Source organism: Solwaraspora sp. WMMB335 (assembly GCF_049179075.1).
Taxonomy (GTDB): Bacteria; Actinomycetota; Actinomycetes; order Mycobacteriales; family Micromonosporaceae; genus Micromonospora_E.
Map to the genome: position 1 here is coordinate 4253429 of NZ_JBMHMF010000001.1, position 57671 is coordinate 4311099.

Consider the following 57671-nt stretch of genomic DNA (forward strand, 5'->3'; position numbering starts at 1 on the left):
ACGGCGCGTCCATCGGTGAAGACGTGCTGGTCGGCGATCGGGTGCGGCACGCCGAAGTGGTCCCGGAGCAACGCGAGGAAGACCGGCAGCCCGGTCATCGGCACACGATGCGCCTGTCGGTGTTCCCGCAGGTAGGCCGCTTCGACGAACACGGCCCAGTCGAGCACCCGCCGGCCGGGCGGGCGGGCTCGGCTGCCGGACGGGTCGGACCGCCGCTGGCGGCCGTCGGTGACGGCCAGCCAGCGGCGCAGGGTCGACGACGGTACGCGGAGCAGCCGGGCCGCCGCCGCTTCGGTGAACACGGCTATTCGGCGACGGGTACGAGGACTTGCGAGCCAGACCAGTTGATGTCGAGGTTGCCGAGGTCGCTCTCTGGTTCGTCGTTCTCGTCGAGGATGCTGAAGGTGGCGTGGTAGCAGCCGAACCCGTGGCCGCCGGCGGCAAGGGTCGCGACCGCCCAGCCGCGCAGGTTCTCCCCCAGCTTCTCCGGCTGACGTGGGTCGACGGCGACCCGGATGACTCCGAGCAGGTCGTACGTCTGGTCGCGCGTGCCGGCGTTGTCGATGCGGCACAGCGAGAACCCGTACCGCTCCCCTTCCTCCTGCTGGTAAATCAACTTCCCGAATCGGTACACGGGAACCTCCTGGCATCGGTCCTACTCGGATTTCCTCAAGCATGAGGGCCGGGTAGCTTGATATCAAGTAGCCGAGGGTGTTTACTTCGGAGCGAGACCACATTGGCTGATGGCAGAGGAGCTGACACCAGTGCCACCCAAGGGAACCACCCGAGAGCGCAAGGCCGATCCGTTGACCGAGGGCTCGCCGGTCGTGCAGGCCTGGGAGCTGGGCCTGCGGTTACGGCAGCGTCGCGAGGAGATCGGCATGACCGCCGCTGCGGCAGGTAAGGCCGCCGGCATCATTCAGGCGTACGTGTCCGGCGTGGAAGCCGGCCGGGTCAAGTTGCCAGCGAAGAGACTCGCGCAGCTCGTCGACATCTACGAGCTGGAGCCGGACGACGCCGCCGAGTTGGAGGCGCTGCGAGTGGGCGCTGCCCGTCGCGGCTGGTGGCAGGACTATGCCAAGCTCTTCCCGAACGAGTTCCTGCGCTTCCTCGGCTACGAGGCCGGCGCGTCGCAGCTGCGTAGCTTCCACTCCGAAGCCATCCACGGCCTGTTGCAGACTGAGGAGTACGCCCGCGCAGTCATCCGTGGCGGCTCCACCACGATCCGTCTGACCGAGGTAGAGCGGCGAGTCGACGTCCGGATGGCTCGCCAGGTCCGGCTTGATGGCAACGACCCGATCCGAATCAGCACCGTGATCAGCGAAGGCGCGCTGCGTCAGCAAGTCGGCGGCCCAGCGGTGATGCGAGGCCAGCTCGACCACCTCGCCACCCTGATGACCGAGCGGCCGGAGCAGGTCGAGATCCGGGTAATGCCGTTCACTGCCGGAGCACATCCTGCGTTCGGCGGCCCGTACGAGATCCTGTCCTTCGCCTCGCCCCGGCTCACCGACCTGGTCTGGCAGGAGATCCTGACCTTCATCGACATCGTCGACCAGTCGACGCAGGTAACTGACTACGTGGTGACCTTCGCGGAGACCCGTGAGCGCGCGTTAAGCTCCCAGGACTCGCTTGCTCTGATCCGCGAGATCGCCAGGGAGATGAGATGACCCCTCAGGTCGGCACCCCGGACCGGGACTGGTTCACGTCGTCACACAGCTCAAGTAACGCCAACTGCGTCGAGGTCCGCTTCGCTGGCGGCCAGGTGGACGTACGCGACACCAAGGACCGCACCGGCCCAACGCTCGCATTCGACACCACCACCTGGACCAGCTTCGTCACCGGCCTCAAGCACACCCCCACCCAGCCCTGACCGCAGGACCCTGCCTGGTTCCACGGCTGCACCGGACTCCATGATCGGATGCTCTCCAGCTGCTTCAAGCTTGGCGGGTCGTGTAGATGGAGTGCATTCGATCGTCAACCGAGGTCCACGCTCCACTAAAGCCTCGACGCCCGCTCAATCCACTCGTCACAGCCGACTACGCGGGCGTCGTCGGGCTAGCTGAGCAACACTAATGCATCCTGGCATATAGGGAAGGTTTTTGCCCGAGTTGCGTCACCTCGGAGTCGGTATAGTTATATGCCGTCCAGAACAGGTACCAACATCCCATATGAGTGAAGCCCGGATCCCCACCACAGCACTCTACCCGCGAGTAGTACATCAGCATCACTCAGATAGACAACGAATAGTCGTCAATCCGACAAGTCAATATCTTGCAGGTAGTCAACTCTCTGACCAGGGCATTGAACGAACTATCCGCGACCACAAGGGCTTTGATCGTTGTACACGCCGAATGGCTAAGTCGGGTATGATGAGTGCCGGCGCAGGACCGGCTTGCGAAGCACCCCAGGACCGGAGCCACTCGGTCGACTTCGAGTCGGTATCTCGAACGGATGCGTCGGGTATGAGATGCAAGCCGACATGGAGGTTCTGATCCGTGCAGGCAACCGACGAGCGCGCAGGGCGGCAAGGACGGCTTGCGCTGGTTTCCGCCATAGCAACTGTAATTGGTGCGGCAGCTGGCGTCGCTCAGTGGCTGACGAGCATCGGCGCATGGGCCGTGGTCGTCCTCGGATTGGTCGGGCTTGCCGCAACGTCTTGGTCCCTGAGCAAGGTGTGGCGTGACCGCCAGGCAGTGTTCGCCACGCTGCTAGCCTTGCTCCTCGTCGTCATCGCCGGGGTCACCGGGGCAGCGATCGACCGCATCATCAGCCCGAACCGCCCGCTGCCAGACTCGGCCGATCCGTCCCCAACAGGACAGGATTCACCCAGCCTTTCCACCTCGCTGCCAGGGACCGGTCGACCCGCCCCCACGGTACCTGCGAACTCGACAGCTCCCTCCTCGCAGATCCCGACTGGTGAACCTTCCGTAATCGTATACGATTGGAAGGAACGGTGGAGCGACCCGATACAGCTCCGGTTCCCTGGCGGCATCGACTTCGACTATCTACCACCGCCCGGCCGCGCGGGGTTCGGTGGCGATCTCGATACCTCGCGCGACGGCAGCGATATGCGAACGCATAACAGCGGCAAATTGTTGGAGTGGGGCAACGAGGGTGAGCCGTCGCCGCAGCAGTGCTACGAGTTGACCGCACGCAGCCCGGCGGGACAAGATTCGCAGTACATCAACAATCCCCAGGTAGGTAGTTGGTATTGCCTGCTGACATGGAACGACTCACTGCCCGGCCGCATCGTTGTCTTCAGGGTGACCGAGGTAGTCGAGGGAGGCTTCAACCTCCAGGCAACGGTGTGGAACCGCAACGGCGTGTGACATCGGCTAGTACTCCAGTTCGTCAGGTAACTGCCCATGCTCGGCGTGTAGAGCAGATGGAGCGCATCCGATCATCAGCTCAAGTCCGCTCTCCACTCACGGCGTCAATGCCCGCTCGATCTGTTCGCGGAGGTCGGCTGCGCGGTCGTCCTCGAAGCGGCTGAGCAGCGTCAACGCTTCCTGCCGTACCGATAGTGCTTCTGCTTCGCGGCCGGTGGCCGCGAGTGCCGTCGCCAGGTTGTGCAGCGCGACGGCGGCTTGCCACGAGTCGCCGAGCCGGCGGTGCACAGCGGCGGCCTGCCGGTGGAAGTCCGCCGCCTCCGCCGACCTGCCAAGATCTTGATACGCCTCGCCGACACCGTCGATTGCGGTCGCTTCCCGGCTGCGGTCACCGATCCGTCGTTGCAGCGCGGCAGCACGTCGCCCATCTCCCGCTCGGCCCTGCTGAGGAAGAACAACACGTTACCTTCCTGGCCCCGGTCGCCGAGGTCGCGTAGCTCGGCGAGGGCTTCCCGGAGCAGCACGGCGGCCTCCGGCAACTGCAGCATCTCGTACCGCGTCTCACCCAGATTGCTCAGCACCAGCGCCCGCCAGCGACGATTGCCGAGTCGGGTGACCCGAGTTGGGTCACGTTGAAGATCATTTTCTGATCTCGGCGCTGTGGCCTGCCGTGTTGCTCGCGACCGTGTCGAAATCTGCGCACTAACCGACACCCTGACCTCGGCGCAATGTTCCATCTTGGCGACTTCCCTACGCCCCGGAAGAGACACGGGCATCCGATGCGGATGACCAAACCTACCGGAAGAGCCGCAAGGTCGCCGACCACGACGTGCCCACCAGGACCCACGCCGGCGGATGCCGGGTATCCGCCCACGCCGACACGCCGCTATCCAGAGCGAAGGCGCTCCTCCAGTCGGGGCGCTCAACGGGCGGCACCGCTGCCACCAGCGGAAACGCCGCACCGATCGTCGTACGCACCACATGACCCCAGTCGGGTCACTCACGGTGACCAGGGAGTTGGAGCCGGCCCGGGTAACACGGGATCTCCATCGCGAGTGGACTCTGGCACACCTCAAAAGCCAGGGATGACGTCAGTCTGGCTCCACTCGCCGCGGACATGACGATGGCTGGACGGGGGCAGCACGACGCAGTGCCCGAAATGGGCAGGAGGTGACATCACATTCGTGACCGTGCGTGATTACGCCGGCTCATCCACCGACGGTCAGCCGCCGTCCAGCCGGACACAACGGGCTGAGCGGCGGCAGGCAACGGGTAAGCCGGCAGCTGAGCACGGCGGCGGCATGGTGCATCCCGACCCAGGCCACGTTGACGATCACCTTCCGGTCTCGGCGCGGCGACCTGCCGTGAAGTATCCGTCAAGCCGACGCGCCGCTATCCAGTGCGAAGGTGCTCCTTCAGTCGGGGCGCTCAACGGGCGGCACCGCTGCCACCAGCGGAAACGCCGCACCGATCGTCGTACGCACCACATGACCCAAGTCAGGTCGCACGCACCAAATGATCCAAGTCGGGTTGCAGCGCGGCAGCACGTCGCCCATCTCCCGCTCGGCCCTGCTGAGGAAGAACAACGCGTTACCTTCCTGGCCCCGGTCGCCGAGATCGCGTAGCTCGGCGAGGGCTTCCCGGAGCAGCACGGCGGCCTCCGAACTGCAGCATCTCGTACCGCGTCTCACCCAGATTGCTCAGCACCAGCGCCCGCCAGCGACGATTGCCGAGTCGGGTGACGATCTCCGGAGGATCGGAAAAGTAGCGGACCGAGTCGGTCAGCCGGCGATGCCGCAGACCCAGCAGACCCCAGCGCGTTGATCGAGACAGCGGTGCCGAACTCGTCACCGATCTCACGGCGGATCGACAGGGCTGCCTGGTGGCACTCGGCCGCCTCGTCGAGTTGGCGGGCCTGGAAGTGTGCTTTGCCGAGACTCTCCAGGGTTTCGGCTTCCCCACGCCGGACACCGACCGACCGGGCTGACACCAGCCCCATCCGGGCAGTGGTGACCCACTCGTCGAAGGCGTTCTGATGCATGTAGACGCCGCGCAGTACCGCCGCCAGATGCCAGGCGACCTCATGAGCGCCACAATCGTTGGCGAGGCGGGTCGCCGCGACCAGGTTGTGCCGTTCGGATCGTCATCGGGGGTCCACTGGCACCGTCGGCCCGCACCGGCTCGGGGTACTGGTACTCGCAGTCGAACCCGCTGAGCAAGGCGATCGCAGCCGGCGGCTACCAGGCGACCCGCGCCCAACTCGTCGACGAAACCGTCGTCCTCGTCCGCCGTTGACGTCTCGTCCGCCGGGAGCCGACGCACCCTGGCCCGGCGAGGCGCCCGGTCACACCACGGCTCACACCCGGGCAACTCCAGATTCCAGTGCGCTTCATCTGTGCGACACGGCGCGTACCAGGCAGATGGAGCGCATTGGATCATTCGATCAGGTGCCCTGCGGTGCAGCGTGGCTGACGGATCTGGCTGCTGACCGGCCCGGGATGCGGCCCCTGGTCCGTGGCGAACCGGATCCGGTCGCCCTGTTGGATCCGGGTCCGTTCGATGATCTCCTGGTCGTTGACGAACGTGCCGTTCGGCGCTTCGGGTATCGGCGTGATCCATGCCTCCCCAGCCGCGTCGACGGTCACGGTCGCATGGCGGCGGGAGACATTGGGATGGTGGGCGAACAGTTGGCCGTACTCACCGGCCCGTCCCAGTTCCACCGACGTCGGGCTGGCCGGCAACACCACCGAGCCGACCGGAAACGGGATGATCAGGGCCGGCGGTTCCTGTGGTTGATGGCAGTGCGGGCAGCTGTCGTTACGGACGTTGAGGTATGGCGCGCCGCAGTGCCAGCAAGCCGTACGGAGCACGTCGACGTTCTCGTCCGACTCGGCCGACGGCCGCGTCGCGGCACCGGATTCCACCGGTGCCGCGACCAGTTCCTCGCCCTGATGCAAAGGACAGAACCCGCCAGCGTCAGGATGGCTCTTTCTGCACCGCGGGCACCACACGTATTCGTCGCTCATGGTTCGTGCCTTGCCACGAGGGTGACCACGCCGTCGGTGGCCGAGATGTCGGTGATCCGCACCTTGCCTCGGCGCACGTTCTGGTCGAACAGATATCGGGCTAGCGGATTGATGAGCTTGCTCTCCACCTCGTTGCCGATGCCACGGCCACCGTTCGTCAGCGTCTCCGGCGTGGTGCACCAGGCGTCCAGGCGTAGCCGGGCCGTCGGGTCGAGGTCAAGATCGATCTCGTGCTCCCGGGACAGCCGTTCCTCGACGTTGCGCAACTGCTGATCGAGAATCTTCCGGGCGGTCGTCGCGTCGATGAAGTCGAACACCACGATGTTGTCGCCGAACCGGTTCAGCAGCTCCGGGCGGCCGAGTTCCCGGGTGAAGTGCTCCTTGATCGCCTCCTTGACGGTCCGCTCCAGGTCATCGCGCGGGGTCCCGGGTTGGACGAGCTGGATCTTCTCGCTGGTCGTCGGATCGGTCCGGAAGATGCCGAGGTTCGAGGTGAAGATCAACATGCATTCGGAGAAGTAGGTCGTGACGCCCTGCCCGTCGGTGAGGCGGCCGTCGTCGAGAATCTGCAGAAACTTGTCGAAGATCTGCCGGTTGGCCTTCTCGAATTCGTCGAACAGCACCACCGAGAACGGCTTGCGCCGGATCGCACCGGTCAGCTCGCCACCGGCTTCGTACCCGACGTAGCCGGGCGGAGCACCGGTCAACCGGTCCGCGGAGTGGCTGGCGGAGAACTCCGACATGTCGAAACGCAGGTAGGCGTCTGGGTCACCGAACAGCATCGTCGCCAGCTGTTTGGCCAGCTCGGTCTTGCCGACACCGGTCGGCCCGGCGAGAAACAGCACTCCCCGGGGCCGAGTCGCCGAGCTGGCGGCCTGAGCACCGGACAGACCCAGCGCTGCCCGCTTGAGGATGTCGAACGCCTTCACGACGGCCGGCCCCTGGCCGAGGATGCGGGCCGGCACCTCGCGTTCGCCCAGCATGATCTGCTGACGTACGGTCTCCTCCCGCCACGGGTTCTGGTCGACGCCGATCCGATAGATCCGGATCGCGTCGTCGATGCGCGACAGCGGGATCCCCCGGTCGGCACTGAGCCGGGCGATCTCCCGCATGGCGTGCAGCGTCATGTCATCGGTCCGCTGGGCGAACCGGACCACCGCCGGATCCTTCGGCTGCGGCGGTTCACGGTCACCGGTGACGATCCGGGCGAAGTACCGGGCACCCTTGATCCGCTCGGACAGCCCGGGGGTGGGTACCGCGATCGTGCGTACCCGTTCCATGCCGACCGTCAGCCACGCCGGTAGGTCCCGTTCTCCTTCGGTCAGCCAAATGATCGGGTTGAACAGGTCGGACTTGCGTTCGGGCGGCCCACCGAGATGTGTCTCGGCGGTGTCCGCGAGCTTCTGCGCGAACAGGAAGAAGTCCCGTTCCAGCCCGTCGAGTCCGGTCTGACTTCGCGGAATCCGCGCCGCGTAGTCCAGAACGAAGGCAGCACGGATGCCCGACGCGGCAGCGCCCGAGGGCCCATCCGCCGTGGAGCCTGCGACGACCGCGTCCGCATCGATCGGGGGCGGCTCGGCCGCACCGACGACCCGCGCCATGCAGGTACGCAACCGTTCCAGGGTCTGCTTGCGGCCGATCATACGGCGACCGAGGATCTCCTCGGCCGCCCGCCGCGCGTCGCTGTCGTCGCGCGGATAGACCGAGATCCCGTCGACCTGGTCGGAAACGATCAGGCACCGGTACCCCGACGGCCGTAGCGCATGCCAGAGCGCCTCCAACATCTTCACCGGCCGTACCCCGTCCGGCGTACGGCGATCGTGCTCCGGCACGAGGTAGAGGTCCCGGACGTTGCCGTTGAGGACGTACTGCGAATGGACTGCGAGCGTGCCGGCGAGTTCCTGGGTGAACGACGGAAACCCCGGCAGGAAATCGGACTGTGCCTTCATCGTTCCCTCTCATCGGGGTCGATCGAGCGGACGGCGAGGACGCTTTCCTCGACCGGCGGCGCTGGCGATACGGCGTCGGACGAGATCTGGATCAAGGCCGGGACCAGCATGTCGGGGACATGTACCGCCGCGTCGATTCCGCGCCGGTTGAGCTCGGCGCCGACCTGCGACAGGCTGTCGTTGAGGTCCGCACACCGGGTCGCCTCGCCGCCTGCGTCCGGGGTCCGCTGGATGAGTCGCGACTGCACCCGGCCCGTTTCGTCGATCCAGACATCCGCGGTGTGTCCTCCCTTCCACGCCTGCCTGGTCACCGACAACGAGGCGGAGTGGTGGACCTGCAGGCCCGTGCTGACCGAGTAGCCCAGGCCGGCGAAGGCCTCCGCGACTCCGTCGAGCAGCCGGCGACGGTCCAGCTGCTGCTGCGCCCAGGCCAGCGCGCTGCGGGCTGCCCGCTGGTCGGCGTCAGTGAGGTCGGCATCGCCATGGACGACCGCCCGGAGCCGCTCGATCGAATCGAGGCACGGCGGACGCGGCGGCGCGAGGTCGCTGATCATCTCGCTGATCACCGGGTGTTCGAGGGCGGCCAGCAGACCGGCCGCCGTACGTCGGCGGGCGACCCTGGGATTGATCTCCTGCACCACAGTACGGGTCAGGGCGTCGATGTACGTACGACTGGCGCCGACGGTCTTCTGCCGGGCGGCCCGGGCGGCCGCCTTGAGCGCCTTCTCGCGATCGTCCGAGGTCGCATCGGGGTCGAGCCGGATCAGGATCTGCTCGATCTCGGCCTGGGCACGGCTCCCGTCGACGGGTGGCGACGCCGTCACCGGAGCACGGTCCGGTGTGCGGTCCGGCTCGTGCCGCCGAGCGGCGAGTACCGTCTGATGCCGGGCGAGCAGCTCGGCAGCCGTGGGCGAGTCGCCCGCCGGGGCGGGAAGCTGCGCGAGCAGGTGGTGCCGCTCTCGTACCGCCTCCGCCTGCTCCACCGCCGCACGGGCCTTGGCGAGGGCCGCCTGGAACCCGGCCACCAGGCCCCGGACATCGGCCAGCTTGCACCCGGTCAGCTCGATGGGCGACGGTAGCGCCGGATGGACTCCCGCCTTGGCCGCACGCACCGCCAGCATGCGTAGTTCCTGGTTGGTCGATACGACGGCACCGGCGGCCACCTCCCACAGCCGACCGCGGATCTCGTGGTCGTCCTGGGCGGCCGCGCTGCTTTCCATCTCGTCGGCGAGCTGCTCCAGCGCCCGACCGGTCGCTTCGGTGCCAGCCTGCGCGGCCCGGATCGCCAACGTCGCGGCGACCGTCGCGCCGATGGCGACCGCGGCGATCGGGACGACCACCACGCCCATCGGCACGACCGCTATCTCTCCACCACTCATGTGTCCGCTCCTCCCACCGCCCCGACGGGGACGGCATCGGTATCTGACGGTCGGCTCGGCTCGGCCTGCGCGATCCGCTCGGCCTGCGCGATGTGTCTGTTCTCGACATCGACCACGACGCGCCACGCCCGCCAGCGGCGCACCACCCAGATCAGGTGCGCCGTTGTCGTCGCGACGGCCACGAACTGTGGGTAACGCAACGCCGACAGCGTCGTCACGGCCAGGAGGACCAGAATCACGCCGGCGGCCGACAGCCACGCGCGCTGCATCCAGCGCCCGAGTGGCCGCAGGGCGATCACGCCGGCACCCGGGATCGAATACCGGACGTGGAACCGGCCGCCGATCTCCACGGCCAGCAGGCTCTCGGCGACCAGGGACACCAGCAGGCAGATCGACGCGCCGACCCAGGCGAGACCGACCGCGGTGTCTCCGGCCCAATTGACGGCGTCCGCCGCCGCGATGAACGTGATCCATACCACCGCGAACAGACACACGCCGGCAACGGCCCAGCCCAGCGCGACCGGACGGTTCTGCCGCCGGGACCACTCGCGGAAGCTCGCGCTCATTCGCAGGAATTCCTGGTGGTTCCCGATGATCCGGTCCCGGTCGGCCTCGGTACGGGCCCGGCTGGCCGCGTGGCCGGCCAGCAGCAGCGCCGCCCAGATCATCGCGGGGTCGCGGACCAGACGTTCGAACCAGGGCACCGGCACGGGCAGGTCGGCCACGGCCCGATCGAGCAGGTCCTGCGCCGCGGTGAGGTCCTCCGGCCGGCGCAGCGCCACGCGTAGGCAGACCGCCAGCCGCTCCCGGTCGGTGACCACCTCCCGCAGATGCTGCCGGGCCTGCGGGTCGGTCACCTGGTCCACCAGGTCGTCCCAGGCCCGGCGGGCTCCCTGCCAGGCCCGGTCCACGTCGGCGAGCCCTTCGCCACCGGCGTCGGCGTCCACCGGGGCAGCGGTGTCGAAGTCGGACAGCAGCCGGTGGTTCCACAGGTCCGCGAGCACCAGTGCGTCGTCGCCCTCGTTCACCAGTGCGCGGTGGGCGATCGTCAGCAGCCCGCGTCGGGAGATGACGTGATTGCGGTAGACCGGCGGTCGGGTCGGATCGAGGGCTCGCAGCACCTGCAGCAGCCGTACGCCGATCGGCTGCGAACCATCGAGCCCGTCCACGACGTCACGGGCGTGGGCTCCATCGTCGTCCGGGAACTGGTCGAGCCAGCCCCGTAGGTCGTCGAGCCCACCGGCGCGCTCGAAGAGGACGTGCTGCGCGTGGTTCCAGGCCATCGTCATGGCCTGGGCGAGTTCGTTGCGGAGGTAGTAGGCCGTACCCCGGAATCGATAGGGCGTCTCCGCCGCTACGGCGGTCGACGCCGCCGGAGCGGACCGCGACGCCGCCGCGCTCGGCAGGTCCGGATCCTGGCCCACGAGCCACCGGCCGACCTCCTGCGCGCCCCACCGCTCGGCGGGGTCCGGGACCAGCAGACCCTGGCACAGGTCGCGCAGCCGGTGCCGCCGCTCGGACTTGTCCGCGGACGGGTCGTCGGGCACACCGGAGACGTCGACAGATCGCGACGAGCCGAAGTGGCGGCGGATGTCGGCTGGGGCCAGGCCCTCGAACGGGTGCTCGCCAGCGGCCAGCTCGAGCAGGGTCATCCCGAGTCCCCACCAGTCGGTGGCCGCGCCGACCTGGCCGAGGTTGCTCCACTCCGGCGGCTGGTACGCCGGATTCGGATCGTCCGGCCACTCGGTGCCGTCCAGCGGACCGGAGATGCCGAAGTCGACGAGGGTCACGTCGACGGACGGATCACTCCGGATCATGATGTTGGCGGGCTTCACGTCGCGATGCACGAAACCGGCACGGTGCAACCCGATCAGGGCTGCCGAAACCTGCTGCACCACCGCGTGCAGTTGCGCGAAACCGAGCCCACTCGGCCTCGCCACCGACTCTTCCCGCAGGGTGCGGCCCGCGACGTACGCCGTCACGGTGTAGCCCGGCGCGAGTTCGAGATGCCGGACCACGTGACCGTGTGACACGCCGAGGTAGGCGGCCAGCCCAGGGTGCGGGTCACGGGGCCGCTGGTGGCGCTTGAGCACCGCTTGGCTGCCGTCGCCGCGTACCCGGACCAGGTACATCTCGCCCTGGCTCGATGGCGGGTCCAGGCGGCGGATGAGCTCGTACCGCGCGGCCAGTGGATCAGGTAGACCATCGTCGGGCCAGTCGGCCGGACCGGACTGCGGCCGCCGGCGCCCGGCGTCCACGATGGTGTCGGCCAGCCCGGCGCCGCCACGCGGCGTGGGCACCGTGAACTGTCGCGTCCGGCCCCGGTCCAGCACCGTCACGTCCAGATCGGCCGGTGCCCCAGGCTGGCTCATCCGCCGTCGACCCCTTTGCGCTCCGGTCCGCCAGAACTCTGGTGACCACCGATGCCTGCTGTAGAGGAAGTGACGGACGGGTGAACTATCTCCAGATGTGGGGCCGGCGGTTCGGCCAAGCCTTCGCGGTCCTTCGGGATCCGGATGCCGGCTTGTTGCTGCCGTTGCCCAGACCCGCGGTGGACCCGCGCCTCGACGCCGACCGGCTCGCCGCTGAAGCCCTGGAGCAGGGACGAATCGACGGAAAGCAGTACCTCTACGACGGGTGGTCGTTCGGCCACGAGGGTGACCCGCCGAACGCGGTGGGCGAACCGGGGTACGTCGCGAACCTGCGCCGCCGGTGTGCGTCTGCCGTGTTCGAACACCGCGACCGGCAGGAGCTGACCGAGGCCCGGCTGGCGGATCTGCGTCACACCGCCCGGGAGGCGGAGCTGGGCATGCGGGCGGCCCGAGACCGGATGGCCCGGATCGCGGTCCGTGATCAGCTCGACGAGGACGATTCGCTGCGCTCGTTCCTGCACCGACGCAACATCAACGCGGACGCTCTCGAACTGCCGGGGCTGGATCAGCCTGTCTGGGAGGGCGAGGCACCGCCGATGCGTCTGGTCTGGCGGATACTCATCGTGCTCCTCCTGATCGCGGTGGTCTTCCAGATCGAGTACTACGTCGCCGAGGCGTACCTACCGTTGACCGATCTCGGACGTACGACGGGCCTGCTGCTGACCGGCGCGATCGCCGGGCTCACCGTGATCGGCCCGCTGGTCTCTGGCCAGCTCTTTCGACACCGGCACGCCACCGGCTACGACCGCCCGCTCGCCGCGCTGACGTTCGTCCTGCTGCTGCCCACCCTGACGATCATCTTCGGCTTCGGGCTGCTGGCGGCGACCCTGTTCGACCGTGGTGCCACCGGCGGCACACCGCTCGACACCTCGGCCGATGTCTCCCGGACCGCCGCACTCGGACTCACCCCGGCGACGTTGATCGTCATCTTCGACGTGGTGCTGTTCCTGGCCTGCGCGATGGCCTACATCCTGGGGCTCGCCCAGCGGCACCCGTTTCAACAGGCGTTCGCGCGCAACCGGCAGGTGCGCAACCGGATGGTCAACGTGACCCAGCGGATGGGCACCCGCATCAATCCGGACTACCGGGCGTCCATGACCGGGATCGGAAGCGATCGGACCGACGTGACCGACGTCCGGGCGCCCGACCGGGAGGCGGCCATCAGGAACGCGTACCTCGCCGCGGAGGAGGCGTACTACCAAGGGCTCATCGAGGCGGTCGCCGATCCGACGTTCACCGAAGCGGTGCTGCGACGTCGCAACCGGGTCACACCGCCGGACGGGTTCGGACCAGCCGACGAACCGGAGGCCGGACGTGGCTGAACCGCTGCGCCTGACCCGCGCGCACTTTCCAGTGACCGCCCTCGGGTACGGGCAGCGGCTGGGACTGTGGCTGCAGGGTTGCACCCTGTCCTGCCCGGGATGCATCGCGAAGGACACCTGGGACCGCGACGGTGGGGTCGCGGTCGGCGTGGAGGAGCTACTCGACGACGTACGCCGCGCGCTGGACGCCGGCGCGGACGGCCTCACGGTCAGCGGTGGAGAGCCGCTGCAACAGGCGGCCGTCCTCACCAGGCTGCTACGCGGCGTACGGCAGATCAGCTCCGCTTCGCCGTTCGACGTCCTGCTGTACACCGGCTACGAACTCGACGAGCTCGACCCGACGCAACGCGCGGCGGCCGACCTGGCCGACGCGCTCGTCACCGGACGGTACGTCGCCAGTCGGCCGACCAGGCGCATCTGGCGGGGTTCGGCAAACCAGGAGATGGTGCTGCTCACCCCGCTCGCCCGAGAGCGCTACACGGCGTCCCTGGATTTCGAGCCGGCCGCCCCGCCCATTCAGGTCGAGACGAGCCCGGACGGCCGCGCCTGGTGGGTCGGTGTACCGAACCACCCGGACACCAAACGGGCACTCGACGGCAGGTTGGCGGCGCTCGGCTACACCGTGGACTCGGTGAGCTGGCGCCGCCGCTGACCGGCTCACTTCGAAACGTCGTCCTCACGTTCGCGGTTGTGCTCGTACTCGTCCTTGTCGTTGTTCTCCGGCTCGGAGCCGCCCTGATCGGGCACTTCGGCCTGGGGCACACCGAACCTTCGGCCGCCCGTCAACCGTCGGAGCCAGTGCAGCCCGCTCGCGCTACGCAGCCGGCGGGTGAGGATCTCGGCCTCGGCCCGCGCCCGCCGTGCCACTGATTCACAGCGGTCGACCTCGATGGCGTACTGCCGCTTACGGCTGTCCTGCAGATCATCGATCTGCAGGTTGAGCGCCTCGGCCTCGGCGAGGTCGCGCAGCAGGACCGCAAGCTGTGGCTGTCGCCGCTTGAGCCGACGGTTCGACCGGATGAACTGGGCGATCTCGACGCGTGGTGAGTGGTAACCGGCGCTGATCGCCAGCGCCCCGGTGAGCAGGTAGAGCAGGAGCAGCAGCACGGCACTCAACAGGGGTGAGCCATCCGCCGAGCCGGCGGGTACCCCACCGCCGGCCACGAAGACGTCAGCGGCGTTGGAGGAGGCCGGCGCGGGAGCCATCAGCCGGAAGACGAACGTCCCTACCCCCATCGTCAGCCACAGCCCGGACAGCAGCCACCCGCCAAGTGCCCGGCGGACGTTGCGGCGCAGTTGCTTCGCGCGCTGGAAGGCCTCACCGGCGAGATGCGCTACGTAGGTCGTCACCACGGTGAGCGCGAGTACCAGCGAGAACACCGCGCTGTCGTTGAGGATCCGCTCGACCACCTGGCGGAACATGATGAAGTCGGCCGCCATCGCCAGGATCAGCGCCACGTACAGGATCAGCAGCCACCAGCGACTCCGGCCGGCGAGCACCCCGACGTTGCCGTACTGGTAGCCGTCCTCCTCCGCGGCGTTCGGCCCGGCCGGCGTCACGGTGTCCCGGTCCTCGATGACCCGCAGCGCACCCTTGCGCTGGTACCGAAGATCGTTGATTTCGCCTTCGCGGCTACCACGATCGTGGTCGTACTGGGCGATGAGTCCACCCAGATCAGCCCGTAGCCTCCCCAGATCGACCTCCTCCGCCGCGTGCCGGCGCAGGAGGTCGGATTTGATTTCGATGAGGTAGGAGGCGATGACCTCGTCGATCGGCTCCATGATCGAATCATCGATGCCGAACCGCGCCTGGTCCACCAGATACTTGCGAATCTGCTGCCGCAGTTCCTTTTCGCCGCTCATCGGTGGAACAGGTTGCAGGCTGAGCTGTTTGAGTAGCTTCGCGATCCGGCCCAGCTCGGCGCGTCGCTTCCGGTCATCGAGCATCATCACGTCTGGCTCCTGCTGTCGGCGGGTGGTGCGCTGTCTCGGTGACCCAATCGGGCAGTGGGATTTCCGGCATGGACAACAGCGGGTAGAGAGTTGCACCGGCGGGGTGATACCGGGCGAGCGCGGCCAGGTACTCGGCGATACGCCGCTGGTACAACTCCACGAGGCGGCGAGCGCGGGTCCCCGGCTCGGCCGATGCCTCGTCGTGCTGGCGGACCGCCGCTGCGCGTTCGGCGTGCCGCTGTTCGACTCGGTCGCGAGCGTCATCGACGGATTCCTGGGCGAGCTTGATCCGTCGCGAGCGGGCGACCTCTCGGCGATGGCGCAGCATCTCGGCGTCCCAACGGGCTTCCTCGGGATTACGAGGACGCAGTTCCTCCTCCGTGAGCGGAGCCTTTGCCGCTTCCAACTGCTCCCGCTTGCGACCCAGGTCGTTGCGCGCCTGCTCGATCCGCTCGTCGTGCCGGCTGAGATCGACAGCGGCGGCTTGGTGCGTGCGCCGGTGGGCGATCGACAGCTCGTTCAGCTTCTCGTCCAGTTCGGCGAGGAGCACGAGCTGGTAGCCCACGGCCAGCTGTCCGCCGGTCTCCGTCAGCGCCTGCTGTTGGCGGCGTACCTCAGCCAGCGCAGGGATGCGCTGCTCGCCGTCGAGTTGTCCTCTACGCCGGTCGGCCCGCTGTAGCGAAGTGGGGTAGGACGGCTCTGCGGATGCGACCATGTCCCTGTGCTGACGGACCATGGCAGACGGTCCGTCAGCACAAGACATGAAGCGCTTCGCAATCCTTCGAATCGCCGCTGCGGCACTGTGCGTCTCGTCAACCGTCACCGGCTGCGCGGAGGCGAAATCCTTGGTGTTCGGCGAGGAATTCGAGTTTCACTGCCCGCAGCCGCCGGCGCCGGGATTGGCCGTCGCGGTGGGTGCTCGGGCCAACACCCCCGCCCCAGTGCTGCCCACCGAGGTCCGCCAGCTCCTCGTGTCGTCGATGGAGGGGTGTGGCGAGATCACCGTGGTACGGGTGGATGGCCGTCCCGGCGTGGTCGGTTCCACGGTGTTCGACACCGCGGCCCGGACCCGACAGAACTTCGACATCGACAAGGCGGCCTTCCTCAACGACGTCGTCGCCCTGCTGGAATCCGCCAAGGCACAGGAACCCGAGGCAAATGTCCTGGAGGCGCTGAGCGTGGCGTCGGGTGCCGCCGGACAGGGCGGCACCGTGGTGCTCCTCGACTCCGGCGTGCAGACCACCGATCCTCTCGACTTCCGACAGAACGAGCTACCGACGCGGCAGCCCGCCATCGTCGCTGACGCACTGAGTCAGCAGGGTCTGCTGCCCGACCTGGCGGGCCGATCGGTGATCCTGTCAGGACTCGGGTACACGGCGACGCCGCAGGACGCACTTCAGGAGCGGAACCGGGCCTTCGTCGTCGAGCTGTGGCGCGAGATCGTCGTCGCCGCCGGCGCCGAGGCTCCCGTTCTGCTCGCGGAGCCCAACACGAGCGAGTCGGCCGTTACGAGCCCGTCCGTGAGCACGGTGCGGTTTCCCGACGAAACGATCGAGTGGGACTGCGACAGTCTCGCGATCCTGCCGGACGACGGCGAGGTGGGGTTCATCCCCAATGAGGCAGAATTCCGCAACTCTGCTGCTGCAAGCGCCGTCTTGAGAGAGTTCGCAACCTTTCTCCACGCCAATCCGACCGCCCGTGTCCTGATCAGAGGCTACGTGGCCCACTACGGCAGCGGCGATCTTTCCCAGCGCCGGGCGGATCGGGTGAAGCGGGAGTTGTCACAGCAGGTACCGAACACGATCACGGCCGAGGGCATGGGCTGGGGACCCTTCCCGAACCCCACCGCACCTCCGGACGAGCGCTACGACCAGCTGAATCGCCGGGTAACGATCGAGGTCACCTGCGGCTGACGGTGGCGGCTGCCCAAAGCGGGGTCGGCACAGCGGCACAGCTCAGAGCAGGTCGTGGCGCACGACGTTCTCCTCGCGGCCCGGACCGACGCCGACGACGCTGACCTTCGCCCGACACAGCTCCTCGACGCGGGCGATGTAGCGGCGGGCGTTCACCGGCAGCTCCGCCTCGGTGCGGGCCTTGGTGATGTCCTCCCACCAGCCGTCGAGCTCCTCGTAGATCGGCTTGGCGTGGTGGAACGCGGTCTGCGTCATCGGCATGTCCTCGAACCGCTCGCCGTCGATCTCGTAGCCGACGCAGATCGGCACCTTGGCCAGCCCGGTGAGCACGTCGAGCTTGGTGACCACCAGGTCGGTGATGCCGTTGAGCCGTACGGCGTAGCGGGCGACCACCGCGTCGAACCAGCCGCAGCGGCGTTCCCGGCCGGTGGTGGTGCCGTACTCGGCACCGATCTTGCGCAGGTGCTCGCCGTTGGCGTCGAACAGCTCGGTGGGAAACGGCCCGGAGCCGACCCGGGTGGTGTACGCCTTGGTCACCCCGATCACCTTCGTGATCGCGGTGGGCGCAATGCCGGTGCCCACACACGCCCCGCCCGAGGTCGGGTTGGACGAGGTCACGAACGGGTACGTGCCGTGGTCCATGTCCAGCATGGTGGCCTGGGCGCCTTCGAGCAGCACGGTCTCGCCACGGTCGAGCGCGTCCCACAGGATCGTGCGGGTCTCGGCGATGTGCGGGCGCAGTCGTTCGGCGTACCCGAGGTACTCCTCGACCACCGCGTCGAGGTCGATTCCCTTGCGGTTGTAGACCTTGAACAGAATCTGGTTCTTCTCCCGCAGCGCCAGTTCGAGCTTCTTACGCAGGATGCCGGGGTCGAGCAGGTCCTGGACCCGGATGCCCATCCGGGCGACCTTGTCACCGTACGCCGGTCCGATGCCCCGCCCGGTGGTGCCGATACGCGACGAGCCGAGGTAGCGCTCGACGACCCGGTCCAGCGCCCGGTGATGCGGCATGATCAGATGCGCGTCGCCGGAGATGCGCAGCCGTGACACGTCGACACCGCGTTCGGCCAGCCCGTCGATCTCGGTCAGCAGGACCTTCGGGTCGACCACCACCCCGTTGCCGATGATGATCATCGCGTTCGGGGACAGGGCACCGGACGGCATCAGGTGCAGGGCGTACTTCTGGCCGTCGGGGGTGATCACGGTGTGCCCGGCGTTGTTGCCGCCGGAGAACCGCACCACGTAGTGGACCCGCTCGCCCAGCAGGTCGGTAACCTTGCCCTTGCCCTCGTCACCCCATTGCGCGCCGAGCAGCACGATCGCTGGCATCTGTGTAACCGCCTCCAAGGGGCCCGGGTGCCAGGTGGCGACCGCGTGGCAAGCCCGAGGAGTCAGGCTAACAAGGGCCGCGTCCGCGGGGGACGTGGCAGCGGAGATCAGCAGGAGGCAGCCGGTGTACGACGTGGTGCTGCTGACGCTTGGCGGTCAGCCCACGACAGGCTGCGACAGCAGCTGTGGCGGTGGAGGCACCGAGCCATCCGACGCCGGCTGCATCGGCCGGTCCGCGGCGGGCTGTGCCGAGCCGGTACGGGTGCCGGTGCTCGCCTGCCGGGACGCGCTGGTCGCCGCCGGTGCCCGGGTGGATACGGTGACCGTCCGGGCGGACAGCGAGATAGACGAGATTCTTGCCCGTCTGGACGGACCGGCTAGGCCGGACGGGTTGACTTGGCCGGACGACGACGGAAAGACCCGGTTGGTCGTCGCCGTCGCGGCCGACGGCCAACTGCGTGCGGTGCTGCGCCGGATGGTCCGCCGGTACGCGCCACCGCCCAGCCGGCGCCCCGCCGACCTGGCCGGCAACCGGACCCTGCCCGACCTGCCGGCGATCGGCGTCCTGCCGCTGGATCCGAGCAGCACGGCCAGCGACCTGGCTGGGCGGCTCGGGCTGCCCCGGAAGCCGGCTGCGGTCGCCGACGCGGTACTGCACGGCCGGTCGCGCCGGTTGGACCTGCTTCGGACCGACAGTGGTTCGGTCACTCTGGACGGCGCGTTGCTCGGTGGCGCGGACGAGGACGATCGCCCGCTACCCTGGCGAGGTCGGGTCGAGGTCGACGACGCGGTGCTGAGCGCGGGCGACGATCCGCTGCTGGCCTGCGTGGTCACCAACGCCGACGGTTACGCCCAGCTCGCGGAGGTGGAGTTGGTGGCCGGGGCGGATCCGGCGGACGGAGCGCTGGAGGTGGCGGTGGCGGTACCGGTGGTCACCCGGTCGAGATGGCGCGGTGAGCGGGTACGCATCGAGGTGCGCCGAGCCCGCGGGCGCGCCGCCGCGGTCACGCCACGCGACGGCGAAGTGCCCTTCCTCGATGACGGCGTTGCCGGCACGTTGCCCCGGAAACGATCCTGGTGGGTGGAACCGGGCGCCTGGGCGGTGTACACCCATTGATCTCATATGCGACGCTAAGTAGCGACTGACCTGCACATCCTCGGGCGCGCCGTGGGGGGACGAGGAGGAGGTACGCAGTGCACGACCACACCGATCCGGCACGGGTGACCGGCACCGGTGCCGACCAGTTGGAGGAGCCGTTCTGGCCGCCGGACGAGATCGTCGCTACTCCCCGCAGTGACGCCACGATCGCCGTACCGATCGTGCCGCCAGCGCCGCCGGTACCACCGGCACAGCCCACGCCACCAGCGCAGCCGGTACCACCAGCGCACCAGGCGTCCCCGGCACCAGGCACGCCAGCGGACTCGCGCAGCGGCACCGGCCCGGCGGCTGCGGGGGACGGTCGACCGGCGACCGGAGCGCAGCGGCCGGACGGGCGTGATCCGGAGTTGCCGCATTCGCCCGCATCGCCGTGGGCGCAGCCGCCCAGTCGGCCGGCGAGCCGTGCCGCAGACACCGATGGTGGTCCACCCGTGCCGGATGCCGACCGTGGCGGGTTGCCACCCGCACCCCGCCGGTCCCCGGAAGGGCCGGCGGAGGTGGCCGGTCGACCCCACCCGGCACCGCCCCGGCCGGGGCCGACCCATCCCAGCCCGCCCCACCCCGGGCCGAGCCGGCCGGCCCCACCGCCGAACCAGAATCCGGCGCCACCACCGGCCGGACCTGGCCGGCCGGCCCCGCCGCCGGCTGCGGAGGACCACTGGCCAGGCCAGCCGGCCGACCCGTGGGGCACGTCACCGGAGGACACCTCGCCAACTTCGACGCCAGGTTGGGACGCCGGGGAGTGGACCCCGGCCGACGGCGGTGGGTGGTCACCGGTGCCACCGCCGCCCCCAGTGCCGTACCAGCAGGTGAGCCCGGGAGTCACCGAGCTTGCCCGACATCCGTACGAGGAAGCGCCCGGGGTGCACCGGATACCCACCCCGCCGGACCCGCTGCCGGACCCGCCGGCGGGCACCGGCTACCCGGTGCCGCCCGCCGGCCCGATGCCCGCCGGCCCGGGGCAGCTTCCGCCGAGCGCTGGTGGCGGCGAGGACTGGGGCGTCGAAGGATTCGTACCGACCGCCGAGGAGTTCGCTCAGCGCCGGGCGACGAGACCGGCGAATCCGGTAGCCACGATGGGCGTGCGAGCGGCCTTGAACCGGAGCAGCCTCGGCCTGATCAAACTGCCACCCGGCCAGCACGAGCAGGAACTCCGGCACGACATCGAGCTGGTCCGGCGCAACTTCGGCGGGTTGCGGCAGGTCACCGTGGTCAATCCGAAGGGCGGCGCCGGTAAGACGGTGGCGATCCTGATGCTCGCGATGACGTTCGGGCAGAAGCGCGGTGGTTACGTCCTGGCGTGGGACAACAACGAGACCCAGGGCACCCTCGGGATGCGGGCCCAACAGGACTTCCATTCCCGTACCGTCCGGGACATGCTGCGCGACCTACGGCAGTTCCAGGGCGCGCACGGGCGGGTCGGTGACCTGTCGCAGTACGTGCGGGCGCAGGGCGAGGGCATGTTCGACGTCCTCGCCTCGGACGAGTCGGCCACCGCCGGGGAGATGCTGACCGCCGCCGCCTTCGCCGAGATCCGGGAGATCGTCAGCCGGTTCTACAAGTTGATCTTTGTGGACACCGGCAACAACGTACGGGCGCAGAACTGGCAGGCCGCGATCGACGCGACCGACCAACTGGTGGTGACGATGTCCGCCCGCAACGACTCGGCGGAGCCGGCGGCCCGGATGCTCGACCACCTGGAGCAGACCGGTCGGCAGCGGCTGGTCCGCCAGGCGGTCACGGTGATCTCGATGCCCCCGTCCCGGCGGGAGATCGACCTGGCACCGATCCAGCGGCACTTCGCCGCCCGCACCCGCACCGTGCTGTTGGCACCGTACGAGCGGCTCATCGACAGCGGCGAACCGATCCGGTACGGGCAGCTGTCATCGACCTTCCGGGAAGCCTGGCTCAAGATCGGCGCCGCGGTCTCCGACGGCTTGTGACACCAGGCGCGCTCGGGGTGCGGCGCCAACCGGTCAGCCGCCGGCCAGCGCGTCACCGGCCGCCGGGTCGCAGTCCCGCAGGAACTGTGCGCAGCGGGCCGCTTCGTCGGATTCGCCGATCTCGCCGGCGGCTCGCGACAGCAGGTGCAGGCAGGCCAGGAAGCCCTGATTGGGCCGGTGCGACCAGGGCACCGGTCCGTGGCCCTTCCAGCCGCTGCGGCGCAACTGGTCGAGACCGCGGTGATATCCCGTACGGGCGTAGGCGTACGCGGTGACGACCGCACCGCTGGCGAAAGCTCGCTGAGCCAGCACCGCCCAGGCCCGGCTGTATGTGGGGTAGCGCCCGGCAGCAGCGGCGTACGCCTCATCGGTGTCCACCTGGGCAGCCTCGGTGAGCGCCGCCTCGGCCTGCTCGTCGCCGGGTAGCAGGGTGGCCGGCGGCTCGGGCAACAGATTCTGCATTGGGCCCATTCAACCCGGATCCGCAGCCGCACGGTGACTGAACGGATGAGTCGTTCGTCACGCGTGCGGCGGGTGTGCACCGCGCGGTACTCGACTACAAATAGAGGTCCGGAGCCTCCCCAGGACCCGGTTTGGAAGCCCGGTGGCCTCGTGCCACCGGGCTTCGCTGTTGCGGCGGTAGGAGAAGATGCCCGGGTGCCTACCCCACCTCCCGCCGAACTACTCGAACCGCACGACACGACACCGTTCGAGGTCGAGTCCAGGACCGAACTCGACCGACATCTGGCCGCCGGCAGCCTGGCCGGACTGACCGTGCAGGGCCTGCGGTTCGACGTACCGCCGGTGCCCGACCTGACCGGCGTCGACCTCACCGACACGCTGTTCCTCGGTTGCTCGTTCCCGTCCTCGCAGTTCGAAGCCGACCTGGTCAACCGCGGCGCGCACGTGGTGCCGCCGTTCGCCGGGCTGCCGTACCCCACGCACCCGTCCCGGCTCTACACTCCGGCCGACCTCGCCGCCGGGTTCGCCACCCATGGTGCTGACGGAATGTACGACAACCTGGTCTACCGGCACTTCCGGCAGCACGGCGGGGCGCTGCCGGAGATCCGTGAGGCGCTCGCCCAGCGGCTGCACGACCACGCTGTCGACAACGCCCTCGGCGATGCCACCCGCGCCTGGATCCGGGCCTACGGGCCCGCCTCGGTGATCGGGGTGATGGGCGGGCACGCGGTGCCGCGCGGCACCTCGGCGTACCGGCTGGCCGCGACCCTCGGCTGGGAGCTGGCCCGGGCCGGCCGGCTGGTGGTCACCGGCGGCGGGCCCGGGGTGATGGAGGCGGCGAACCTCGGCGCGTACCTCAGCACCCACAGCACGCAGGAGCTGGCCGCCGCGATCGACCTGCTCGCCGGGGCGCCGGACTACGCCGACCAGCAGCCGTACACCGCGGCGGCGTTGGCGGTGCGGGATCGCTTCGCGCCGGACCCGGCGGCGACCGGCGGCGTCCTCGGCTGGGCGCGGGCCGGTGGCCTGGCCATCCCCACCTGGCTGTACGGGCACGAGCCGGCCAACCTGTTCGCCGGCCGGGTCGCCAAGTACTTCTCCAACGCGATCAGGGAGGACACCATTCTGCGGCTGGCCCGGGGCGGCATCGTGTTCGCGCCGGGGCGGGCCGGCACCATCCAGGAGGTGTACCAGGCAGCGACCAAGACCTTCTACGGCACCGACGGCGACAGCGGCCCGTACGTGTTCCTGGACCGCGCCTTCTGGACCGAGACGCTGCCGGTCGAGGCCCTGCTCGCGCCGCTGCTGGCACTGTCCCCGGCCGGCGACCTGTCCCCGTTGATCCGGCTCACCGACGACGTACACGAGGCGGTCGGGCTGCTCACCGCCGCCCCGCTGCCGGCGTCACCGCCGGGCAGGGTGCCGGTACAGCAGGCCGGACCCGGCACCGGCGGTTGACCATCGACGAGTGTCCTGGCCTGCCCCTTCAGCCGGGCGGTACCACGTCGGCGACCGCAACGTGCCGCCGGAGGGACCGCGTCGGGCCTGGTGTTCGATCGTCAGGCGATCGGGCGGCGGCGCCAGGCGACGATCGGCAGCTCGACGTCGGGTGCGGCGGACAGACCGTTCTCGTCCAGTGCGTTGTGGATGGCCAGCCGGGCACCGTCGAACAGAAACTCGACCGCGTGCAGCACGTGCGGGCGCCAGTGCGACGGCATGATCCGTTCGATCACGTTGACCGCCCGCAGTGGGCGGCCCTGCGCCGGCAGCGGTGCCGGGTGCCGGTCACTGCGCCAGTCGAGTCGCAGTCCGGGCAGGTCGAGCGGCATGGACATGTCGACCTGGTTCCAGGTGATCGCGCACTCGTCGAACTTGCGGTGGGTGACTTCGACATTGACGTCACCGAAGCCGAGGATCACCGGGCCGTTGGCGTACCAGGTGTCCAGGTCGAGGTCCCACATGAGCCAGGTGCCGATCAGTGGGCGGCCGACGATGCGGGAGAAGCGGGCCCGATGGGCGGCGGCGAGCGTCGCGGCGTCGTGACACCACTGTGGCTCGTACCCATCGATGCCGAGCACGACCGACCTCCGCAGCGGACCCCATGGTTCGGGCGATCCTACCGGCGTGGTCCGGCCACCGGCGACGCGCGGCCGGTCAGCCGCTGGAGACGAGCGCGGCCGATCCCTCGCCGGGGACCGGCCGCGTGAACGGTACGGGTACGGAGGCAGCCGTTACTTGGCCAGCGTGGTGCCGGTCGAACGCAGGTGCTCGCAGGCGTCGACGACCCGCTGGGCCATGCCGCCCTCGGCCGCCTTGCCCCACGACCGGGGATCGTAGGCCTTCTTGTCGCCGACCTCGCCGTCGATCTTCAGCACCCCGTCGTACTTGGTGAACATGTGGCTGGCCACTGGGCGGGTGAAGGCGTACTGGGTGTCGGTGTCGATGTTCATCTTCACCACGCCGTAGTCCAGCGCGGCCCGGATCTCCTCCAGCAGCGACCCGGAGCCACCGTGGAAGACCAGGCTCAGCGGCTTCTCCTTGCCGTACTTGGCGCCAACCGCGTCCTGGATCTCCTTGAGGATCTCCGGACGCAGCTTGACGTTGCCCGGCTTGTAGACGCCGTGCACGTTGCCGAAGGTCAGCGCCGCGATGTAGCGGCCCTTCTCGCCGAGGCCGAGCGCCTCGACCATGGCGATGCCGTCCTCGACGGTGGTGTACAGCTTCTCGTCGATGGCGCCGACGATGCCGTCCTCCTCGCCGCCGACGACGCCGACCTCGATCTCCAGCACCACCTTGGCGGCGGCGGCCTCGGCGAGCAGCTCGTCGGCGATCTCCAGGTTCTCCTTCAACGGCACCGCCGAGCCGTCCCACATGTGCGACTGGAACAGCGGCGCGCCACCGGCGGCGACCCGCTCCTTGGAGATGGCCAGCAACGGACGCACGAAGCCGTCGAGCTTGTTCTTCGGACAGTGGTCGGTGTGCAGGGCGATGTTGACCGAGTACTTCTTGGCCACCTCGTGGGCGAAAGCGGCGAACGCCGCCGACCCGGTCACCATGTCCTTGACGGTCGGTCCGGAAAGGTACTCGGCGCCGCCGGTGGAGACCTGGATGATGCCGTCACTCTCCGCCTCGGCGAAGCCGCGCAGCGCCGCGTTGAGGGTCTGCGAGGACGTGACGTTGATGGCGGGGTACGCGAATGCGCCGGCCTTGGCGCGGTCAAGCATCTCGGCGTAGACCTCGGGCGAGGCGATAGGCATCTCGAACGCTCCTTTTTACCGGATCAGGCCCGGTCCGGGCCGGATGTCGTGCTCAAGCTCTCTGCGCTGGACCGCGCTGTCCTCCGCTGGCAGTATCCCGCAGCGGCGCGGTCGCGGCGAACTCGGCCCTGTCCGGATACTCAGCCCGGTGCGGAGATCAGTCGCGGTCGTACTTGTCCGGGATGACCAGGCTGATCAGCCAGCCGACGACAGCCATCACGATCGCCCCCCAGAACGCCGGCCAGAAGCCGTCGATGCGGAAGGGAAGATCGAGCCCGGCCGCCAGCCAGTCGGTCAGCAGGAACAGCAGCGCGTTGACGACCAGCGCGAACAGGCCGAGCGTGAGCACATAGAACAGGCAGCCGACGACCTTGATGACCGGTTTGAGCACCGCGTTGACCAGGCCGAAGATCAACGCCACGATGACCAGCGTCAGCGCGTTACGCGCCGCCGTGCCTCCGGTGACATCGATACCGGGTACGACCAGCGTGGTGATCCAGAGTGCGACCGCGTTCACCGCGAGTCTGATCAGGATTCCCATGCTGCCATCGTGCCACCCAGGGACGACGTCGGCGCTACCTAACGGACAAGACAGGTATTTCACCCTGTGGTCTGCGCAATCGTCCGCCCAGCCCGTACCGTGGTGACAGTACCTGCGCGCGTACCCGACGGAGGCGACATGACGTACCCGGACGAAGACCTCGCCCCGGGGGACCACCTTGCCCCCGACGAACGTGACATCGAAGCGCCCTCGGCCGATGCCTTCGAGCAGTCGATCTCGGCGCGCCCGAGCGAGCAGGACGCCGAGATCCACCGCGGCCTCGAGGTCGACGACTGGGATGCCGTCGAGCAGGCACGGGTGGTCGACTTCGACGACGACTACCGGTAGCCGGCCGTTACTGGCAGCGGTCGGCCGAAACCGGTGTCGACGGGTGGCGGGCGGCTGGCACGATCACGCACGTGCTGCTGACCGTCACGACCACCCACCGGCCCGCGACCGACCTCGGCTATCTGCTGGTCAAGCATCCTGACCGGATGCAGTCGTTCGACGTACCCACCGGCACGGCGCACGTGTTCTACCCGGAGGCCACCGACCAACGGTGCACCGCGGCGCTGCTGCTCGACGTCGACCCGGCCCGGCTCGGCGGCCGGCGGCCCGGCCACCGGAGCACCGCCGTACCGGACAGCTTCACGCTCGGTCAGCACGTCAACGACCGGCCGTACGCCGCGTCCAGCCTGCTCGCCGCCGCGCTGGCCAAGGTGTTCCGATCCGCCCTGCGTGGCGAGAGCCGGGACCGCCCGCAGTTGGCCGGTACACCGTTGCCGTTGACCATCCGGGTCCCGGTGCTGCACTGCCGGGGCGGCACCGAGCTGGCCGAGCGCATGTTCGCCCCGCTGGGCTGGACTGTGCGGGCCCGGAGCATCCCGCTGGACGAACGGTTCCCGCAGTGGGGGGACAGTCGCTACGCCGACCTCACCCTGACCGGCATGTCGCGGGTCGCCGACGCGCTCAACCACCTGTACGTACTGCTGCCCGTGCTCGACGACGCCAAGCACTACTGGATCGCCCCGGACGAGCTGGACAAGCTGCTACGTGCCGGGCAGGGCTGGCTGGCCGATCACCCGGAACGTCGGATGATCACGCGGCGGTACCTGGCCCACCGGCGGGCACTGGCCATGCGGGCCGATGACCGGCTCGCCGAGACCACGGCGGCACAGCTTCGCCTGGCCGACGCCACGGCCGAACAGGACGCAACGACCGGCACCGGCGGCGCGACCGGCTCCGGCACTGGCGACGGCGACGGCCCGCCGGCAGGTATCGGTGTCGAGGAGGACGCCGGGCTGCCGGAGCAGGCACGCCGGCGGCCACTCGCCGCGACCCGGCGAGCCGCCGTACTCGCGGCGTTGACCGACTGCGGCGCGCGGCGGGTGCTGGACCTCGGTTGTGGCAGCGGCGCGCTGCTGGCCGAGTTGCTCGCCCGACCCCGGCTCACCGAGATCGTCGGCACCGACGTGTCCGCCCGCGCCCTGGAGCTCGCCGCCCGTCGGCTGCGGCTGGACCGGCTGCCGGCCCGCCAGCAGCGGCGGATCCGGCTCTGGCAGTCCGCGCTGACCTACCGCGACGACCGGCTGCGTGGCTTCGACGCCGCGGTGTTGATGGAGGTGGTCGAGCATGTCGACCCGCCCCGCCTGCCGGCGCTGGCCGAGTCGGTGTTCGGCCACGCCCGTCCGGCGGCCGTGGTGCTGACCACGCCCAATGTCGAGTACAACGTGCGCTACGCGGGTCTCGCCGCGGGGACGCTGCGCCACCCGGACCACCGGTTCGAATGGACCCGTGCCGAGTTCGTCGAATGGACCGACGAGGTTGCTTCGACGTACGGCTATCAGGTGGTCCGCCAGCCGGTCGGTGAGCTCGACCCCGACGTCGGCGCGCCGACCCAGCTGGCGGTCTTCCGGCAGGACACCGCGGCCGCCGGTGCCCAGCCAGCCGGAGGTCTCGGCCGATGAGCGTACTGGACATTCCCGAACTCGCCCTGGTAGCGCTGGTCGGCCTCTCCGGCAGCGGCAAGTCGACCTTCGCCGCCCGGCATTTCGCCGCCACGCAGGTGCTGTCCTCGGACACGTTCCGGGCCCTGGTCGCTGACGACGAGAACGACCAGTCCGCTTCGGCCGACGCCTTCGACGCGCTGCACTACGTGGCCGGCAAGCGGCTGCGGGCCGGCAGGCTGACCGTGGTGGACGCCACCAACCTGCAGGAACACGCCCGCGCCGGGTTGATCGCGGTCGCCCGCGAGCATGATGTGCTGCCGGTGGCGATCGTGCTGGACGTACCGGAGCAGGTCTGCTGGCAACGTACCCAGGGCCGGCCGGACCGCACGTTGCGCCGGCAGGTGCTGACCCGGATGCACCGGGATCTGCGCCGGTCGGTGGGTCGGCTCGGCCGGGAAGGCTTCCGCAAGGTGCACGTGCTGCGCGGAGTCGATGAGATCGACACCGCACGGGTCCAGCTCACCCGGCTGTTCAACGACCGGCGGGAGCTGACCGGGCCGTTCGACATCATCGGCGATGTGCACGGTTGCCGTGCCGAGCTGGAGCAACTGCTCACCACGCTGGGCTGGTCCCTGCACCGGGACGCGGCGGGCCGGCCGGTCGGCGCCCGGCACCCGCAGGGACGTACCGCGGTGTTCGTCGGCGACCTGGTGGACCGCGGACCGGACTCGCCGGGTGTGCTGCGCCTGGCGATGGGGATGGTCCGCGACGGCACCGCGCTGTGCGTGTCCGGCAACCACGAGCAGAAGCTGCTGCGCAAGCTGCGCGGCCGCAAGGTGACCGTGTCGCACGGGCTGGCGCAAACCCTGGAGCAGCTGGCCGACGAGCCCGCCGGGTTCGTCGACGAGGCGACGACGTTCATCGACGGGCTGGTCAGCCACTACCGGCTCGACGGCGGGTCGCTGGTGGTGGCGCACGCCGGACTCAAGGAGGAGTACCAGGGCCGGGCCTCCGCCCGGGTACGCAGCTTCGCCCTGTACGGAGAGACGACCGGCGAGACGGACGAGTACGGCCTGCCGGTGCGCTATCCGTGGGCCCGCGACTACCGGGGCGCGGCGACCGTGGTGTACGGACACACCCCGACCACCGACCCGGTTTGGGTGAACAACACCATCTGCGTCGACACCGGTTGTGTCTTTGGTGGACGGTTGACCGCGCTGCGCTATCCGTCCCGGGAGCTGGTCTCGGTGCCGGCCGCCCGGGAGCACTACGCACCGGTCCGGCCGCTGGACGCGCAGCCGGACGGGTCGGGTTCGCGACCGGACGGGTCGGGTTCGCGACCCGCCCGGCCCGGGCGCCCCGACGACGTGCTGGACCTCGCCGATGTCGCCGGGCGCCGGCACATCGACTACGGCTACGGCACGACCACGATCCCGGCCGAGAACGCCGCCGCGGCGCTGGAGGTGATGAGCCGGTTCGCGGTCGACCCCCGATGGCTGGTGTGGCTGCCGCCGACCATGGCCCCGTGCTCCACGTCTGACCTCGACGGATTCCTGGAGCATCCGGCCGAGGCGTTCGCCGACTACCGTCGCACCGGCGTCGACCAGGTGGTCTGTCAGGAGAAACACATGGGGTCCCGGGCTGTGGTGCTGCTGTGCCGGGACCCGACCGGCGACCTGCGGTTCGGCCCTGGCGGTGGAGTGATCTACACCCGGACCGGACGGCCGTTCTTCAGCCCGGGACACGTCGACGAGCTACTGGCCCGGGTCCGGGCGGCGGCTGAGTCAGCCGGGCTGTGGCACCGGCTGGCCACGGAGACCGGGCCGGCCAGCTGGCTGCTGCTCGACTGCGAACTGCTGCCCTGGTCGGCCAAGGCCCTCGGCTTGATCCGCGATCAGTACGCGAGCGTCGGTGCGGCCGGGCGGGCGGCGCTGCCGGCCGCGTTGGAGGTGCTCGACGCGGCGGCCGGGCGCGGCCTACCGGTTGCCCAGCTGCGGGAGCGGACGGCCCGCCGGGCGGTAGACCTGTCCCGCTACACCGATGCCTACCGGGCGTACGTGGGCACCCCGGACCAGGTGTCGCTGGCTCCGTTCGCGGTGCTGGCCAGTGACGGGCACAGCCACGCCGGGCGCGACCACGGCTGGCACCTCGACTGCGCCGACCGGCTGGTGGCGGCGGACCCGCGGTTGTTCGCCCCGACCCGACGGCGGGTGGTCGACCTGTCCGACGAGGCGGCGGTGGCCGAGGCGACCCAGTGGTGGCTGGAGCTGACCGGCGGTGGCGGGGAAGGCATGGTCGTCAAGCCGTACGCCGGCCCGGCCGCCCGCGACGCCACCGGCCGGCTGCTCCAGCCGGGCGTCAAGTGCCGGGGACGGGAGTACCTGAGGATCATCTACGGGCCTGAGTACACCGAGCCGGACCGGCTCGACGTCCTGCGGCGGCGGTCGCTGGGCCGCAAGCGGTCGCTCGCGCTACGCGAGCACGGGCTCGGGTTGGCTGCGCTGGACCTGCTGGCCGCCGGGGCTCCGCTGTGGCGTCGACACGAGCTGGTGTTCGCGGTGCTCGCCTGCGAGTCCGAGCCGGTCGACCCCCGACTGTGAACGGTGAGCCGGTATGGTTCTGCAAATGTCAGTGCGCGAACGTGTCGGCCATGTGTTGCGTGGCGTGGCGATCGGGGTGGCCGAGGCCGTCCCTGGTGTCAGCGGCGGGACCATTGCCCTGGTCACCGGCGTGTACGAGCGGCTGATCGCCTCTGCCGGTCACCTGATCAGCGCCATCCGCCTGGCAGTGTCCGACGTGCCGCGTAGGCAGGGCTGGGCCCGCAGCCGAGAGCAGTTCCAGCAGGTGCACTGGGGGGTGGTCATCCCGCTGGCCGTGGGCATGCTGCCGGGCCTGCTGATCGCCGCCCGCCTGCTGGAGCCGATGCTTGAGGAGCACCCGGAGCAGACCCGTGGGCTGTTCTTCGGCCTGGTGCTCGCCTCGGTGCTGGTGCCCGTCTCGATGATCGGCAGGCCGTGGCGTGGCCGGGACGTGTTCGCGGTGGCCGCGGCGGCGGTGGCCGCCTTCGTCCTCACCGGGCTGCCGTCGGCGTCGATCGACCCGAGCCCGCCGGTGGTGCTGCTCGCCGCCGCGGTGGCGGTCTGTGCGCTGGTGCTGCCCGGTGTGTCCGGGTCGTTCCTGCTGCTGACCGTCGGGCTGTACGAGCCGACGATCGAAGCGGTCAACGACCGGGACTTCGGCTACCTGGCGATCTTCGCGGCCGGGATGATCATCGGCTTGACCTTGTTCGTGAAGCTGCTGCAGTGGCTGCTGGAGCATCACCGGCGGGTGACCCTCGCGGTGATGACCGGGGTGATCCTCGGCAGCCTACGGGCGTTGTGGCCGTGGCAGACCGAGGATCGCGGCCTGCTCGCCCCGGCAGGCGACGCGCCGATGGTGGTGTTGCTCTTCCTGCTCGGTATCGCGGTGGTGACCGCGATGGTGCTGGTGGAGCGGCGCCGGTTGCGGCGCAGCGCGGTCGACCTCACGCAGGAGGAGTCGATCGGGGCCGACGCCCACCCGTACCGCTAGTCAGATAGCCGACTGGTCGGCGTCCGGCAGGTTGTCCACGAAGTCCGCCGGCAACGGGGTGAGCCCGGCCACCCGGCCGGCGACCAGCGCACGGTAGGTCAGCTGGGCGGCCTCTTCCAGGTTGACCGCCCGCTTGTGTGCCAACTCCACCGTGCTGGCCAGCAGCGAACAGCCGTGCCGGGACAGGATCAGGCAGTTGGTACCGTCGGCGGCGGCGTTCGCCGCCTCGTCGGCGAGTCGTGCGGTCCCTGGCGGCGCGAACGGCACAGCGACGATCCGGCGCAGGTAGAACGCATGATCGGTGGTGGCCAGCCGGATCGGTACACCGATCGTGTCCAGCAGCAGCACGCTCTGCGGATGCAGGTGGACGATCGCCTGCACGTCCGGGCGGGCCCGGTAGACCGCCAGATGCAGCGCGAGCTCGCTGGTCGGGCCCGGGGAGCTACGGCCAACGGGATCCGGTACAGACGGTGACGGCGACGACGGACCCGATGGCAGCACACGACCATCCGCGATCCGCACCCGGACGAACGATGCCCGGTCAAGCCGGTCCAGCCAGGTACCGGACGCGGTTACCCAGCATTCATCGCCGCCCGGCTCGCGGGCGGAAAGGTTGCCACCGGACCCCACCACGAGACCGGCACGCACCACGTCGTACCCGACGTAGGCGAGCTGATCACGCGGGTCGCCCGCAACGTACGTCACGTGGCGACCTCCGTAGGCCTTGGGCACCTTGCCTGGCGGCTCCGCCTCCGCGAGGCTCCAGGCAAGGTGCCGTCAGGTCAGCGAGCCTTCTTGGTGGCGCGCTTACGCGGCGGGGTCAGCAGATCCGCGATCGTGGCGATCGCGGTCGGCACCAGCCGGTAGTAAGCCCACACGCCGCGCTTCTCCCGCTCCAGCAAGCCGGCCTCGGTGAGGATACGCAGGTGGTGGCTCACGGTCGGCTGGGAGAGCCCGAGCGGAGCAGTCAGGTCGCAGACGCAGGCCTCGCCCTCCGGCGCCGACTGGATCAGGCTGAGCAGCCTGAGTCGGGCCGGGTCGGCGAGCGCCTTGAGGACTCCAGCGAGTCGCTCGGCATCCGCGCGTTCGATCGGCTCGCCGGCAAGCGGCGAGATTTGAGGCATGGTCATTTCAGCCAACGCAGTTCCCACGAAACCCATCCTTCCACCAAACAGCATCGATCCGCCTGCATATCAGCAGATCCGAATCGGCAAACTTTTAGGCCGGAAGGCCGAGGTCAGCCAACGTATAGGCGGCCCGATAGGCCAGTCCGGCTGCCCGAACCGCGTCACCGGCCCCACGATCGACGATCACCGCCACGCCGACCACCTCAGCTCCCGCCCCTTGTAGCGCCTCGACTGCAGTGAGTACACTTCCCCCGGTCGTCGAGGTGTCCTCCACCGCGAGTACGCGGCGACCGACCACGTCCGGCCCTTCGATCCGTCGCTGGAGTCCATGCGTCTTCTCGGCCTTACGCACCACGAAGGCGTCCAGTCGCCGCTGCCGGGTGGCGGCAGCGTGCAGCATGGACATGGCCACCGGGTCCGCTCCCAACGTAAGGCCGCCGACCGCGTCGTACTCCCAGTCCGCGGTGAGATCGAGCAGCACGCCGCCCACCAGCGGTGCGGCGGCGTGGTGCAGGGTCACGCGCCGCAGGTCGACGTACCAATCAGCTTCGCGACCTGACGACAGCACCACCCGGCCGTGCACCACGGCCAGGTCAGTGATGAATTTACGCAGGTCGTCGTGGTCCCCCATGGCGCAAAGCGTACTGCGCATCGCCCAGTCTCCAACCGCCGGCCCGGCAACTCGCCGATAACCGCCATCCACGGCACTACCTGCTCATATTTGGCATAAGACCTGGTGGCGACACCGGCCAGCGGAGCGGTGCCGGCGCTGATAGGCTCACCGGCTCGCCCGCTTGCCGGGACCCGCGACCGCACGCCGGAGCAGTCCGTACGGCGCGTGCCGGACGACCGCGGCGAGCAGCTTGTAGCGCAAGTCCGGCACGCTGACCGCCCGCCCCCGGGCCAGATCGCGTAGCCCGTCGGCGACCACGTCTTCGGCCCGCAACCACAGCCAGCCCGGCGACCCGGCCGTCGAGATGCCCGCCCGCTGGTGGAACTCGGTGTGGACGTAGCCGGGGCAGAGTGCCATCACCCGTACGCCGCGGTGACGCACGGACTGGTCGATACACTGACTGAAACTGGTCACCCACGCCTTGCTTGCCGGGTAGGTGGAACCCGGAGCAACCGGACCAAATCCAGCAACCGACGAGACATTAATCACTCTGCCGTACTGCCGTTGCACCATCCCCGGCAGCGTCGCGTGCGTCAGCCGCAGCACCGCCTGCACGTTGAGCTGCAGCAGCCGGTGCTCGTCCGGCCAGCTCGCACGCAGGAACGAGCGGTCCAGACCGATGCCCGCGTTGTTCACCAGCAGATCGACCGGCGAGTCCACTTGCTGCAGACGACCGGCCACCCGGTCGCAGCCGGTCTCCGTGGCGAGATCCGCGTCGAGCACCTCGACGCGGACTCCGTGCCGGTCGGTCAGCTCGTGCGCCAGACCGGTGAGTCGTTGCCGGTCCCGGGCGACCAGGACGAGATCGTGACCGTCGGTGGCGAGGTGGCGGGCGAACGCCGCACCCAGCCCGGCCGTCGCGCCGGTGATCAGGGCGGTACCGGGCTGGACAGAGGTAGCCACCTGTGCCTCCCAGCGGCTGGATCAGCCGGCCGGCGGTGGATTCGGCGGCTGGCTGCCCGGAGCACCCGGCGGTGGTACGTCCGGGGGCTGGCTGCCCGGAGCACCTGGCGGTGGCGGGTACCCCGGGTAGGCTCCGCCCGGCATGGGTGGCGCGGCCGGGTAACCGCCGCCGGGCACCGGTGGCTCCCACTGCGCCGTCGGCTTGCGGAAGAACTCGTTGGACGGTGGCAACGCCAGCAGGATCAACGCCGCCAGCAGCGCCAGCAGGCCGATCACGCCGAGCACCGTGTTGACCGGGTTGAACCAGCCGGGCAGCGCGGCTTCCAACTCCGCCTGCACCTCTGTCGGATCGGGCAGGTCGGGATCGGTCGACGAGGCACCGCCGGTCATCGCGTTGCCGGCCAGCCCACCGATCAATCCGATACCGGAGCAGCAGAGGAAGATTCCGCCGAGTACCCAGGTGACGATCCGGGCCGGATTCTTTCCTCGGTTGTTGAGCAGGGCCAGGATCACCAGACCCGCCGCGACCAGCAGCCCGAGGACGGCGGTGGCGACGAGGGTGATCGTGGTGAACGTGGCTACCGCCTCGTACTCGGTGCCGCCGTACGCGTCGGTGTAGACCTCGTCGAAGACGGTCAACACCGACAACCCGGCGACCGAGCTGATCACCTGGATCGCGGCGACCGCATAGAGCAGGTAACTCGAAATGGTGACGGTGCTCGGCCGCTCCTTGGCGCCGGGTACCGCCGGATTGGAATCCGACACGGCTCTTCCTTCCCTGGGGTCCGGGAGATCACCGTAGCGGTACCCGGCCAGGTGACCCGGACAAACCGCGCCGGTCACGCTCGTTTCCGGGCCAATGTACCGGCCGGGCCGGCACCGTCAACACATTGACGCCGATCAGGCGACCCTCACCATCAACCCTTCCTTGTCGTCGGCGAGATCGACCTGGACGGTGTCACCGTCACGCACGTCGCCGGCGAGCAGTGCCCGCGCCAACTGGTCGCCGATCGCGGACTGCACCAACCGGCGCAGCGGCCGGGCCCCGTAGATCGGGTCGTAGCCGTGCTCGGCGAGCCAACCTCGGGCGGACTCGCTGACCTGCAACGTCAGCCGCCGGTCGGCCAGCCGCCGCCGCATCCGGTCCAGCTGAATGTCCACGATGGATCGCAGCTCGTCGCCACCGAGCATGGCGAACACGACGATGTCGTCCAACCGGTTGAGGAACTCCGGCTTGAAGTGTGCTCGGACCACGGCGAGCACCGCCTCGCGCCGCTGTTCCTCGGTCAACGTCGGATCGTTGATCAACGTCGAGCCGAGGTTGGAGGTGAGGATCAGGATCGCGTTGCGGAAGTCCACCGTACGGCCCTGGCCGTCGGTGAGCCGGCCGTCGTCGAGCACCTGCAGCAGTACGTCGAAGACGTCCGGATGGGCCTTCTCCACCTCGTCGAGCAGGATCACCGAGTACGGCCGACGGCGTACCGCCTCGGTCAGCTGACCGCCCTCCTCGTAGCCGACGTAGCCGGGCGGGGCACCGACCAACCGGGCTACCGAGTGCTTCTCGGCGTACTCGCTCATGTCGATGCGAACCATGGCCCGCTCGTCGTCGAACAGGAACTCCGCGAGTGCCTTGCCCAGCTCGGTCTTGCCGACACCGGTCGGCCCGAGGAAGAGGAAGCTGCCGGTCGGACGGTCCGGGTCGGCGACGCCGGCCCTGGCCCGCCGGACCGCGTCGGAGACCGCGGCCACCGCCTGGCGCTGCCCGACCACCCGGGCGGCCAGCGACTCCTCCATTCGCAGCAGCTTGGCGGTCTCGCCCTCCATCAGCCGACCGGCGGGAATGCCGGTCCAGGCGGCTACCACCGCGGCGATGTCGTCCGCCCCGATCTCCTCGGTGAGCATGGCGCCGTCGGCCTGTAGCGCGGCCAACTCGGTCTCGGCGCGGGCGAGTTCGGCTTGCAGCGCCGGGATCCGGCCGTAGCGCAGCTCGGCGGCTCGTTCCAGCTCGCCGTCGCGCTCGGCGCGCTCGGCCTCGCCGCCGAGGCGTTCCAGCTCCTCGCGGGCGGTGGAGATGCGGGTGATGTGCTCCTTTTCCAGTTTCCAGCGGTCGCTGAGCGCGGTCAGCTGCTCGCGCTTGTCCGCCAACTCCTTGCGCAACCGGTCGAGGCGCTGCGCCGAGCCCGGATCCGGCTCCTTGGCCAGCGCCATCTCTTCGATCTCCAGCCGGCGGACGGCACGCTCGATCTCGTCCACCTCGACCGGCCGGGAGTCGATCTCCATTCGCAGCCGGGAGGCGGACTCGTCGACCAGGTCGATCGCCTTGTCCGGCAGGAACCGGTCGGTGATGTAGCGGTCCGACAGGCTGGCGGCGGCGACCAGGGCGGCGTCGGTGATCCGCACCCCGTGGTGCACCTCGTAACGCTCCTTGAGCCCACGCAGGATGCCGATGGTGTCCTCCACGGTCGGCTCGCCGACCAGCACCGGCTGGAACCGGCGCTCCAGCGCCGGATCCTTCTCGATGTGCTCGCGGTACTCGTCGAGCGTGGTCGCACCGACCATCCGCAGCTCGCCTCGGGCCAGCATCGGCTTGAGCATGTTGCCTGCGTCCATCGAGCCCTCGCCCTTGCCGGCACCGACCACGGTGTGCAACTCGTCGAGGAAGGTGATCACCTGGCCGTCGGAGCCCTTGATCTCCTCCAGCACCGACTTGAGCCGCTCCTCGAACTGGCCGCGGTACTGCGCGCCGGCGACCATCGCGCTGAGGTCGAGCGAGACCAGCCGCTTGTCACGCAGTGACTCGGGCACGTCGCCCGCGACGATACGCTGGGCGAGTCCCTCCACGATCGCGGTCTTGCCGACGCCAGGCTCGCCGATCAGCACCGGGTTGTTCTTCGTACGTCGGGAGAGCACCTGGATCACCCGGCGGATCTCGGCGTCCCGGCCGATCACCGGATCGATCTTGCCGTCCCGGGCGCTGGCGGTCAGGTCGACGCCGTACTTCTCCAGGGCCTGGTAGGTCTGCTCCGGATCGGCGGTGGTGACCCGTCGGTCCCCACCGCGCACCGACGGGAACGCGGCGACCAGGTTCTCCTCGGTGGCACCGGCGGTCTTGAGTAGTTGAGCGACCGCCCCACCGACCCGGGCCAGGCCGGCCAGCAGGTGCTCGGTCGAGGTGTACTCGTCGCCGAGCGGGCGGGCGATCTGCTCGGCCGCGCCGATCGCGTTGGCGAACTCGCGGGACAGGCTCGGCTCGGCGACGCTGGATCCGCGGGCGGCGGGCAGGTCCTCCACCGTCCGTACGGCGGTCCGGCGGATCTCGACCGGATTGGCGCCCACGGCGCGCAGCAGGCTGCCGGCGGTGGATCCGCCGGTGTCCAGCAGGGAGAGCAGCAAGTGCCACGGCTCGACCGTGGCGTGCCCCCGCTGGCTGGCGACGGCGACCGCGGCGGTGATGACTTCGCGACTCTTGGTGGTAAGGCGTTCGGCGTTCATGTGCTCCCCTGTTCCGGCAGGTCGGTCCACTGGTAAAGGACACCACCAGACTTGAGTCTATTCCACTCAACTTCAGTCGGCGAGTCCTGGCTGGGTCACCGCCGGTGGAACTTTCGTTTCCAGCCGGTGCACCGGACTGATCCCGCCCACCCGGACCGGCGTAGCGTGGACGGTGTGCGAGCACGTGTGGAACAGGTGGACCTGCCCGGGATCGGGGTACGCCACGATCTGCTCACCGAATCCGGCCGACGCATCGGCGTGGTGAGTCACCGGTCAGGACGGCGCGATCTGGTCCTCTACGACGAGGACGATCCGGATGCCAGCGACGCGGACATCCCGCTGACCGACGCCGAAGCCGAGGCGCTGGCCGACATCCTCGGCGCCTCGCTGATGCTCAGCCAGCTCGCCGGGCTGCGTGATCAAGCCGCCGGGCTGCTCACCGAGCAGGTGGCGATCGCCGCCGGTTCCCCGTTCGTCGGCCGTACGCTCGGCGACACCAAGACCCGCACCCGCACTGGCGCATCGATCGTGGCGGTGCTGCGCGACCGCGAGGTCCTCGCCTCCCCGGGGCCGTCGTTCCGGTTCACCGCCGGCGATGTCGTCGTGGTGGTCGGCACCCGGGCCGGACTGGACGGCGTCGGCGGCATCCTCGCCAACGACGATCCCGACGGCTGAGCCGCCATGCACTCCAGCGCCCTGCTGCTGATCGAACTCGGCGCGTTACTGCTGCTCCTCGGTCTGTTGAGCCGCCTTGCCCGGCGCTACGGACTCTCTCCCATCCCGCTCTATCTGCTCGCCGGGCTCTTCTTCGGCCACGGCGGGCTGCTTCCGTTGCATGACATCCAGGAGTTCTTCGCGGTCGGTGCGGAGATCGGCGTGGTGCTGCTGCTGGTCATGCTCGGCCTGGAGTACTCGGCCAACGAACTGGTCGGCAACCTGCGCCGAGCGGCCCCCGCCGGCCTGATCGACGCACTGCTCAACGCGCTGCCCGGCGCGGCGTTCGCGCTGCTGCTGGGCTGGGGACCGACCGCGGCCGTGGTGCTCGCCGGCATCACCTGGATCTCGTCCTCGGGTGTGATCGCCAAGTTGCTCGGCGACCTCGGCCGGTTGGGTAACCGCGAAACTCCGGTGATCCTGTCGATCCTGGTCGTCGAGGACCTGGCGATGGCGTTCTACCTGCCGGTGCTCAGTGCCGTGCTGATCGGCGCCGGGATCGCTTCCGGCAGCGTCGCGGTCGCCATCGCGGTCACCACGGTCACCCTCGTGCTACTGGTGGCGATCAAGTTCGGGCACGCCATCTCCGCCATGCTCTCGGTACGGGATCCGGAGTCGTTGCTGCTCGGTGTGCTCGGGTTGACCCTGTTGGTAGCCGGGATCGCCGCCGAGTTGCAGGTCTCCGCCGCGGTCGGGGCGTTCCTGGTCGGCATCGCGCTGTCCGGGCAGGTCGCGCACAGCGCGACCGAGCTACTGACCCCGCTGCGGGACGTCTTCGCCGCCGTGTTCTTCGTCTTCTTCGGGCTGGTGACCGACCCCCGGGACATCCCGCCGGTGCTGCTGCCGGCGCTGGCGCTGGCAGCCGCGACGATGGCCACCAAGGTACTCACCGGCTATCTCGCCGCCCGACGGGCCGGCATCGCCGCGCCCGGCCGGTGGCGGGCCGGCTTGGCGCTGATGCCCCGCGGTGAATTCTCTATCGTGATCGCCGGCCTGGCGGTGGGCAGTGCCGGCATCGAGCCGGCGCTCGCGCCGCTGGCCACCGCGTACGTGTTGATCACGGTGGTGACCGGTCCGGTGCTCGCCCGAATCCCGGACACCGGATGGTTCAAACGACGGCTGCGGCAACGCCGCAGGTCGCGACCTGCCGTCGACGAGCAGCCGACGACGGAGGAGCAACAGGTCACGGCCTCGTGAATGGCACGTCCGAGACCTTCCCTGATCATCGTGCGACACGTTACCGTGGCGCGGCAGTAGCTAGTGGTAGGCCTGGGGCCCGACAACGGCCCGTGGCCGCGGACCGGAGGTCGCCCGTTGAGCGTGCAAGAGTCGGCGTTCCGCGGCTTCGCCAACCCGGTGGACCCGTCGCCCGGCGAGTTGCGCGCTTGGGCTTACCAGCCCGACTCGGTGCCGCTGCAGTCGATGCCGCAGGACTGGGACCTGCTCGTCTCCGGGGACCGGCTGGTCCCCACGCTGTTCGACCTGGCGATGGACCAGACCTGCCCGGCCCGCCGGTTCGCCCTGCACTGCCTCTACATCTATGCCGCCGACGGCATCCGGACCAACTTCCGGGCCCACCCCAAACGCCGGCTGCGCAGGCTCGTCGAGCAGGCCGAGCAGAACGGCGACGAGCTGATGGCCACCTGGGCGCACAACACCCGCGTGCTGCTGGCCAAGCCGCAACTGTTCGACTACCACGACTGGTGCGAGGGCGGCCTGGTCCGCAAGTCCCGCCGGTTGAGCTGAGCCCGGGAGCCGCGGATCAGTCAGCTGTCCACCCGTCAGTCAGCCACGCTGGATGAACGCGATCTTTTCGTAGACGTGCAGTGCCTGGACCGGACGGGCTGCCCGACCGGTCCAGCCGGCCCAGTGCCGCCGGTTCACGTCGTCGCACAGATCCTGGACCAGGTCGACGGACCTGCCGGGATGCCCGGGCGGGCCGCCACCGTACTCGTCGAGATAGGCCGTCGACATGTCCTCGATGACGTAGAAGCCGGATCGTCGGACATGATCGACGAAGAGCGCTTCGAACGACGCCTGGATGTGTGCGTTGACATGGCTGCCGTCATCGACGATGACGTCGAACGGCCCGTATCGCCGCGCGAGGTCGCGCAGGTAGGCCTGGTCGGACTGGTCGCCCTGGTGTATCTGGATACGCGGCTCGACGATGTGCTTCTCGGCGATGTCGAGTCCGTGGATCTGGCCACGGTGGAAGTAGTCACGCCACGTGCGAAGTGACGCGCCGCCCCAGGTAGGCGACTCGTAGCCGCCTACACCGATCTCCAGCAACGTGATTGGTCGGTCTCGCAGCGGGCCGAGGTGCCGTTCGTACAGGGCCGCGTAGCCGTGGCCGCGTGCCTTGTCGGTGTCGTAGATCCTGGCCAGCATGGTCAGGTTCCGGCGTACGGTCGGAGCGATCAGCCGTTGGGCACGGATGATCCGTTGGTCGCCGATCACGTGCCGGATCTTCGCCCGAGTACTGGTCATAAGCCACAGTAAGCCGGAATTACCCCCTTAAGGGGCAATTCCGGGGAACGGGGCACTGTCCACGACCACCTGCCCGGACCGGTGTGCGTCGATGGACAGCCGCGCTAGTCCGTCACGCCGCCGGCCGCGGCCGGACGACCCCGGTCGCGTCGCTGTGGGCGCCACACGACCAGCGCGGTCGAGGTGCGGCTGGTCGGCACCAGATCACGGCGAGGGAAGGGCGCCATCGCCTCCAGTTCGGCGATCCGCTGGTACGCCGCCGCGAGTTCGGCCTCCATCGCCTCCACCCGCTGCTGCAGTTCGCCGACGAACTGCTCCAGACCGATGATCTGCTTGATGCCGGCGAGATTCACCCCGTCGTCCTGGCTGAGCCGCTGCACCTCACGCAACAGCACCACGTCACGCACGCTGTATCGGCGCCCGCCACCGGTGGCGCGGCCCGCCTGCACCAAGCCCAACCGGTCGTACTGACGCAGGGTCTGCGGGTGCATACCGGCCATCCGCGCCGCCACCGAAATGATCAGGACCTTGGCGTCGGAGGCAGCCTCGAACGAGATCGTCAGCTCTTCATCCACCCTCGCTCACCTGTCCCTCATTTACGGCGCTGAGCGCCCTGTCCCTCATTTACGGCGCTGAGCGCCCTGTCCCTCATGCGGCGCTGGCGTTTGCTCGTCGTTGCGGCGCACCCGAGCGGCGAGCTGTTCCCGGTCCGCGCCCGGAGCGTGTTCGGCGAAGGTGTGCAGCGCCTGACGTGCCGTGTCGTCAACGGTAGCCGGGACGACCACCTCGACGGTAACCAGAAGGTCACCGGAAGTGCCGTCGCGGCGTGGCACGCCCTTGCCCCGAGCCCGCAGCGTGCGCCCACTCGGCGTTCCGGGCTGCACCCGAAGGGTGACCGAGCCATCCATGGTCGGCACCCGCAGGTCGGTGCCGAGCACCGCTTCGGCGAAAGTGATCGGCACGGTCAAGGTGAGATCGTCACCGGTGCGGCCGAACAACTCGTCCCTGCGCACCTTGACCAGCACGTACAGGTCACCGGCCGGCCCGCCACGATCGCCCGGCTCGCCCCGACCCGCGAGGCGGATCCGCTGGCCGTCGGCCACCCCGGGCGGGAACCGCACGTTCAGCGTACGGGTCTTGGTGACCCCGCCGGTGCCAAGGCACTCCGGGCACTTCTCGTCGACGATCGTCCCCACACCCTGGCAGTCGCGGCATGGCTCGGAAAAGCTGAACGAACCCTGGTTGCGGGTGGTGAGGCCGGACCCGGCACAGGTAGGGCAGGTACGCGGCGCGGTGCCCGGTTTGGCCCCGTTGCCGTGGCAGGTCTCACAGACGCCGGGTGCGCGCAGGCTCAGCGGAACCGTCGTGCCGCGGACGGCGGACGCGAAGTCCAGCACCACCTCGGCCTCGACGTCCCGGCCCCGGGCCGGCCCCCGGGTGCGCATCCCACCGGTGCCACCGGAGAAGATCGAACTGAAGATGTCGGAGAACCCGGCCCCGCCGAAGCGGCGATCCCCGGCGGCCGTGCCAGCACCGGCCCCGGCGAAGCCGCCGAACAGGTCGGACGGATCGAACCCACCGCCCGGGCCGGCGCCACGGGCACCCCGGCGGAACGCTCCCGAGCCGAACAGGGAACGCACCTCGTCGTACTCCGTGCGCTTACGCTCGTCGGCGAGCACGTTGTACGCCTCGGAGACAGCTTTGAACCGCTCTTCGGACACCGAGTTGCCGGGATTGTGATCCGGGTGCAGTTCGCGGGCGAGCTTGCGGTACGCCTTCTTGATGTCCTCGGCGGAGGCCGACTTGGGCACCCCCAGCACGGCGTAGAAGTCCTTCTCCAGCCAGTCCTTGGAACTCACCCGATCCTCCTCCCGTTCATCACCGCTGTGCCACCGCCCTGGCGGCGGGGCACGGCCGGTGCCCCGCCGCCAGACGTCCTGCTGACCGCCGGCCCGGGGCGGCCAGCGGTCACTCCGGGTCTGCGACGGCGACCAGCGCCGGCCGGAGCAGCCGGTCACCGAGCAGGTAGCCGCGTCGCATCACATCGACGCAGGTGGGCTCGGTCACCTCAGCCGACGTCTGATGCGCCACGGCCTCGTGCCGGGTCGGATCGAACGGGTCGCCCTTCTCACCGAAGGGTGTCAGTCCGAACTTGCCGAGCGCAGTGTTGAGCTGTTCGGCGACGGTGCCGAACGGCCCGACCAGGTCCCCGTGCTCGCGGGCCCGGTCCAGGTCGTCGAGGATCGGCAGCAGGGCGGCGAGTACCGCCCCGGTGGCCTGCTCGGACACCAGCCCCCGGTCGCGGTCGACCCGCTTGCGGTAATTGGCGTACTCGGCGGTGACCCGCTGTAGGTCCCGGGTCCGTTCGTCGAGGTCGGCGCGCAGTGCCTCGAGTTCGGCGCCGAGCGCGCCGGCACCGGTGTCACCGGCCGCAGCGCCACGTGCGGTGGCCTGCGGTTCGGCGGATGGCTGCCCGTCCAGCACCTCGGCCGGCTCGACCACCTCGCCGGTGACCGGCTCGTCCACGACAGCCGCGTCCGAGGTCTCCGGCTCGACCGCCGGCTCGGTGGCGGCCGGCTCGGCGCTGGCCGGCTCGGTGGCGGCCGGCTCGGCCTGGGTCGCCGGGGTGGTGCTCGCGGCCACCTGGTCGGACTGGCTGCCGTTGGCTTGCGGACTCACAGGCTCCTCCTCCGGAGCCCGCCGGGCGTGCCGCCCGGCGGCAGTGCGTTGGTCAGTGGAGGCTTGCGCATCCGCCGGATCGGCCGCGGCGTGGCGGGCGGACCGGGTACGCGTACCCGTCGGGTCGATCCTCCGCTTGTCCCGAATGACCAGGCGCTCGGTGGCCTGCCCGTCGGCTGGACCGCCCGCCGCCTTGCCACCCGGCGCCGACCCGGCAACTGCCGGGTCGGCGGCTCGTGGCTTGTCCGTCATGCGGCTACCTCGCTGTGTACGGCAGTTCGAGCAAGGGTCACTTCTTGTCGTCCTCGACGATTTCCGCGTCCACCACATCGTCCGGGCCGGCGGCGGCACCGGTCGCACCGGCACCACCCGCGCCCGGACCGCCCGCACCCGGACCGCCCGCACCCGGGCCGGCCGCGCCAGGACCACCCGCACCGCCGGCCTGGCCCTGCTGCTCGGCCTGCTGGGCGTAAAGGGTCGACCCGGCCTGCTGGGAAACCTGGGCGAGCTTCTCGTGCGCGGACCGGATCTTCTCGATGTCGCTGCCGGCCAGTGCGCTGCGCAGGTCGCCGAGTGCCTCGTTCATCTGGTCGCGCGAGTCGGCCGGCAGCTTGTCGCCGCTCTCGGCGAGGAACTTCTCGGTCTGCCACTGCAGCTGCTCGGCGAGGTTGCGGGTCTCCGCCTCTTCCCGGCGCCGCTTGTCCTCGTCGGCGTGTTCCTGCGCGTCGCGCATCATCCGCTCGATGTCATCCTTCGGCAGCGCCGAGCCGCCGGTGATGGTCATCGACTGCTCCTTGCCGGTGCCCAGGTCCTTGGCGTTGACGTGGACGATGCCGTTGGCGTCGATGTCGAAGGTGACCTCGATCTGCGGCACGCCGCGCGGCGCCGGGGGCAGCCCGGTCAGCTCGAAGGTACCGAGCTTCTTGTTGTACGCGGCGATGTCCCGCTCGCCCTGGAAGACCTGGATCAGCACCGACGGCTGGTTGTCGTCGGCGGTGGTGAACACCTCGGAGCGCTTGGTGGGAATGGTGGTGTTGCGCTCGATCAGCTTGGTGAAGATGCCGCCCTTGGTCTCGATGCCCAGGCTCAGCGGGGTCACGTCGAGCAGCAGGACGTCCTTGACCTCGCCCTTGAGCACGCCGGCCTGCAACGCCGCACCGACCGCGACCACCTCGTCGGGGTTGACGCCCTTGTTCGGCTCCCGCCCGGTGAGCTGCTTGACCAGGTCGGACACGGCCGGCATCCGGGTGGAGCCGCCGACCAGGATCACGTGGTCGACGTCGGAGAGCTTGACCCCGGCGTCCTTGATCGCCTGCTCGAAGGGGCCCTTGCAGCGGTCCAGCAGGTCCTGCGTCATCCGCTGGAACTCGGCCCGGGTCAGGGTGACGTCGAGGTGCAGCGGCGCCGACGGAGCGCCGTCCGCACCGGCCGGTCCGGCGGTGATGTAGGGCAGGTTGATGCTGGTGGTGGTCGCCGCGGACAACTCGATCTTGGCCTTTTCGGCCGCTTCGCGCAGCCGCTGCATCGCCATCTTGTCCTGGGCGAGGTCCACGCCGTGCTGGCCGCGGAAGGTCTTCACCAGATGGTCGATGATCCGCTGGTCCCAGTCGTCACCACCGAGGTGGTTGTCACCGCTGGTCGACTTGACCTCGATGACGCCCTCGCCGAGCTCCAGCAGGGAGACGTCGAAGGTGCCACCACCGAGGTCGAAGACCAGGACGGTCTGCTCCTTGGAGCCCTTGTCCAGGCCGTAGGCGAGCGCCGCCGCGGTCGGCTCGTTGACGATCCGCAGCACGTTGAATCCGGCGATCTCGCCGGCTTCCTTGGTCGCCTGCCGCTGCGCGTCGTTGAAGTACGCCGGCACGGTGATCACCGCGTCGGTGATCCGCTCGCCCAGGTAGGCCTCGGCGTCGCGCTTGAGCTTCATCAGGGTACGGGCGGAGATCTCCTGCGGCGTGTACTTTTTGCCGTCGATGTCGACGGTCCAGTTGGTGCCGATCTCCCGCTTGACCGACCGGATCGTCCGGTCCGGGTTCGTCACCGCCTGCCGCTTGGCGACCTCGCCGACGAGCACCTCGCCGTTGCGGGCGAAGGCGACGATCGAGGGAGTGGTCCGCGAACCTTCCGCGTTGGCGATGACGGTAGGCTCACCACCCTCCAGCACACTGACGCAGGAGTTCGTCGTGCCCAGGTCGATACCGACCGCACGTGCCATAGTCGCTTCCTCGCTTCGTTCCTAGAGCAGGTGCCGGGGCACCGCCCGCCGCACACCCACCACAAGTTGAGTGGAGTTGACTCAATACTGCCACGATCACAGACATCGTCAAGTCAGGTTGAGTCGGGGAGGCGCAACCACCGCCCCGACCTGCGCCGCGACCGTCAATCATCATCCGGTCGGCGAGCCACGCCGGACCCGTTCAGGTTGTTTGTGATGCATAGATCAGGCACGCTTTACCCGTGACCACGCAGGGCGAATCGGCCGCGCCCAGCCCCGGCCCACCAGGACTCCCCGGCGCGCTGACGCGACTACGCTCCGCAATCGCCGCGATGGAGTACCCGCTGGCGCTGCCGTCCGCCGACGAAGCGCGGGAGGTCGGCGCCGGGCTACTCGCCCAACTCGACGACTACCTGCTACCCCGGCTCACCCGGCTGGACGCGCCCCTGCTCGTGGTGGTCGGCGGTTCCACCGGTGCCGGCAAGTCGACCCTGGTGAACAGCCTGGTCCAGGCCCGGGTCAGCGCCACCGGCGTACTGCGGCCGACCACCCGCTCACCGGTACTGGTCAGCCACCCGGCGGACGCCGCGTGGTTCCGTCAGGGCGACCTGCTACCCGGCTTCACCCGCACCGCCGGCCCCACCGACACTCCCGGTGCGCTGCAGCTGGTGGCCGCTCCGGCCCTGGCCCCGGGCCTGGCCTTCCTCGACGCCCCGGACATCGACTCGGTGGTCGACAGCAACCGGGCGCTCGCCGTGCAGCTGCTCGCCGCCGCCGATCTGTGGCTGTTCGTCACGACCGCGGCGCGGTACGCCGACGCGGTCCCCTGGCAACTGCTGCAGACCGCCCAGCTGCGCGGCACCATGGTGGCGCTGGTACTGGACCGGGTGGCACCCGATGCGGTCGACGAGATCAGCACGCACCTACGCGAGATGCTCACCGGATACGACCTCGGCGACGTGCCGATCTTCGTGGTGCCGGAGACCACGGTCGACGGACAAGGGCTGCTGCCGGAGCCGGCCACCACCGGGATCCGGGACTGGTTCGGCCGGCTGGCCGGTGATGCCACGGCCCGCGCCGCGGTGGTCCGACAGACCCTCGACGGTGCGCTGGGCGCGCTGGCGCCCGCCGTCGAAGGGCTCGCCGTCGCCGCCGACGACCAGGTCGACGCGGCTCGGGCGCTCACCGAACGGGTACGCGCGGCCTACCGCAATGCCGGGCGTAGTGCCGAACAGGCGGTACAGGACGGCCGGCTGCTACGCGGCGAGGTGCTCGGGCGGTGGCAGGATTTCGTCGGCACCGGCGAGCTGTTCCGGTCGCTGGAAGCTCAGGTCGGCCGGCTATGCGATCGGATCGTCAGCGCCGTCACCGGCCGCCCCGCGCCCGCCACCCAACTGCGTAGCGCCATCGAGTCGCAACTGGTCACGCTCATCCGGGGCACCGCCGCCCAAGCCGCCGACGCGGCGTACGTGGGCTGGCAGGCGCATCCCGCCGGAGCCGCGCTGCTCGTCCCGGACCTGGCCCGACCCGCCGACGAGCTGTCCGAGCGGGCCGAGCGACTGGTCCGCGACTGGCAACGCGACGTGGTCGAACTGGTCCGTACCGAGGCCGGCGACAAGCGGTTCGTCGCCCGCACCGCCGCGTACGCGGTGAACGCCACCGGCCTGGCGGTCATGATCGCGGTGTTCGCGTCGACCGCCTTCGTGCCGACCGGCCTGGAGATCGCCGCCGCCGGCGGCACCACCGTAGCCGCGCAGAAGGTTCTCGAGGCGATCTTCGGCGACCAGGCGATCCGGGCCCTGGCGAACCGCTCCCGTGACGGTTTGCTCACCCGGATTCACGTACTGCTGCGCGACGAGGCCGACCGGTACCTACGGCGGATCGGCGCCGCCGTGCCGGAGCGTGGCGGTACGGCAGCGGCGGGCGAGCGGCTGCGCGCCGCCGCGGTCGAAGTCGAGCAGGCCCGGGCCGTCGCCGGCCTTGCCGGCGATACGCCGTACCGGCTGCCCGGCACGCTGCCAGGGGCGGTCGCATGACCGGGTTCCTGAGCCGGATCCGCGACGCGGTGCGGGGCGAGCCGCAGGTCGACGCCGGCCTGCTCGTCGACCGCCTCGACGCACTGGGCCGGTTTTTGCGCGCCGCCGACGGGCACGTGCCAGACGAACGGCTCGGCGCGGCGCACACCCTGGTGGAGCGGGCCGGGGCCAGGTTGGCGCTGTCCCGGGAACACACCGTGGTGGCACTGGCCGGGGCCACCGGCAGCGGCAAGTCGAGCATCTTCAACGCCCTCGCCGGTCTGGACCTGTCGCCGGTCGGGGTACGCCGACCGACCACCGGCTCCGCCCACGCCTGCGTCTGGGGATCGATCGACGGCGCGGCGGAACTGCTCGACTGGGTCGGCGTGCTGCCCCGGTACCGGTTCGTACGGGAAAGCCCGCTCGACGGTGCGGACGAGACGGGTCTGCACGGATTGGTCCTGCTAGACCTGCCAGACTTCGATTCGGTCGAGTTCGGTCACCGGCTGGAGGTCGACCGGCTGCTCGGTCTGGTCGACCTGGTGGTCTGGGTGGTCGATCCGCAGAAGTACGCCGACCGGGTCATGCACCACAGCTACCTGCAGGAGTTCCACCGCAACCGGGAAGTCACCGTGGTGGTGCTCAACCAGGCGGACCGGCTCGACGCGGTCGAACTGCCCCGGCTCATGACCGACCTGCGCCGGTTGCTCGACGACGACGGGCTCGCCGGAATCCCGCTGTTGGCGACCTCGGCGCTGGTTCCGGCGGCCCTGTCCGAACTGCGCGGGCTGCTGGAACGTACGGTCGCCGAACGGCAGGCCGCGCTGCGGCGCCTCTGCGGCGACGTGGACCTGGTCGCCGACGGGTTGGCCGACCTGGTCGGGCCGGCCGGACGCGCCGAGGAGGAGATCAACCGGGGCAGTGTCCGCCGGCTCACCGCCGCGCTGGCAGCCGCGGCGAACGTGCCGACGGTCGTCGAAGCGGTCGGATCTGCGTACCGGCTGCGCGCCGGCGCCGCCACCGGCTGGCCGCTCGTGCGGGCCTGGCGCAAGCTGCGACCGGACCCGCTGCTACGGCTGCACCTGCTCGCCGGCCGGGCCGGTGCGTCACCGCCGGGCGCCGCGGTCGCGCTGCCGTTGACCTCGCTGCCGGAGCCGACCGCAGCGCAGCGGGCCGCGGTCGACCTCGCCGTACGCAGTCTCGCCGAACAGGCCGGGTGCCGGCTGCCTGGACCGTGGCCAACCGCGGTCGCTGCCGCGGCCCGGTCACAGACGATGGAGTTGCCTGACGCGCTCGACCGCGCGGTTGCCGGCACCGATCTGGGGTTGGCTGACCGGCCGGGGTGGTGGCGGGCCGTCGGCGGCCTGCAATGGCTGGTCACGCTCACCGCAGCGGTAGGGCTCGGCTGGCTACTGACCGGTTTCGGGCTCCGCACGCTGGGCCTGCCGACGCTGGACTACCCGGTGGTCGGCGTCCTGCCGGTGCCGACGGTGCTGCTGCTCGCCGGTCTGCTCAGTGGGGCGCTACTCAGCTTGCTGGCCCGGCCGGTCATCGGTTGGGCCACCCGGCGTGCCCGGCGGCGGGCCGAGGACCGGCTGACCGACGCGGTCGCCGAGGTCGCCCGCCGGCTCGTGGTCGGACCGGTCAGATCGGTGCTGGCCGCGTACACCGACGCTCGCCAGGCGCTGGACCAGGTCCGGTCAGTTCGCTGACAAACGACTGCCCGCCGCCGGGCGTGGCCGACATGTAACGCGCTGGTGATGCCACGAGCCGCTGAGCAGCGTAGGGTCGAATCATGGCCACGCCTGAGACCCCCTACGAGGCGGTGCTGGCCGCCGCCCGTGACGTGACCAAGCTGGAGTGTGCCCTCGACGCGGAGATGCTCGGCGCCGCGCTCCTGGGCAGTGTGTACGCGGTGGCCGAGACCGACCGGGCGGACGCCGTCCGCGATTTCGTCGCCGGTTTTCTGTCCGCCACCGCACGCCGCAGGGCTGCTGCCGCCGCGACGATACGTGTCGTTTTCGCCCGATTAGTTCCTGAAGCGTGTGGTGCGGCTAGTGTCAAGATCGGCAAAACGGTTCCGGCGTGGTCCGGCCAGCTCGGCCGGGTACATCTGACCGGCAGTTACGCCTACGGGGACGTGTACGGCGACCAGACGTCCTACCTGGCTACCTTCGCCTACGACGACGCCAGCGGTGGACCGGAGCACGCCGTGGTGGCGCTCGTCGACCACAACATCGGCATCACCAAGGACGTCTTCGTGGGCGGTCCCGCCGAGCGCATCCTCGGACAGGTCCGCGAGATGTGTGCCAACGACGAGCTGACCTGGTTCCGTGAGGAGGATCCCCGCACCCTACGCGGTGAGGTGAGCCGGCATCTGGCGATCACCGACGGCCTCGGTCAACTACCCAGTGAGGGATCGCTGGCCACCGACCGGGCGCTGGTCGGCGCCCGGCTCGCCGTTCTCCCGTCGCCAGCGCTGACGGTGGCCCCGTCGCTGGACGATCCGCTACCCGCAGACGAGCGGACCATCCTGGTACGGGAGTTCCTCGCCGCGCCGGAGGCGAGCCGTTTCGGGCTCGATCCAGCCGGCACCACCGACCTCGCCTCGCTACATTTCTGCCTGAGCCTGGTACTCGACCACTCGGCAAGCCTGCTCGACCCGGATCCGATGCGGTGGAGTCCGGCCGTCGCCGGCATGTTCCTGCTGGACTGGGTGCACCGACGGGCGGTTCTCGACATCGACGACGCCGCGATGCTGCCGGCTGTGGTGCGGGGCTGGGCGGCGTACGCCGGCCGGCGACGCGGCCTGCCAGCTGTCGCGATCGCCCAGACCGACGCCGCGATAGCCGAGATGGTGCCGGAGTTCGTCCGGTTGTACACCACCGGCGAACGGCGTAGTCCGGCTACCGCGGCCGTCGCGCAACTGCTCGCCGAGGGTGTCGACGTCAACGACCCCGAGGCCCTGGACGCATGGATCGATGCGAACCGGCAACGGCTCGGCGACGACCAGACCTGAGCAAACCGGGCGCCGCGGCGCACCGGGTGCGCTGACCGGCCCGACCAGTCGACGCGGTCGGCTACGGCGATGGCTGCGGTGTCCCCGAAGCGGCGGGAGTGGGCGACGCGGAGGCCTCGGTGTCACCCGGGTCCAGCGACGGGGTGGCCGGTGACGGGCTGCTGGTCGGTGACGGACTGACGGTTGGCGACGGACTGGTGGTCGGCGACGGGCTGACTGCCGGCGAGGGCGACGGGCTGACTGTCGGATCGACCTCCGGGTCGATTTCTGGATCGATCTCCGGGTCGATCTCGGGATCGATCTCGGGATCGATCTCCGGATCGACGGGTGGCCCGACGGTAGGTGGCGGGGTGGACGGATCCGGTTCCGGCGTGGGTGTCGTCGGCTCGCTTCCCGTACCGTGATTTGGAGCCTGAGGTGCCGGCGGGCCAGGCAGCGGCACCGGATCGGAAAGTGCCCCGCCACCGGAAGCCCCGCCGCCGTTTCCGGTGCCCCGACCACCGCGCGCGTCCCAGGGATCGTCGCCCGTACGACCCGACTCGCCGCCGGCGCTGGACTGGCCTGACGTCGCGGTCGGCCGGGGCGGCGCGGTCGTCGGGACAGGACGCACGACGATCGGGCCGCCCGCCGGATGGTCGATGACCGGCACCGCGCCGGTGACTCGCCCGTTGCCGGTCACCGTCGCCGATCCGGCGCCGAGCGTGACCAGCATCGGCAACGACGCGGTGAGCACCAGCATCGACACCACGAAGCCAAACCGCCGCGCCGAGCCGCTCACCCCGGCGGTTTCGGCTGGACGATCCCTGTGCAGCGCCACGGTCGAACTCCTCGTCGGTACGTTCGCCGACCGCATGCGGTGCGGCTGACCGGGTCCTTGTCCTACATTGTGGATCAGTGACGGATAGTTTTCCAGTTCAATACATCGTGTTATCAGAACCGGACGGACGAGTCCGTCTCGGCCGTTCGCAGCGCGAGGTTACAAGTTCCGCGTAAACGTGGACATCGTGCCGGCTCGACGAGGCCGACCCATGACGTCCCGCACCACAAATGCGAGTATGGACCAGACGGCGCCGTCGCCGCTGCCTCCGCCCGACACCGGCGGGGCGCGACACGACGCCGTTCCTCCCGGACCGGATTCCAGCCAGAATTCGGCCGTGCCGCGCGGCAACCCTGACCCGGGCCAGGCGCGGTGAGAGGGACCTGCCCCGGCAGCGGTCGGCGGACAGGACGAGCTGAGCGGTCGGGACACCCCCGCTGCCACGCACACACGATGGGAGAGACGGATGGCGAAAGGCGACCGCGGGACGGCGCCCCGTGGCAGACCAGCCACGGGGCGGCGGCCGAGCACCAAGGCAGCCGCCGGCTCGGAGCTGGTGCAACTGCTCACCCCCGACGGCGAACGGATCGACAAGGTCACCGGGCCCGACGGTACCGAATACACGGTCGACTTCACCGACGAGGAGTACCGCGGTCTCTACCGCGATCTCGTCGTGGTGCGCAAACTCGACGCCGAAGCGACCGCCCTGCAGCGCCAGGGCGAGCTGGGCATCTGGGCGAGCCTGCTGGGCCAGGAAGCGGCCCAGGTCGGCTCGGGCCGGGCCCTGCGGCCGCAGGACATGGCCTTCCCCACCTACCGTGAGCACGGCGTTCTCTACTGCCGCGGGATCGATCCGATCATGCCGTTGGGCCTGTTCCGCGGGGTGGACCAGGGCGGCTGGGATCCCAACGAGTTCAAGTTCAACATGTACACGATCGTGATCGGTGCCCAGACGCTGCACGCGACCGGGTACGCCATGGGCATCGCCATGGACGGCAAGACCGGCGGCGACGACGGCGAGGCGGTCATCGCCTACTTCGGTGACGGCGCGTCCGCCCAGGGTGACGTCAATGAGGCGTTCGTCTGGTCCAGTGTCTTCAACACGCCCGTCGTGTTCTTCTGCCAGAACAACCAGTACGCCATCTCGGAGCCGCTCGACCGGCAGACCCGGATCCCGCTCTACCAGCGTTCGGCCGGCTTCGGCTTCCCGGGCGTACGGGTGGACGGCAACGACGTGCTGGCCAGTTACGCGGTCACCCGTACCGCCCTGGACAACGCGCGGCACGGACAGGGGCCGACGTTGATCGAGGCCTACACCTACCGGATGGGCGCCCACACCACCTCGGACGACCCGACCCGCTACCGCATCGCCAGCGAGGTGGAGGCCTGGCAGGCCAAGGATCCGATCGCCCGGGTACGCGTCTTCCTGGAGAAGCAGCAGATCGCCGACGCTGACTTCTTCGCCGAGGTCGACGCGCAGGCCCAGCGGGACGCGGTACACCTGCGGCAACGGGTACTCGACATGCCCGACCCCCAGCCGACCGCCCTGTTCGACCACGTGTACGCGCACGGCTCGCCGCTGCTCGACGCCGAGCGGGCCCAGTTCGAGCGCTACCTGGCGTCGTTCGAGGGAGGGTCGCACTGATGGCGGAAACGGTCACACTGGGCAAGGCGCTCAACGTCGGGTTGCGCCGCGCGCTGGAAAACGACAGCAAGGTCATCGTCATGGGCGAGGACGTCGGTAAGCTCGGCGGCGTCTTCCGGATCACCGACGGGCTGCAGAAGGACTTCGGCGAAGACCGGGTGATCGACACGCCGCTGGCCGAATCGGGCATCATCGGCACCGCGGTCGGTCTGGCCATCCGCGGCTACCGTCCGGTCTGCGAGATCCAGTTCGACGGGTTCGTCTATCCGGCCTACGACCAGATCGTGTCGCAGGTGGCGAAGATGCACTACCGGTCGCAGGGCAAGGTCAAGCTGCCGATCGTCATCCGAATTCCGTTCGGCGGCGGCATCGGCGCGGTCGAGCACCACTCGGAGTCGCCAGAGGCGTACTTCTCGCACACGGCCGGTCTGAAAGTCGTCGCCTGCGCTTCGCCGCAGGACGCGTACACGATGATCCAGCAGGCGGTCGTCTCGGACGACCCGATCGTCTTTCTGGAGCCGAAGCGGCGCTACTGGGAAAAGGCACCGGTCGAGCTGGAGGCGCCGCTCGGTACGGCGTACCCACTGCATGCCGCGCGGGTCGTGCGCCCTGGCAGCGACGCGACAGTGCTGGCGTACGGGCCGATGGTGCGCACCGCCCTGGACGCGGCGACCGCCGCCGCCGAGGAGGGCCGCGAGCTTGAGGTGATCGACCTGCGTTCACTCTCCCCGCTCGACCTGGCCAGCACGTACGACTCGGTACGGCGGACCGGTCGCTGCGTCGTGGTACACGAGGCGCCGACCAACCTCGGCCTCGGCGCGGAAATCGCCGCCCGGGTCACCGAGGAGTGCTTCTACTCCCTCGAAGCGCCGGTGCTGCGGGTCGGCGGCTTCAACACGCCGTACCCGGCGGCCCGGCTGGAGGAGGAGTACCTGCCCGACCTGGACCGTGTGCTCGACGCCGTCGACCGCGCCGTTGGGTGGTGACCGTGATGTCCCGGATCAAGCAGTTCGACCTCCCGGATCTCGGCGAAGGGCTGACCGAGGGCGAAATTCTGAAGTGGCTCGTCGCGGTCGGTGACGTGATCGAGTTGAACCAGCCGATCGTCGAGGTCGAGACGGCCAAGGCAGCGGTGGAGATCCCGGCCAAGTGGGGCGGGCAGGTGCAGGCGATCTTCCACGCCGAAGGCGCGACGGTCGAGGTCGGCACGGCGATCATCGCGATAGACACCGACCCCCAGGCCGGTCCGGCCGAGACCGGTCCACAGACCGATGCGGCAGCTGGCGAGAAGCCCAGCGACGAGCGGGCCGTACCGCCAGCCGGCGGGGCGGTCGAGCCCGGCATGATCGGCGGTCCGGCCCCGGGTGGCCGGACCGCGGTGCTGGTCGGTTACGGTCCCCGCACGACGGCGGCGAAACGACGCCCGCGCCGCACCAACGGCCATCAACCGCAGCCGGCGGCAGCCACACCGGCTCCGACGGCGCCGGTGGCCGTTGCCAAGGTCGACCCAAAGCCGCTGGCCAAGCCACCGGTGCGCAAACTGGCCCGGGACCTCGGCGTCGATCTTGCCGCGCTGCCCGGTAGCGGTCCACTCGGCTCGATCACCCGAGACGACGTGCTGCAGGCGAGCAGACCGGAGCATGCGGTTACCGTCGGATCGGCTGACCCGTCGTCGGCAATGGAGTCGCACGCCCGCGTCGCGGCAGCGGCGGCGGTCGGGCCGGCCAGGGAACGGCGGATCCCGGTCAAAGGTGTACGCAAGCTGACCGCGGAGAACATGGTCGCCTCCGCCTTCAGCGCCCCGCATGTCACCGAGTTTCTGACGGTGGACCTCACCCGGTCGATGAAGGTCCTGGACCGGCTACGCGGACAGCCCGAGTGGCGGGAGTTGCGGATCTCCCCGCTGCTGCTGGTAGCCAAGGCCGTACTGGTCGCGCTGGTTCGCCATCCCCTGGTCAACTCCACCTGGGCCGGCGACGAGATCCTCGTCAAGGAGTACGTCAACCTGGGCATCGCCGCAGCCACCGGCCGGGGTCTGATCGTGCCCAACATCAAGGACGCCGGACGCCTCACCACGCGTCAACTGGCCGAGGCAGTGGCCGAACTGGTGCGTACCGCGAAGGCAGGACGTACCGCGCCGGCGGACATGACCGGCGGAACGATGACGATAACCAACGTCGGAGTGTTCGGCGTGGACAGTGGCACGCCGATCCTCGTTCCCGGTGAGTCGGCCATCCTCGCGGTCGGCGCCATCCGCAAGGCACCCTGGGTGCACAAGGACAAGATCCGGGTACGCCAGGTCGCCACGCTCGCGCTGTCGTTCGATCACCGAATCATCGACGGGGAACTAGGTTCGGCCTTCCTGCGTGACGTCGGCGACTTCCTGACCGACCCGGAGGCAATGCTGCTCGCTTGGACCTGAGTCAGCAACTCAACACAAGGTGACCACGGCGTCGCTCCCAGCATCGGGAGCGGCGCCGCGACTCGTTGCGGACCTTCACAAAGCAACGAATCAGTGGCTGAAATCCGAACTTTCTTAGGCGAGTGCTCGCCATCACCTTGGATTCGTTGGCACTCCTCCTGGAACATGCGCTTCAATTGACTCGGGCCGCCGCCGTGGCCAGCCCCATGCAGATCCACAGGAGAGCACGTCATGTCCATGATCGATCGAATCCGTCGCCACCGGGAAGCCGCCCGGCGGACCCGCGCGCTGGAGCGGGCGTTGCGTTCGACGAACTCGGCCGCCGTCCGGGACGAGATCCGCGCCATCGCACAGCGCTACTACAGCTGAACGCATTGCTGCTATTGCGCTCGCCAAGTCAAGACACCACTGCCACTTCCCCGGCACCGGGATTCTCCCGTCCGCGATGGCCCGGTACGGTGGGGCTCGGTCGCCGTCGGGTCGGCCGGCGCGCTGAAGGCCACGACCGGTCAGCAGTTGCCCGGATCATCAGCCGGCGACCAGGGCTGCGAGGCCTTGGCGGTGCCCGACCGCCAGGGCCGGGGCAGCCAGCCCGGCCGGACCACCGGCGTCACTGGTCGACCGACCAGCCGCGTCGACCACACCGGCACGGCTGACATGTCATGGAGGAGGCGCACATGACGTCCGAGGGCACGCAGCATCCCGGCCAGGAGCCGGACGAGGCGGGTGTCGGCGGATCCGCGCCGTACGGCAGCAGCCAACGACACCATGCCGACCAATCAGCTGCGGTCCCTGGACCAGGCGCCCCGGCACAGCAGTGGGGGCCGACCGACGATCCGTGGGGTCCCGGCCCGGCTGGCCGCCCCACGCCGGCCCAGCGGCCTGAGGGTTACCCGGCACCGCCGCCGTTTCCTCCCGCGCCCGGTAACTACGCCGGGCCAGGTGAGCCTGGCGGCGGTCGACCTGTCGATGCCAGACCGGGCGGTGCGGACGAGCAGAACCGCCCGGCGCCGGGCGACATGGGGTGGCGTCCGCCGCCGCCCATACCGCCCGCCGAGCCGTGGACACCACAGCAGGCCTGGCGCACCGACCCGGCGCGGCCGGCGGCCGCGCCGCCGCCGGCCGGTGGGTTCGGCGGACTGCCGCAGCGCCCGACCGACCTGCCGTCCCGCGCCCCGGAGCAGGGCCGGTTCGAGCCCGGTCCGGCACCGGCCCACTTCGAGCCGCCGGCGGCCTTCGAGCCACCACACGGCTTCGAGCCGGCGAATCCGTTCGGTGCCGGCAATACGCCGAACCATCCGGTACCCGAGCCGCACGCGAGCCCTGAGCACAACCCTGGACCGGTCCAGCCGCCGGTTCCAGAGCAGCCTCGGCAGCCTGCGCCGGGTGAACCACCATCGCGGCACGGCGCGGCACTGCCGTTCGCCCCTGCTGGCCCGACTCCCCTCCCGCCACAGGAGGTACGCGTTCCGGGCGCATCGCTGGCCGCCGCGCTCGGTGGTGCACCGATGCCTCCACCGCCGGCCGACCCCGCACCGGCACCGGCTCAACCACCACTTCCTCAGCAGCGTGGTCCGCTCGACCCGCCACCGGTTTCCGACCCCCGCCCGTCGTTCGTTGCTCCGACGGACCGGCCCTCACCCCCGTCACCCCCGCCGTCGCCGTCCGGTGGTGAGTCCGCCGCAGGCCACCCCGGGGCTCGCGGGGTCACCGCGAGTGCCGCTGTCCCCAGCGGCAGCCGGGTCGCGCCACCGGCCGACGCGGCGGCGATCAGCGCGAACCGTCCGCCAGCGCAGCCACGCCTGTACGGCCGCCCGGCCGGCCCCGAACAGAGCGGTTCGGGGCAGCCGCAGTCCGAGGCGTTGTCGCCCAACGGCAGGGCGTTCGGTCCGACCGGCTCGCCGGTGCCGACGCCCGAGCCAGGATCGGCAGGTCAGCCACTGCCCGGCC

Annotated in this window: 51 protein-coding genes (2 of these 51 running past the window's edge); 24 read left to right on the forward strand and 27 right to left on the reverse strand. The window is 69.9% G+C overall.

Annotated features, from left to right (window positions below; genetic code table 11):
• On the reverse strand, positions 1-302 hold the start of the coding sequence (locus tag ACN27F_RS18285) for a DUF433 domain-containing protein (RefSeq protein WP_421434934.1). It extends 352 nt beyond the left edge of the window; the window shows 302 of its 654 coding nt (coding positions 1-302); its start codon is at positions 300-302; its stop codon lies off the left edge, out of view.
• 2 nt (positions 303-304) lie between these two features.
• Complete coding sequence (locus tag ACN27F_RS18290; protein ID WP_421434936.1) at positions 305-634, reverse strand: hypothetical protein; 330 nt, start codon at positions 632-634, stop codon at positions 305-307.
• Between the two features lie 130 nt (positions 635-764).
• Between ACN27F_RS18290 and ACN27F_RS18295 the strand changes: the two genes are divergently transcribed.
• From ACN27F_RS18295 to ACN27F_RS18305, 3 genes are all read left to right on the forward strand, one after another.
• A complete protein-coding gene (locus ACN27F_RS18295) occupies positions 765-1667 on the forward strand; it encodes a helix-turn-helix domain-containing protein (protein ID WP_421434938.1) in 903 nt (300 codons plus the stop codon).
• On the forward strand, positions 1664-1870 hold the full coding sequence (locus ACN27F_RS18300) for a DUF397 domain-containing protein (protein ID WP_421434942.1): 207 nt from the start codon (positions 1664-1666) through the stop codon (positions 1868-1870). Before ACN27F_RS18295 ends, ACN27F_RS18300 begins: the two co-directional genes overlap by 4 nt.
• Before the next feature lie 625 nt (positions 1871-2495).
• Positions 2496-3329, forward strand: a complete 834-nt coding sequence (locus ACN27F_RS18305; RefSeq protein WP_421434944.1) for a hypothetical protein — start codon at positions 2496-2498, stop codon at positions 3327-3329.
• Between the two features lie 96 nt (positions 3330-3425).
• Here the strand turns inward: ACN27F_RS18305 and ACN27F_RS18310 are convergent, their stop codons facing one another.
• The 6 genes from ACN27F_RS18310 to ACN27F_RS18335 all read right to left on the reverse strand — a co-directional run bounded on the left by ACN27F_RS18310 (position 3426) and on the right by ACN27F_RS18335 (position 12055).
• Entirely contained in the window at positions 3426-3737 is a 312-nt protein-coding gene (locus ACN27F_RS18310; protein WP_421440290.1) for a tetratricopeptide repeat protein, read from the reverse strand.
• Positions 3738-4744: 1007 nt separating this feature from the next.
• Positions 4745-4981, reverse strand: a complete 237-nt coding sequence (locus ACN27F_RS18315) for a hypothetical protein (protein ID WP_421434946.1) — start codon at positions 4979-4981, stop codon at positions 4745-4747.
• 783 nt (positions 4982-5764) lie between these two features.
• The gene (locus ACN27F_RS18320) at positions 5765-6286 is read right to left on the reverse strand and encodes an FHA domain-containing protein (protein WP_421434948.1); all 522 of its coding nucleotides are present in this window, start codon (positions 6284-6286) and stop codon (positions 5765-5767) included.
• 65 nt (positions 6287-6351) lie between these two features.
• On the reverse strand, positions 6352-8304 hold the full coding sequence (locus ACN27F_RS18325) for an AAA family ATPase (protein ID WP_421434950.1): 1953 nt from the start codon (positions 8302-8304) through the stop codon (positions 6352-6354).
• Positions 8301-9683 (reverse strand): hypothetical protein, encoded by a 1383-nt coding sequence (locus ACN27F_RS18330; RefSeq protein WP_421434953.1) that lies wholly within the window; start codon positions 9681-9683, stop codon positions 8301-8303. Before ACN27F_RS18330 ends, ACN27F_RS18325 begins: the two co-directional genes overlap by 4 nt.
• Positions 9680-12055 (reverse strand): protein kinase domain-containing protein, encoded by a 2376-nt coding sequence (locus ACN27F_RS18335; protein WP_421434955.1) that lies wholly within the window; start codon positions 12053-12055, stop codon positions 9680-9682. The genes ACN27F_RS18330 and ACN27F_RS18335 overlap by 4 nt, the downstream gene beginning before the upstream one ends.
• Positions 12056-12135: 80 nt before the next feature.
• On the opposite strand from ACN27F_RS18335, the gene ACN27F_RS18340 reads away from it, so the two are divergent.
• Positions 12136-13437, forward strand: a complete 1302-nt coding sequence (locus tag ACN27F_RS18340) for a hypothetical protein (protein ID WP_421434957.1) — start codon at positions 12136-12138, stop codon at positions 13435-13437.
• Complete coding sequence (locus ACN27F_RS18345; RefSeq protein ID WP_421434960.1) at positions 13430-14089, forward strand: 4Fe-4S single cluster domain-containing protein; 660 nt, start codon at positions 13430-13432, stop codon at positions 14087-14089. The genes ACN27F_RS18340 and ACN27F_RS18345 overlap by 8 nt, the downstream gene beginning before the upstream one ends.
• Positions 14090-14094: 5 nt before the next feature.
• Here the strand turns inward: ACN27F_RS18345 and ACN27F_RS18350 are convergent, their stop codons facing one another.
• Entirely contained in the window at positions 14095-15390 is a 1296-nt protein-coding gene (locus ACN27F_RS18350; protein WP_421434962.1) for a hypothetical protein, read from the reverse strand.
• Entirely contained in the window at positions 15374-16105 is a 732-nt protein-coding gene (locus ACN27F_RS18355; protein WP_421434964.1) for a hypothetical protein, read from the reverse strand. Before ACN27F_RS18355 ends, ACN27F_RS18350 begins: the two co-directional genes overlap by 17 nt.
• A gap of 46 nt (positions 16106-16151) precedes the next feature.
• On the opposite strand from ACN27F_RS18355, the gene ACN27F_RS18360 reads away from it, so the two are divergent.
• The gene (locus ACN27F_RS18360) at positions 16152-17303 is read left to right on the forward strand and encodes a hypothetical protein (RefSeq protein WP_421434967.1); all 1152 of its coding nucleotides are present in this window, start codon (positions 16152-16154) and stop codon (positions 17301-17303) included.
• Between the two features lie 42 nt (positions 17304-17345).
• Here the strand turns inward: ACN27F_RS18360 and ACN27F_RS18365 are convergent, their stop codons facing one another.
• Positions 17346-18632, reverse strand: coding sequence for an adenylosuccinate synthase (locus ACN27F_RS18365; protein ID WP_421434970.1), 1287 nt, complete (start codon positions 18630-18632; stop codon positions 17346-17348).
• Positions 18633-18756: 124 nt separating this feature from the next.
• Between ACN27F_RS18365 and ACN27F_RS18370 the strand changes: the two genes are divergently transcribed.
• Positions 18757-19749 carry a hypothetical protein gene (locus ACN27F_RS18370; RefSeq protein ID WP_421434972.1) on the forward strand — a complete coding sequence of 331 codons (993 nt, stop codon included), beginning with the start codon at positions 18757-18759 and terminating at the stop codon, positions 19747-19749.
• A gap of 77 nt (positions 19750-19826) precedes the next feature.
• Entirely contained in the window at positions 19827-21734 is a 1908-nt protein-coding gene (locus ACN27F_RS18375; protein WP_421434975.1) for a chromosome partitioning protein, read from the forward strand.
• Between the two features lie 33 nt (positions 21735-21767).
• On the opposite strand, the gene ACN27F_RS18380 is transcribed toward ACN27F_RS18375, so the two are convergent.
• Complete coding sequence (locus ACN27F_RS18380; RefSeq protein WP_421434977.1) at positions 21768-22196, reverse strand: DUF3151 domain-containing protein; 429 nt, start codon at positions 22194-22196, stop codon at positions 21768-21770.
• 195 nt (positions 22197-22391) lie between these two features.
• Between ACN27F_RS18380 and ACN27F_RS18385 the strand changes: the two genes are divergently transcribed.
• Positions 22392-23654, forward strand: coding sequence for an LOG family protein (locus ACN27F_RS18385; RefSeq protein ID WP_421434979.1), 1263 nt, complete (start codon positions 22392-22394; stop codon positions 23652-23654).
• 101 nt (positions 23655-23755) lie between these two features.
• Here ACN27F_RS18385 and ACN27F_RS18390 read toward each other — a convergent pair whose 3' ends face one another.
• From ACN27F_RS18390 to ACN27F_RS18400, 3 genes are all read right to left on the reverse strand, one after another.
• Positions 23756-24274, reverse strand: coding sequence for a hypothetical protein (locus tag ACN27F_RS18390; RefSeq protein ID WP_421434981.1), 519 nt, complete (start codon positions 24272-24274; stop codon positions 23756-23758).
• A 153-nt stretch (positions 24275-24427) separates the two neighbouring features.
• Positions 24428-25453 carry a class II fructose-bisphosphate aldolase gene (gene fbaA, locus ACN27F_RS18395; RefSeq protein WP_421434983.1) on the reverse strand — a complete coding sequence of 342 codons (1026 nt, stop codon included), beginning with the start codon at positions 25451-25453 and terminating at the stop codon, positions 24428-24430.
• A 157-nt stretch (positions 25454-25610) separates the two neighbouring features.
• Positions 25611-25994 carry a phage holin family protein gene (locus tag ACN27F_RS18400; protein WP_421434985.1) on the reverse strand — a complete coding sequence of 128 codons (384 nt, stop codon included), beginning with the start codon at positions 25992-25994 and terminating at the stop codon, positions 25611-25613.
• A gap of 138 nt (positions 25995-26132) precedes the next feature.
• On the opposite strand from ACN27F_RS18400, the gene ACN27F_RS18405 reads away from it, so the two are divergent.
• The 4 genes from ACN27F_RS18405 to ACN27F_RS18420 all read left to right on the forward strand — a co-directional run bounded on the left by ACN27F_RS18405 (position 26133) and on the right by ACN27F_RS18420 (position 31513).
• Complete coding sequence (locus ACN27F_RS18405; protein WP_421434987.1) at positions 26133-26342, forward strand: hypothetical protein; 210 nt, start codon at positions 26133-26135, stop codon at positions 26340-26342.
• 71 nt (positions 26343-26413) lie between these two features.
• The gene (locus tag ACN27F_RS18410) at positions 26414-27961 is read left to right on the forward strand and encodes a 3' terminal RNA ribose 2'-O-methyltransferase Hen1 (protein WP_421434989.1); all 1548 of its coding nucleotides are present in this window, start codon (positions 26414-26416) and stop codon (positions 27959-27961) included.
• Positions 27958-30543 (forward strand): polynucleotide kinase-phosphatase, encoded by a 2586-nt coding sequence (locus tag ACN27F_RS18415; protein WP_421434991.1) that lies wholly within the window; start codon positions 27958-27960, stop codon positions 30541-30543. Before ACN27F_RS18410 ends, ACN27F_RS18415 begins: the two co-directional genes overlap by 4 nt.
• A 25-nt stretch (positions 30544-30568) precedes the next feature.
• On the forward strand, positions 30569-31513 hold the full coding sequence (locus ACN27F_RS18420) for a DUF368 domain-containing protein (protein ID WP_421434993.1): 945 nt from the start codon (positions 30569-30571) through the stop codon (positions 31511-31513).
• Here the strand turns inward: ACN27F_RS18420 and ACN27F_RS18425 are convergent, their stop codons facing one another.
• The 6 genes from ACN27F_RS18425 to clpB form a co-directional block, all read right to left on the reverse strand.
• Positions 31514-32218, reverse strand: a complete 705-nt coding sequence (locus ACN27F_RS18425; RefSeq protein WP_421434996.1) for a class II aldolase/adducin family protein — start codon at positions 32216-32218, stop codon at positions 31514-31516. It lies immediately after the preceding gene.
• 77 nt (positions 32219-32295) lie between these two features.
• Entirely contained in the window at positions 32296-32673 is a 378-nt protein-coding gene (locus tag ACN27F_RS18430; protein ID WP_123606510.1) for an ArsR/SmtB family transcription factor, read from the reverse strand.
• A gap of 58 nt (positions 32674-32731) precedes the next feature.
• Positions 32732-33271, reverse strand: coding sequence for an orotate phosphoribosyltransferase (gene pyrE / locus ACN27F_RS18435; protein ID WP_421434999.1), 540 nt, complete (start codon positions 33269-33271; stop codon positions 32732-32734).
• Positions 33272-33418: 147 nt separating this feature from the next.
• The gene (locus ACN27F_RS18440; RefSeq protein WP_421435001.1) at positions 33419-34216 is read right to left on the reverse strand and encodes an SDR family NAD(P)-dependent oxidoreductase; all 798 of its coding nucleotides are present in this window, start codon (positions 34214-34216) and stop codon (positions 33419-33421) included.
• Between the two features lie 21 nt (positions 34217-34237).
• A complete protein-coding gene (locus ACN27F_RS18445) occupies positions 34238-34981 on the reverse strand; it encodes a hypothetical protein (protein ID WP_421435003.1) in 744 nt (247 codons plus the stop codon).
• A gap of 135 nt (positions 34982-35116) precedes the next feature.
• Entirely contained in the window at positions 35117-37708 is a 2592-nt protein-coding gene (gene clpB / locus ACN27F_RS18450) for an ATP-dependent chaperone ClpB (RefSeq protein ID WP_421435004.1), read from the reverse strand.
• A gap of 174 nt (positions 37709-37882) precedes the next feature.
• Between clpB and ACN27F_RS18455 the strand changes: the two genes are divergently transcribed.
• From ACN27F_RS18455 to ACN27F_RS18465, 3 genes are all read left to right on the forward strand, one after another.
• Positions 37883-38383: a cation:proton antiporter regulatory subunit gene (locus tag ACN27F_RS18455; protein WP_421435007.1), complete on the forward strand. Its 501-nt coding sequence runs from the start codon at positions 37883-37885 to the stop codon at positions 38381-38383.
• Positions 38384-38389: 6 nt separating this feature from the next.
• Entirely contained in the window at positions 38390-39619 is a 1230-nt protein-coding gene (locus ACN27F_RS18460; RefSeq protein ID WP_421435009.1) for a cation:proton antiporter, read from the forward strand.
• Positions 39620-39736: 117 nt separating this feature from the next.
• Positions 39737-40168 (forward strand): hypothetical protein, encoded by a 432-nt coding sequence (locus ACN27F_RS18465; protein ID WP_421435010.1) that lies wholly within the window; start codon positions 39737-39739, stop codon positions 40166-40168.
• A gap of 39 nt (positions 40169-40207) precedes the next feature.
• On the opposite strand, the gene ACN27F_RS18470 is transcribed toward ACN27F_RS18465, so the two are convergent.
• The 5 genes from ACN27F_RS18470 to dnaK form a co-directional block, all read right to left on the reverse strand.
• Positions 40208-40909, reverse strand: a complete 702-nt coding sequence (locus tag ACN27F_RS18470; protein WP_421435012.1) for a hypothetical protein — start codon at positions 40907-40909, stop codon at positions 40208-40210.
• A 104-nt stretch (positions 40910-41013) separates the two neighbouring features.
• Positions 41014-41484 carry a heat shock protein transcriptional repressor HspR gene (locus ACN27F_RS18475; protein ID WP_421435013.1) on the reverse strand — a complete coding sequence of 157 codons (471 nt, stop codon included), beginning with the start codon at positions 41482-41484 and terminating at the stop codon, positions 41014-41016.
• 45 nt (positions 41485-41529) lie between these two features.
• Complete coding sequence (gene dnaJ, locus ACN27F_RS18480; protein ID WP_421435016.1) at positions 41530-42768, reverse strand: molecular chaperone DnaJ; 1239 nt, start codon at positions 42766-42768, stop codon at positions 41530-41532.
• A 109-nt stretch (positions 42769-42877) separates the two neighbouring features.
• Positions 42878-43840 (reverse strand): nucleotide exchange factor GrpE, encoded by a 963-nt coding sequence (grpE, locus tag ACN27F_RS18485; RefSeq protein ID WP_421435018.1) that lies wholly within the window; start codon positions 43838-43840, stop codon positions 42878-42880.
• Between the two features lie 37 nt (positions 43841-43877).
• Positions 43878-45803 carry a molecular chaperone DnaK gene (gene dnaK / locus ACN27F_RS18490; protein ID WP_421435020.1) on the reverse strand — a complete coding sequence of 642 codons (1926 nt, stop codon included), beginning with the start codon at positions 45801-45803 and terminating at the stop codon, positions 43878-43880.
• A gap of 332 nt (positions 45804-46135) precedes the next feature.
• Between dnaK and ACN27F_RS18495 the strand changes: the two genes are divergently transcribed.
• The 3 genes from ACN27F_RS18495 to ACN27F_RS18505 all read left to right on the forward strand — a co-directional run bounded on the left by ACN27F_RS18495 (position 46136) and on the right by ACN27F_RS18505 (position 50837).
• Positions 46136-47839: an ABC transporter gene (locus ACN27F_RS18495; RefSeq protein ID WP_421440292.1), complete on the forward strand. Its 1704-nt coding sequence runs from the start codon at positions 46136-46138 to the stop codon at positions 47837-47839.
• Complete coding sequence (locus tag ACN27F_RS18500; protein ID WP_421435022.1) at positions 47836-49530, forward strand: GTPase; 1695 nt, start codon at positions 47836-47838, stop codon at positions 49528-49530. Before ACN27F_RS18495 ends, ACN27F_RS18500 begins: the two co-directional genes overlap by 4 nt.
• Before the next feature lie 83 nt (positions 49531-49613).
• Positions 49614-50837 (forward strand): hypothetical protein, encoded by a 1224-nt coding sequence (locus ACN27F_RS18505; protein ID WP_421435024.1) that lies wholly within the window; start codon positions 49614-49616, stop codon positions 50835-50837.
• A gap of 61 nt (positions 50838-50898) precedes the next feature.
• Here ACN27F_RS18505 and ACN27F_RS18510 read toward each other — a convergent pair whose 3' ends face one another.
• Positions 50899-51654, reverse strand: coding sequence for a hypothetical protein (locus ACN27F_RS18510; protein WP_421435026.1), 756 nt, complete (start codon positions 51652-51654; stop codon positions 50899-50901).
• A 466-nt stretch (positions 51655-52120) separates the two neighbouring features.
• Between ACN27F_RS18510 and pdhA the strand changes: the two genes are divergently transcribed.
• The 5 genes from pdhA to ACN27F_RS18535 all read left to right on the forward strand — a co-directional run.
• Positions 52121-53299: a pyruvate dehydrogenase (acetyl-transferring) E1 component subunit alpha gene (gene pdhA / locus ACN27F_RS18515; RefSeq protein WP_421435028.1), complete on the forward strand. Its 1179-nt coding sequence runs from the start codon at positions 52121-52123 to the stop codon at positions 53297-53299.
• Complete coding sequence (locus ACN27F_RS18520; protein ID WP_421440293.1) at positions 53296-54285, forward strand: alpha-ketoacid dehydrogenase subunit beta; 990 nt, start codon at positions 53296-53298, stop codon at positions 54283-54285. Before pdhA ends, ACN27F_RS18520 begins: the two co-directional genes overlap by 4 nt.
• A gap of 5 nt (positions 54286-54290) precedes the next feature.
• Positions 54291-55721, forward strand: coding sequence for a dihydrolipoamide acetyltransferase family protein (locus ACN27F_RS18525; protein WP_421435030.1), 1431 nt, complete (start codon positions 54291-54293; stop codon positions 55719-55721).
• 231 nt (positions 55722-55952) lie between these two features.
• Complete coding sequence (locus ACN27F_RS18530) at positions 55953-56090, forward strand: hypothetical protein (RefSeq protein WP_421435031.1); 138 nt, start codon at positions 55953-55955, stop codon at positions 56088-56090.
• 308 nt (positions 56091-56398) lie between these two features.
• A protein-coding gene (locus ACN27F_RS18535; protein WP_421435034.1) for an LppU/SCO3897 family protein crosses the window boundary here: on the forward strand, positions 56399-57671 show its 5' portion. Its footprint extends 905 nt past the window's final position; the window shows 1273 of its 2178 coding nt (coding positions 1-1273); its start codon is at positions 56399-56401; its stop codon lies off the right edge, out of view.

What these genes read in the sequence shown, in the direction of transcription:
- grpE (WP_421435018.1), bottom strand. Translation starts at nt 43,840, where the DNA reads ATGACGGACAAGCCACGAGCCGCCGACCCGGCAGTTGCCGGGTCGGCG.
- ACN27F_RS18415 (WP_421434991.1), top strand. Translation starts at nt 27,958, where the DNA reads ATGAGCGTACTGGACATTCCCGAACTCGCCCTGGTAGCGCTGGTCGGC.
- dnaK (WP_421435020.1), bottom strand. Translation starts at nt 45,803, where the DNA reads ATGGCACGTGCGGTCGGTATCGACCTGGGCACGACGAACTCCTGCGTC.
- ACN27F_RS18335 (WP_421434955.1), bottom strand. Translation starts at nt 12,055, where the DNA reads ATGAGCCAGCCTGGGGCACCGGCCGATCTGGACGTGACGGTGCTGGAC.
- ACN27F_RS18430 (WP_123606510.1), bottom strand. Translation starts at nt 32,673, where the DNA reads ATGGGTTTCGTGGGAACTGCGTTGGCTGAAATGACCATGCCTCAAATC.
- ACN27F_RS18400 (WP_421434985.1), bottom strand. Translation starts at nt 25,994, where the DNA reads ATGGGAATCCTGATCAGACTCGCGGTGAACGCGGTCGCACTCTGGATC.
- ACN27F_RS18360 (WP_421434967.1), top strand. Translation starts at nt 16,152, where the DNA reads ATGAAGCGCTTCGCAATCCTTCGAATCGCCGCTGCGGCACTGTGCGTC.
- pyrE (WP_421434999.1), bottom strand. Translation starts at nt 33,271, where the DNA reads ATGGGGGACCACGACGACCTGCGTAAATTCATCACTGACCTGGCCGTG.
- ACN27F_RS18525 (WP_421435030.1), top strand. Translation starts at nt 54,291, where the DNA reads ATGTCCCGGATCAAGCAGTTCGACCTCCCGGATCTCGGCGAAGGGCTG.
- ACN27F_RS18330 (WP_421434953.1), bottom strand. Translation starts at nt 9,683, where the DNA reads ATGAGTGGTGGAGAGATAGCGGTCGTGCCGATGGGCGTGGTGGTCGTC.
- ACN27F_RS18495 (WP_421440292.1), top strand. Translation starts at nt 46,136, where the DNA reads ATGGAGTACCCGCTGGCGCTGCCGTCCGCCGACGAAGCGCGGGAGGTC.
- ACN27F_RS18530 (WP_421435031.1), top strand. Translation starts at nt 55,953, where the DNA reads ATGTCCATGATCGATCGAATCCGTCGCCACCGGGAAGCCGCCCGGCGG.
- ACN27F_RS18405 (WP_421434987.1), top strand. Translation starts at nt 26,133, where the DNA reads ATGACGTACCCGGACGAAGACCTCGCCCCGGGGGACCACCTTGCCCCC.
- ACN27F_RS18300 (WP_421434942.1), top strand. Translation starts at nt 1,664, where the DNA reads ATGACCCCTCAGGTCGGCACCCCGGACCGGGACTGGTTCACGTCGTCA.
- ACN27F_RS18500 (WP_421435022.1), top strand. Translation starts at nt 47,836, where the DNA reads ATGACCGGGTTCCTGAGCCGGATCCGCGACGCGGTGCGGGGCGAGCCG.
- fbaA (WP_421434983.1), bottom strand. Translation starts at nt 25,453, where the DNA reads ATGCCTATCGCCTCGCCCGAGGTCTACGCCGAGATGCTTGACCGCGCC.
- pdhA (WP_421435028.1), top strand. Translation starts at nt 52,121, where the DNA reads ATGGCGAAAGGCGACCGCGGGACGGCGCCCCGTGGCAGACCAGCCACG.
- ACN27F_RS18420 (WP_421434993.1), top strand. Translation starts at nt 30,569, where the DNA reads ATGTCAGTGCGCGAACGTGTCGGCCATGTGTTGCGTGGCGTGGCGATC.
- ACN27F_RS18505 (WP_421435024.1), top strand. Translation starts at nt 49,614, where the DNA reads ATGGCCACGCCTGAGACCCCCTACGAGGCGGTGCTGGCCGCCGCCCGT.
- ACN27F_RS18355 (WP_421434964.1), bottom strand. Translation starts at nt 16,105, where the DNA reads ATGGTCGCATCCGCAGAGCCGTCCTACCCCACTTCGCTACAGCGGGCC.
- clpB (WP_421435004.1), bottom strand. Translation starts at nt 37,708, where the DNA reads ATGAACGCCGAACGCCTTACCACCAAGAGTCGCGAAGTCATCACCGCC.
- ACN27F_RS18460 (WP_421435009.1), top strand. Translation starts at nt 38,390, where the DNA reads ATGCACTCCAGCGCCCTGCTGCTGATCGAACTCGGCGCGTTACTGCTG.
- ACN27F_RS18325 (WP_421434950.1), bottom strand. Translation starts at nt 8,304, where the DNA reads ATGAAGGCACAGTCCGATTTCCTGCCGGGGTTTCCGTCGTTCACCCAG.
- ACN27F_RS18365 (WP_421434970.1), bottom strand. Translation starts at nt 18,632, where the DNA reads ATGCCAGCGATCGTGCTGCTCGGCGCGCAATGGGGTGACGAGGGCAAG.
- ACN27F_RS18470 (WP_421435012.1), bottom strand. Translation starts at nt 40,909, where the DNA reads ATGACCAGTACTCGGGCGAAGATCCGGCACGTGATCGGCGACCAACGG.
- ACN27F_RS18380 (WP_421434977.1), bottom strand. Translation starts at nt 22,196, where the DNA reads ATGCAGAATCTGTTGCCCGAGCCGCCGGCCACCCTGCTACCCGGCGAC.